This is a genomic window from Salipiger sp. PrR003 (genome assembly GCF_010500785.1).
GTDB classification, from domain to species: domain Bacteria; phylum Pseudomonadota; class Alphaproteobacteria; order Rhodobacterales; family Rhodobacteraceae; genus Salipiger; species Salipiger pacificus_A.
Map to the genome: position 1 here is coordinate 1 of NZ_JAAGOV010000038.1, position 53,501 is coordinate 53,501.

A 53,501-nucleotide genomic window follows, 5' to 3' on the forward strand; every position below is an offset into this window, starting at 1 on the left:
TCGGTCTCGTCCTTCTGGTAGCCCATGAAGCTCAGCAGCTCGGCGGTGGCGGCGCTGTCGCGCAGCCGCATCCGGGCACCGTGGAAGCCGAGGATTCCGGCCTCTTCGGATACGCCGGCGCCGGTCCAGGCGGTGCGGCCGCGATCGGCACTCTCCACCAGCGCGAAGCCGTCGCCATCGGGGCCGGCGAACTCCAGCCGGGTTTCGCCGAGGAAGCTGCTTTCGGTCAGCCCGGTCGCGCCCCTGGCGGCGAGCCGGTCCTTCCAGTAGCCGAGCGCGCCCTCGGGCACGGCGAACTCGGTCACGCCGACCTCACCGGTACCGCGACGCCCGCGGGGCATCTGGCCGAAGGGAAAATAGGTCATCACCGAGCCGGGGGTGCCGATCTCGTCGCCGTAGTAGAGGTGGTAAACCTCGGGCGCGTCGAAGTTGACGGTCTTCTTGACCCGGCGCAGGCCGAGCGTGTCGGTGAAGAAGCGGTTGTTGTCGGCCGCGTCCGCCGCCATCGAGGTGACGTGGTGCAGCCCTTTGATGTCCGTGATCATCTCGATCTCCATCGAGTCTGTGTCTGTTGCATTCAAGATAGGGGCTAGGATAATTTTCAAGAATAGAAACTCGCGGGCATTTACTATTACGCCGGATCGAAACAATCTGGCGCGATGCAGACCATAAAGCCGATCCGGGTCTTTCTTGAAGTCATCGAGCAGGGCAGTTTCGCCGGGGCGGCCCGCAGCCTTCGGATGACGCCGGCCTCGATCACCAGGATCATCGCCCAGCTCGAGGAAGACCTCGGCCAGCAATTGCTGCTGCGCACGACGCGGCAGGTCTCGCTCACCGGGGCAGGGGCGATGGTCGCGGCGCGCTACCGCCCGGTGCTCGAAGAGTTCGACAGGGTGACCGAGGAGGTCACGCGCACCACGAGGCCCGACCGGGGGCGGCTGGCGATCAACGCGCCGATGTCGTTCGGCATGCGGCTGATGCCGGGTCTGGTGGCGAGCTTCCGGCTGGCCTATCCGCATATCGCACTCGACGTGCATCTGACCGATGTGCTGGTCGATATCCTTGACGCCAACTGCGATCTCGCGATCCGCATCTCGGATCCGCCGGCGGACAAGTCGACGATCTGGCGGCGGATCTGTCAGGTACCCCGGCAGGTGGTCGCTTCGCCCTCGCTCTTCGAGCGCATCCCGCGCCCGGAGTCCCCCGACGATCTGCTGCCCGAACACTGCCTGTCCTATGGCCATGGGGGCGCGGCCGAGACCTGGACTTTCACCCGCGGCGGCCAGCGCCGGGCGCTGCGCGCCGGGACCGGAGTCACCTCGAACAACGGCGAGTTCCTCTACGAGATGGCGTTGTCGGGGAACGGCATGGTCAACCTGCCCGATTTTCTGGTGCGGGAAGGGCTGATCTCCGGCGCGCTCGAGCTGGTGTTGCCGGGATGGCAGCTGCCGCCGCTCAACCTCATGCTCTACTATCCACCCTACGAGAAACTGCCGCCGCTGGTCGGCACCTTCACCGACTTCTTCGAGGCCTACATCCGGGACATCGACAGTTTCGATTTCTGATCTCCGCGCCCGGTTCAGTTTCGATTGGAAATCGGCAACCTCCAAGAGGGTCGGGCTACGTCGATCACATCGACTTGCTGGCAGAACGGCTGACGGGGCAGCGCTGTGTGCGAACATATCCGACAGCGCAGGTGCTGTCGCCCTTGCGAGCCTGCCCGAGCCTTGGCTTCGACGAGGCCGGCACCACGTCTGGCCCATTTTTGGAACCGGAGAACCGGCAGTCTTGTGCGGAGCAGGTATGCGCCAGAGGGAGAAAGCACCGGGTGCTTTCCGTTCTCATGGCAAAACGGATTTCGTTTCGTTTTCGCTTTTCGAATTGCTCCGGCGCGCAACCGCTCAAATGCCCAATGTGACATATTTTCAATTTATCTGAAGTTTGGGCCTCCCAAAGCCGCCGCATCGTCGCGGTACATTGGGCTATATGGTCAAAGGCGCCAGTGAGAGGTCGTGCGGAGAGAGATGAGAGGTATCGGCGGGCTGGCGCCGCGACCGGGCGGGATCAAGCGAGCGGCGACGGCAATGGACAGGCGGCCAGCGCGAGCAGCGATCTCGGAAGCAGCAGCGCCAGCGAAGAGACTCGTTGTGTCCGGCCGACTGTGACGCGGCCGATGAGACGCCGCCACGGGTCTGGGTGAGGGGCGCGATCTGGAAGCGGCACAAGATCCGCTACTTCGAGCAGGGCCTCTCGTCCTGCGAGGGAGCCGCGACCTCGATCGCCATGCTCGGCACCTGGTTCGCCAGTGACTGGCGGGCGATCAACTTCGGGTCGAAGGCCTATCCACGGAGTGCCGAGCCGATCGAGGAAAATGATCTTGGAGCAACCCTGCGATGGCTATCGCCGGTGGTCTTGTCCAACGGGACTACAAACCCATGACATCATTCTGCGACCTTCAAATCCGTTTCTGAGGCGGACTCCGCAAGCAGCAGCTGCTGCCGTCTGGCTTCCTCTCGCTCTTCATCCTCTCGCTCTCCCTCGCGTTGCGCCCTGATGCATAGGACAAAGGTTGCACCTAGAACGGTGAACTTGAACAGCCCGAGCGCGATGGGAACCCAAATCATAGTTTGCCTTCACTTCCAGTTTGGTGTGGCGCCTGCTGAGAAACACGCGTGACCCAAGCGCCGGGCGAGGGCGGCCAGACCTGCGCGTGGTTGGGAGTTGGTCACCCTCAAGATGAGGCGTGATAGCCATACGGTAAGTGTCGCTTCAAGTCATGATGTTGTGATAATGTATGTATTGAATTGGCATACAAATACAAGGCAGTCTTAAGGAGCTGAAATATTTACTAAAATCAGGATTAACGCAGGATTTTCAGAGAAGTCAGGGCCATTTTGCCGCACCCTTCCGAGCTATAATGCAGACAATTTCTTGGGAAACTATGTATTGAATGGATGATGGGAGGTGAGGCGCGAGCTGCACCTGATCCGCAGAGAACCACTTGCACGGGCTTTGGCGATCAGTGCGTCGGTGTTGCCGGCCAATCAATATGGGCACAGCCAGGCAGGTCCGCCCTGCGCGGCCGCGACGCGAGACCTCTCGGGCTTGGTGACTGGACCGCCTTGCGAGCCCCTGATGGATGCCGCGCCGGAGGCGGTAGTGTCGGTCCAGGCGCGCGCCCGGGCGAGACGTTCCAAGGGAAGCCGAAGCGCTTGCCAGGCAGTTTGCGCGCGTGGCCGCGGAATTCGTCCCAGGTCTATGGAGCCGAGACAATTTCTAGCGCAGCAATGGTGGTGCTTGGTGTCAGCGACGCTCTTCAGGCTGAATCTGCGCGCCCGGTGCCTCGGTCCGCTCTTCAAGGGCAAGGCTGTGGCATTGCGCCTCTCGAGCGGCCGTGACATGGGCAATGATCTTGCCGTCCTCACGCGCCACCAGCGCCTCGGTACCGTTTTGCAGAACCTTGACGGTCTCGCCCTGATCGAGGTTGCCAAGGTAGATGATCTCCCTTGCACGGACGCGGTCGACGGAATTCGACACGCTCTCCGCAAGTCGGGTGAAGCTTACGAAGTAGAGCAGACCAACAGCGTTGAAATCTAGGCTCGGGCTTGGCGTGAGCCTGACGCCCTCGTCGACCCGCTGCCCCCGCAGCGTGCGCAACACACTCCTTGCCCGCGCATCCAACTCCTTTAACTCGACCCCGGCCTCGGGCAGCATGCAATCGCGCTCCGGCATCGCGCGCACGATCCGGCGATTGGAGCCGGTCTCGTCATGCGTGACGAAGGTCGACAGCATCAATAGCGAGCCGATCACTTGCCCGCCTTGCCGAAACTCGTGACGCGAGCCGATGCAAGCCCCGCCCAAGCTGGCGAGGCGCGAGCGAATGTCGAGTTCGGCGCCGAGCAGGTCTCGCGACCGGGGCAGCTCGATCCGGGTCGCGCAGAAGGCGGCGTAGATAGGGCGGCCATCGGCGGTGCGGAATCCGAATCCTTCCTGTCCCAGCGCCGCCGCAAGCAGTTGCCAATGGATGTCCCCGCAAAAGCCGAGCGCCCATGTCTCGGATAGCCCGTGCGGCGAAAGCTGTTGCATCCCGAGGCGCTGGCGGGTGAGCACCCCCACCCCTGTGGTGTCCACATCCAGCATCAGCCCGCCGCCCGCTGCGCCGCGCCGGCCAGTTGCGCCGCGATCTGCCCGGCGAGGTGACGGCTGTCTTCCTCGATGCCAAGGAAGCGCCCCGAGCCCCAGGTGTTCAGCCAGCCAAGCCCGATGAAATGCAGACCCGGGTGTTCGGTCACGCCGCGGTCGAAGATGGGTTTGCCGCGGGCGTCGAAGACATCCGCCTCGATCCACGAATAGTCGGGACGAAAGCCGATGGCCCAAAGCACCGAGGTGATGCCTGCCTCGGCAAGGTCGATCTCGGTGCGTTCGGCTTGCGGCTTCCAGAGCTTCTCGAAAGTCGGCTCCTCTGGCGCGTCGATGCCTTCGCGGGCGATATAGGCATCGATCTGGGTGCGGATGCCGACGTAGGAGCGGTCGGCGTCGTCGAGGTTCTTCGTCAGATCGGGCAGGAATTTCACCGTGGTCCCGTCCATATCCGCCAGAGAGCCATAAAGCTCGACGCCTTGCTCGACGTGGAAGCGGCGCAGGTCGATCTCTTTGCCACCGTCGCGACCCGACATGTAGTGGTTGGTCTGGGTCAGCGCCTTCACCGGGTCGGGGTGCTCGGCGATGGTGATCGCATAGTGCCCGGCGTCATAAAGCCAGTCGGTGGCATCGCGGCCCCGATACTTGCGCGGGCTGCGCGGCGCGGGTCCGACGGCGAGGTGCACGTCGCGTCCGGCGCGGCAGAAATCCTCCATCAGCTGCACGCCCGACTGGCCGGTGCCGACGATCAGCACGCCACCCTCGGGGAACTGGTCGACGTTCCGGTAGTCGGCCGAGTGCATCTGGAAGACCTCGGGCGAGAGGTTCTTGGCGTAGGGCGGCTCGATCGGCGTGTCGTAGCCGCCGGTGGCGATCACCACCTGATCGCAGGTCCATGTGCCGATCGAGGTCTCGACGGTGAAGCCGCCTTCAGCGTCCGGGACCACGCGGGTCACTTCGACGTTCTCGCGCAGGTCGGGCTGCGCCATCGCGGCAAAGGCATCGACGTAGTCGGTGATCTCGTCTTTTAGCATGAAACCATCTGGATCGGTGCCGCCATACTCGCGGTCGTAGTGGAAATCGGGCAGGCGGCACTGCCAGTTCGGGGTGACGAGGCAGAAGCTGTCCCAGCGGCTCTTGCGCCACGAATGGAACTTCTCGTGCCGCTCGAAGACGATGCTCTCGATCCCCTTTATCTTGAGGCAGTAGGCGGTCGACAGGCCCGCCTGCCCGCCGCCGACGATCACCACGGGGATATGCGGGGTCTGGGTGTCTTTCATCGTTTCCATCCTCATTGAGAGATGTGCAGGCAGGCGATCTCGGCGCCCTCCTGATCCATGAATGTCGCGAGCTTGGCCTCGATCCGGTCGAGCTGATCCATGGCTGAACTGCAGGCAAACCCATATTTGCGCTGCACCCGGTTCGAAGCGCGCTCCATGGCGATGCGGGCGCGCTGCAGGAAGGCGTCTGCCGGGTAGCTCTGGCCGGGTTCGAAGACCTCGGCGACGACGCTGGAGGGGGAGTAGAGCTTTTCCTCGGCGCCGTCGGGCCAACGGACGGTCCAAAATGTTTCAGGCATGGCAGGCTCCAAGATCGAGATAGGGTGTTTGGGCGTGGTCCCAGAAGAGCGCGCTTTCGGCTCCATCGCCGAGGGTCACGGCGGACCCGTCCGTGACACGCCCGATGGCGCAGACGTCGATGCCGCGCGCGCAGAAACGGGCGCAGACGGCGTTGGCATTCTCGGGCGCAACTGCCAGCAGGAAGCCGAAGCTGGGGAAGCTGCGCAGCCAGCGCTCGATCGACACGCCCGGCGGCGGGACGAGGGCGGGAAGGTCGATGTCGATCCCGACGCCCGAGCATTCGGCCAGCATCAGCGCGGTGCCGATGATGCCGCCCTGGCTGATGTCCTTGCCGGCGCGGGTCAGCCCGCTTTCGGCAAGTTGCGGCAGCAGCTCAAGATCGCGGCGCAGCCGGTCGGGCGGGGCTTCCAGCGCCGCGCAGAAATTGTCGAAGTTGCGGTAGCTGCCGCGATGATCCACGGCAGCGATCAGCAGATCGCCGGGCGCGGCGTGAAAGCTGGTGATCAGCCGCTGCGCCTTGCCAAAGACCGAGGCCGCGAGGCCGAGCGCCGGGGCGGAAAGGTTGGTGTGCCCGCCCACCAGCGGCACGCCATAGGCGGCGGAGGCATCGCGCAACCCCTGCAGCAGCGGCGCGGCGGCCTCGCCGCTCGGGGCCCAGATCTGATCGACCACGGCGGCGCTGCGCCCGCCCATGGCTGCGATGTCCGACAGGTTCACCATCACCGCGCACCATCCGGCGAACCATGGATCGTCCTCGATGAAGGCGGGGATGAAACCCTCGCCCGCCAGCAGGTCGTAGCCGCCGTCGCGGGGCAGGGCGGCGGCATCATCTCCCGGGCGACCAGCGCTGGCGGCGGTGAGGCCAAGCGCCCGCGTCGCCCGCGCGATACCCAGCTTCGAGCGGATCGAGGGGTGAGTGCGCAGGCGCTCGGCAAGCGCAGAGATATCGTCCTCGCTCATGTGCGCGGCTCGCGGGTGCGGGGGCGGTGGTACCAGCCCGTGACCGGATCGGCGCAGGGCGGGTAGTGGCCCAGATCCGCTTCCATCTTCATGTGAGGTGTGCCATGGATTGTCACCTCTTCCAGCGGTCGCCAGCGCAGGCGGCGGAAGAGCGTGACGTTCTGCATCTGCACATGCGCGAGGAAGCGGTCGCAGCCGCGGGCGTTGGCGGTGCAGACCGCCAGCCGGATGAGCTCGGCGCCGAGCCGCCCGACGGCGCGGAAGTCGCTGTCCACCGCCAGCCGCGAGCCCCACCAAAGGCGCGGCGCCTCTTCGTGGATGCGCACCGTGCCGACCACCTGATCGGCCTCATGCGCATAAGTCGACAATGCGACGAGGTGAGTGGCGATGAGGTCGATGTCTTCGCGGTCGTGGGTGGGGAAAATGCCCTGCTCCTCGACAAACACCCGGTGGCGCAGGCCCGCCGCGCCCTCGGCCTCGAAGCGTTTCGAGGCGGCGCGGATGTAATAGCCCGGGCTGCTGAACAGGCGCTGCTCGAGCTCTATCATGCCGAAGCTCCCAGGGCTTTCTCCTGCGCCGTCCCCTCTGCAGGCACCTTCAGTTTCTCATAGCTCGACAGGGCCGAGCAGGCGCCGCATTTGCCGCAGCCCGCCTTCATGTCCGCCGAGCTAATCCCGGCGTGGGCGATCATCTGGCCCAGCGGCTGCAGGATCGAGGCCATGAACTCGGACGACGGCGCCGGGTGGCTTTCCAGCGGCGTGCCCGAGATCGGCACGAAGGGCACGACGAAAGGGTAGACGCCCATGGCGCAGAGCTTTTCGCCCACCTCGAGGATCGCCTCACGCGTGTCGCCAAGGCCGGCAAGGATGTAGGTCGAGACCTGACCACGCCCGAAGATCTTCACCGCTGCCTCGAAGCTGGCGAAGTATTTCTCCAGCGGAACCGAGGCTTTGCCGGGCATGATGCGCGCGCGCACCTCGGGCGTTACCGCTTCGAGATGCATCCCGAGCGTGTCGATCCCGGCGTCATACATGCGCTGGTGCCAGGCGTCGTCCTCGGGTGGCTCGCACTGGCCTTGCAGCGGCAGATCGACGGCAGCCTTGATCGCCTCGGCACTCTCGCAGAGCACCTTGGCCCCGCGGTCCTTGCCTGCCGGGGTGCCGGTGGTCAGCACCATATGGGTGACGCCATCCAATTCCACCGCCGCCTTGGCAACCTCGGCAAGCTGCGCGGGCGTCTTATGGGCGATGGTGCGGCCCGCCGCGAGGCTTTGCCCGATCGAGCAGAACTGGCAGGTCTTCTTGCGGCTTTCGTAGCGGATGCAGGTCTGCAGCACCGTGGTCGCCAGCACGTCCCTGGAATGCAGCGCGGCGATGTGGCTGTAGGGAATGCCATCCGCGGTCTTCAATTGGTAGAACTTCGCGCGGGTCGGGAAGCGCACGGTCGCCACCTCGGTGCCGTCGCGGGTGACGCGGGCCTCGCCGGTGTCGTCGGGGGCAGAGACCATGTAGGGGCTGTCGAAGCTGGGCGCGGTGTGGACCGGGATCATCACCGTGCGCGCGCCGATGGTGATCGCCTTGTGGTCCGACGGGCCCGCGCCGCCACGGCGGCTTTCCTGCCCGGCGCGCGGATCGACGAGGCGCATGCCGTGTGTCTGAAGCTCGTTGATGAGCTGGGCGTGATCAAGCATCGGGGCGGCCCTCCTCGGGCTGGGGTTCGGGCTCGGCCATGGACGTGCTCTTAGGCGTCACGTGCGCGGCCTCTCTGAAGTGGCGGGTGACGGCGGGGCGGGTGTCATGCACCAGCGACAAAAGCTCGGGCCGGGCGTAATGCCCGACGCTGTCCATCATGCGCTTGCGCTTGGCGACGAGCTTCATGTCGAGATCGGCGATCAGGATGCCTTCGCCTTCGGTCAGCGGCTCGGCGAGGTGACGACCCTCGGGCGAGATGATGCAAGTCATGCAGCCGCTGCGCATCGCCTTCTGCAGCTTCGGGTCGGGGTGGATCTGGGCGATCTGCTCCTCGGTGAGCCAGCCGGTAGAGTTGACCACGAAACAGCCCGACTCCAGCGCGTGGTGGCGCATGGTGACCTCGATCTGGTCGCGGAAGATGTCGCCCACGAGGCTGCCGGGGTAATGGCCGGCGTGGATCTCCTCGTGCTGGGTCATCAGCGCGTAGCGGGCGAGCGGGTTGTAATGCTCCCAGCAGGCCAGCGCCCCGACGCGGCCCACCTTCGTGTCGGCCACCTTGAGCCCGGCGCCATCGCCCTGACCCCAGACCATGCGCTCGTGGTAGGTGGGGGTGATCTTGCGCCGTTTCAGCGCCAGCGTGCCGTCGGCGTCAAAGATGAGCTGGGTGTTGTAGAGCGTGCCGTGATCACGCTCGTTCACCCCCAGCACCACCACGACGCCGCGCTTGCGGGCGGCATCGGCCACGGCCTGCGTCTCGGGCGAGGGGACAACCACGGCCTCCTGCATCAGTTGCAGATGCGGCGCGCCCTGCTGAACGGGCGGCAGCACGAAGCTGAAATATGGGTAGTAGGGCACGAAGGTCTCGGGGAAGACGATGAACTGCGCGCCTTTGCCCGCAGCCTCGGCGATCGCGTTGAGCACGCGCTCGATGGTGCCGGCGCGGCCCGAGAGGTCCGGGGCGATCTGGACGGCGGCGGCGCGGATGGTGTCGGTTCGCATGGGCTTGCCTCTGCAGACGTCGGAAAAAGGGGCCGGGCCGGGGGGGGCGATTGGCCCGGCGTCCGGGGGCGGAGTGGACGCCCCCGGACGTGGAACACGGCGTTCTCGTCAGACAGTCCAGGTGTCGAGGATCACCGCGTTGGCCTTCTTGTGCAGCAGGATGCAGTCGAGCACGTCCTGCGGCGCTATGGGGGTGATGCCGGGCAGAAGCGAGGGCTCGCCGTGGCCGTAGAGCGCCTGCAGCGCGAAGCGGCAGGCGTAGACCTTGCCTCCTTCACCCATGAACTTGTTGAGGTTCACCGCGAAGTTCTGGTGGCCAGGGAAGGCCTCGTCGCCGAGCGCCGGGAAACCGCGCTGGATGCCAAGGGTCACGCCGGGGCCGTAGAGCAGGATCGACGTCTCATAGCCTTTGCGATTGAGGCGGATTGCATTGAGAATGTTGACGAGGCCGATCGAGCCCTCGAAGGCAACGGTGTGGAAGGTCACAAGTGCCTTCTCCCCCTCGTCGGCCTTGACGTCTTCAAAGACCTTTTCCTCGTAGTCGACGAAAAAGTCTCCGTCCTTGTGTGCTTCTTTGGTAACCTTAGGCATCTTGCTCTCCATGTCGCTTCGTAGAGGCAGGATGCAGGGCGGTGAGATATGCACTCAATACGCAGTTCAATTTGCATACAATAAACATGGCAATATTCATGCATTTCGCGTAGCATTTACGCGGTTCCCCCTGGCCCTGTGCATTTTGGAGGCGAAACTGTCCTGAGATGATGTGTCATATTCGCGCGACTCTCAGGAATTTGCATACAATGACCCTTCAATTTCCAGAATCAATCCGGTAGGGCTGTTGCCCAACAGGAGTGGATGCAGATGATTGATTGGTCCCCGCAGCTGAACGATACAGGAAAGCCTCGCTACCTCGCGATCGCTGACGCGATTGCGCGCGATATCGAGGCGGGTCTTCTGAGCGGCGGGGACCGTCTGCCGCCACAGCGTAGCCTGGCCGCCAGTCTCGGTATCGACTTCACCACCGTCTCGCGCGCGTATTCCGAGGCGCAGGCGCGCGGCTTGGTCGACAGTCATGTCGGTCGCGGCACCTTCATTTCCGAGCGCGCGTCGGCGCCCGCCGCGGATCCCGAGCGCAAGCGCGCGGAGGATCTGTCGATGAACATGCCGCCGGAACCGACGGATCCCGACCTCATAGGCCGCATGAAGGGCGGGCTCGACTATGTGGCAGCCAATCTCGTGGACCTGCTGCGCTACCAGTCCCCCATCGGCTCCGAGCGCGACCGGACTGCCGCCTCGAGTTGGCTCAGCATGCGCGGCATGGTGCCTTCGATGGAACGCATCGCGGTGACGCCGGGCGCACATGCCACCATGGCCGCGATCCTGTCGATCATCACCAAGCCCGGCGACTCGGTGCTGTGCGAGCGTGTCACCTATCCCGGCATCCGCAATATAGCGGCGCGGTTTGGTGTGACGCTTATCGGCCTCGACATGGATGCGGAGGGTGTCACGCCCGAGGCTCTGAGCGCAGCCATCGCCGAGCACCGCCCCAAGGCGCTCTACCTCAACCCGACGCTTCAGAATCCGACCACGCTGACCATCCCGGTCGAGCGCCGGCTGGCGCTGGCCGAAGTACTGCGGTCCGAGGGGCTCACGCTGATCGAGGATGACGCCTATGGCTTCATTCCAGCAAAGTCGCCGGCACCCATCGCGCTCTCGGCGCCGGATCTCACATGGCACATCGGCGGGCTGGCGAAATGCATCGGGGCAGGGCTGCGGCTGGCCTTTACCATCGCCCCTTCGCCGCGCTGTGCCTTTCGGCTTGCGCAGGCGATCCGGGCGCTGTCTGTGATGCCTTCGCCACTGTCGATGGCGCTGACGACACAATGGATCGAGGATGGCACCGCCGACGGCATTCGTCGCTTCATCCGTGCCGAGAGCGCGGCGCGCCAGGCCATCGCCCGCGAAGCGCTGGAGGGGGCCGATTTCCTGTCCGCCGAGAACGCCTTCAATATCTGGTTGACCCTTCCCGAGGGCGCCGGTCGTGCGGATATCGTGGCGCGCATGGCTGGGCGGCATCTGGGCTTGATGCCCTCGGATGCCTTCACCATCGCGGGTCAGCCCGGCGAGAAGCTGCGGGTCTGCCTTGGCGGATCGACAAGTCGCGAGACGCTGCGCGAGAACTTGTACTTCCTCGGAAATGCGCTCGCGCCCAACGCCTTCATGGGCTGAGGGGCGGGGCCTAGAAGCCGTGCATCTCTTTGGCCCACTGGAAGGCGACGAAACCGCCCTTGACCCGCGGCAGCATGAGCAAAGAGAGCGCGATCGCGAGCGCAGAGACGGAGGCTGCCAGCAGGGCAGGGTTGTCCCGCATCCACTCGAACATGACAGGCAGTGTAAATCCGACGAGATGCCCGACGATCAGAATGACCACGTAGGCTGGTCCGTCATCGGCGCGCTGGTGGGTGTAATCCAGGCCGCAGGCCTCGCAGCAGTCGGCAACCTTTAGATAACCCTTGAACAACTTGCCCTCGCCGCACCGAGGGCAGCGGAGTCTCAGCCCGCGTGTGAGCGCGAGCTTCATGTTTCTGTCGGTCGTGGAATGTGTGTCAGTCATGGTTTTCTCCTGATGGCGATTCAGCCAAGCCAGCCCATTTCGGTTGCAAGGGTTTCAAGTCCAAGCGTGAGGGCCTCAATATGGTCGCTGGTGTGACGTGCCGAGCAGATGATCCTAAGGTGTTCCTGTCCGGGGGCGACCTCGGGAGGCAGGACGGGAGTGACCTGAATGCCGTAGTGGTCTCGCAACAGGCTGGTCGCGAGCCGGGTTTGCCTGGGATCGCCCACCTCGATGCAAATCACGTGCGACGATCCAGTCGAGATCGGAAGGCCGAGGTAGGCCAGAGCCGCGCGCAACTCGCGGGAGAGCGCGGCCAGCCTGGCGCGAAGGTCGTCGCGCTTCTGCACCAGACCTATGGCGGTCGGCAGCGCGTCCAGCAAGAAGGCTGACGGGCACGCGGTTGAGTTGGAGCCGCCTTGCGCCGTGACCAATTCAAGAAGCTGCGCGTCACCGGCCAAATAGCCCAGCGGAAGACCCAGAGAGCCCGAGCCCGCGTTGCAGAGCAGCGAGATACGCTCAGCGCAGCCCTGATCGGTGGCGATACCCGCACCCGAGGGTCCATATGCGCCGCACGCGTGGGTTTCATCAACAATGACGAGGGCGCCGTTGGCTTCGGCGGCGGAGCAAATGTCGGGCAGCGGTGCGATGGAGCCGTCACGCGAGCTCACGGTCTCCAGCACGACGAGCACAGGGCGCTCCTTACCCAAGGTCTCAAGTGCATTGACGAGGCTCTCGGGGTCGCTCGGATCGAAGCGTGTTACGGGTAGGCTCGCCCATGCGAGGGGATGCGGCACCGTATCCGAGAGCAGGTTGTTGTATGGACCCGCTGCTTCGCGGAGCGCGTGGGCGAGCGAAGTTAGAATGCCGTTGCCGCCGAGGAAGACACGAGCAGCCGGCTGTCTGTGCCAGTGTGCCAGGCACTGTTCCGCAGCGAGCCGGGCAGGGTGTGAGTCGGGAAGTTCTGCTCCGTTTCCCGTGCCGTGAAACTCTACCCCGTCGGAGATTGCGCGATGCAACGCTGACATGCCGGCAATGCCAAGTGCGTCGCCTGAGGTCCAGAGCGTGACCTTCTGCTTTTCGGCAAGGTCGTCTCCACGCTCGGCCTGGGGGTAGCCCGCGGGTCCGAGCGCATAAGCGCCGGCAGCGCTTTCGGATATGGTTTTGGCCATTGGGTGGTGAGCTTGGAATATCATGCCACTCTCCGTGGGGCGGCTGCTTCGCCCGCGCGCGACCAGTTCAGCTCCGCACTCACTTGGATGAGCGCGTCTACCAGCTCGCGGATGTGGCGCTCGGTGTGGAAGGGGGTGGGGGTGAGGCGCAGCCTTTCCTGCCCGACGGCAACTGTCGGGTAATTGATCGGCTGCGCGTAGATCAAGTGGTCTTCGAGGAGGCGATCGCTGATCGCCTTGCAAAGATGCGCCTCCCCCACAACCAGCGGCACGATGTGGGTGCTTGCCTCGATCACCGGAAAGCCGGCCTGCCGAAGCTCGAGCTTCAGGGCATCCGCAATCTGGGCCTGCTTCTGTCTGAGGTCCTCGCGGGTGCGGACATGCCGGACCGAGGCGAGCGCGCCTGCGGCGATGTGGGGGCAAAGCGATGTGGTGAAGATAAAGCTGTTTGCGACGCTGCGGATGACATCTATCAGTGCCTCGGGCCCGGTCACATAGCCGCCGATCACGCCGAAACCCTTTGCCAGCGTGCCTTCGATGAGCGTCAGGCGGTGAGCGATGCCTTCGCTTTCAGCAATGCCGCCACCCTGTGGTCCGTAGAGGCCGACAGCGTGCACCTCGTCGAGGTAGGTCAGAGCCCCGTATCTTTCTGCAAGGTCACAAATCTCTCGGATCGGCGCGACATCTCCGTCCATGCTGTAGACGCTCTCGAAGGCGATCAGCTTTGGTCGGTCCGCATCTGTAGCGGCGAGAAGTTCCTCGAGGTGGGCAATGTCGTTGTGGCGGAAGATCCGCTTCTCCGCGCCGGAGCGCCGGATGCCTTCGATCATCGAATTATGGTTCTGAGCGTCTGAGAAGATCACACACCCAGGCAAAACAGACCCGAGTGTGCCGAGTGCCGCAAGGTTTGAGATCCAGCCGGAGGTGAACAGCAGTGCTGCTTCCTTGCCGTGAAGATCGGCAAGCTCTGTTTCCAGTGCGACATGCTGCCGGCCCGTGCCCGAGATATTTCGCGTACCACCCGAGCCCGCGCCGGAGAGGTCCAATGCCTCGTGCATCGCGGACAGAACGTCGGGATGCTGCCCCATGCCGAGGTAATCGTTGCTGCACCACACTGTCACGGCCCTGCTTTGTCCGCCGGATCCGTACCAGCGCGCCATGGGAAAGGCGCCGGCGATCCGCTCGAGCTGAGGGAAGGTCCGGTAGCGGCCATCCAGCTTCAACTCTTCGAGGAGTTTGGTGAACGGAGTTGCGTCGGTCATGGCTGATCTCCTTGGCGGTGCAACGCAGGGTGCCTCTGTGGCGATGGGTATGTACAATAGGCATACAAAGCAAGTCTATCCTCATCTTTGATGGCTTGTGCATGGATGCTGAGATGGAGATGGCTTTCCAAAACGCAGGAGGCGGTGAGCGGATAGCGCTCGGTACAGAAACGAAAAAATCACCTGATCCAAGAGAACTCCTAAAATTGTGCGCCGCCGAGATCTTGAACTGCGGCGTTTTGAAGCTCCTATGTCGATTGATAGTATGGACGCTAATGCATACTATCCAAGCATTGTATGCATACCGTGAGTCGAAAATGACCTCCTGGCACCCCAGAATTCTCAAGTCATCGAGAAGCAAGTACCTTGGAATCGTCGAGGCGCTGGAGCAGGATATTCTGGAAGGTCGGGTAAAGCCCGGTACGCTCCTCCCATCCCAACGCGCCATAGCGCGGGACTTGTCGGTCGATCTTACAACGGTCACCCGGGCATTTGCCGAGGCGCGCCAGCGCGGCCTGATACGGGCCCGCGCCGGGCGGGGGACATTCGCCCTCTGGCCGCCAGATGCGCCGCAAGTATTCCCTCAGAGCACGAATACATACGTAAAAAGAAAGGTGACTCTCGACCTCGGGATGAACAATCCGCCAGTGGGCCGAACCCACGCGTTCGCCGCGACGCTGCGGCGCGACCTTGACCGCCTGCTGGCTGAGGATCCAAGCGTTTTGGACTACCCGACAGAGGTAGGTCGCGATCTGGATATGCAAGCAGGCGTCAATTGGCTGAAGCAGCGTATCGACGGTGTGCAACGATGATGTCCCGTGAAGTGGTGTAGCTCCTCATGGGCCTCGCGCTCACCGGCGGGCCGAGCTGGTCAGTCGCGCTGCGCTGCAGGCAGGCTGACCACGACATCATCGCAGACCGGGGCTAGCGTTTCCAGTGTCATGTACCGGCCGCGCTGCACCGTCCATTCTTCGGTCTGTTCCATCAGGATAGCGCCGACGAGGCGTCGGATGGATGCCTCGTTCGGAAAGATGCCCACAACGTCGGTGCGCCGCTTGATTTCGCCGTTCAGGCGCTCGATTGGATTCGTGCTGTGCAGCTTCGTCCTGTGCTGCTGGGGAAAGGTCATGTAGGCGAGGACGTCTTCTTCGGCACCATCCATAAGCACCGCAAGCTTTGGCAGCTTCGGTCGCATCTGATCCGCGACTTGGCGCCATTGGGCCTTGGCCGCCGCGTGGTCGGGTTGCGCAAAGGCAGTTGCAATGAAGGCTGACACGACCCGACGGCTACTCTTGCCTGCATGGGCCAGGGCATTGCGCTGGAAGTGAACCCGGCAGCGCTGCCAGGTGGTCGACAGGACGCGGGCGGTGGCCGCCTTGATGCCTTCGTGCGCGTCCGAGATGACCAACTTGACGCCTTTAAGGCCACGCCGGACGAGGTCGCGGAGGAACTCGGTCGGGAGTGTCCTGAACTTTGTGTATCCGTGCCGATCCATGCGGTTTTGGATATTCAAGCGTCGAAGCGCTCGCCGAACATTATGGCGAACTGATTGCGGGCCGCAAGCCATTCCCTGACGTTTCGGCCATCCTTCTCGAAGTTGCGGATGGCGAGGTAGATCAGCTTGGTCGCGGCCTCGTCGGTCGGGAACGAGCCCCGTGTCTTGATGGATTTCCGGATGACGCGGTTCAGACTTTCTATGGCATTCGTGGTGTAGATGATCTTGCGGATCGCGGGATCGAAACCAAAGAACGGGATCACCTCCTGCCATGCCCGGCGCCAGGCCGGGGCAATGGAAGCGTATTTCCCGGCCCATTTCTCCTCGAAGGCATCGAGCTCGGCCTCGGCCATATCGACGGTCGGGGCGCTGTAAATCCGGCGCAGGTCGGCAGCCACCACCTTCCGGTCCTTCCAGGAACAGAAGTTCAGGCTGTGGCGCACCAGATGCACGATGCAGGTCTGGACCATGGCCTCCGGGAAGGCGGCGGTGATGGCCTCGGGGAAGCCCTTCAGACCGTCCACGACCGCGATCAGAATGTCCTGGGTGCCGCGGTTCTTCAGCTCGTTCATCACCGAAAGCCAGAATTTGGCGCCTTCATTTTCGGCGATCCAGAGGCCAAGAACCTCGCGCTGGCCATCGCGGGTAACGCCCAAGGCGACATACACGGCCTTGTTCTTCACCGTCCGGCTGTCGGCATCGCGGATCTTCACCCGTAGCGCGTCGAAGATCACGATCGGATACATTCGTTCCAGCGCCCGGCTCTGCCATTCCCGGACCTCGTCCAGAACGGCGTCGGTCACGCGGCTGATCAGGTCGGGCGAGACCTTCAGACCGTAGAGATCGAGCAGATGGGCCTGGATATCCCGCACCGTCAGCCCGGCGGCATAGAGCCCGATGATCTTGTCGTCCATCCCGTCGATCCGGGTCTGGCCCTTCTTCACCAGTTCGGGCTCGAAGCTGCTGTCGCGGTCGCGGGGCACCGCCACCGGCATCTCTCCGTCCTGTCCCTTCAGCACCTTGGTCGAGGTGCCGTTCCAGCGGTTGCCCTGGCCCGGTGGAACCTCCTTGCCCTCTTCATAGCCCAGATGCGCGGTCAGCTCGGCGCCCAGCATCCGCTCCATGAGCTTGATCTTCAGCTCTTTCATCAGCCCGGCCTCGCCGAGCAGGTCCTCAGGACGCTCCACGCCCTTCAGCAGTTCATCCAGTAGTTCCTTGGAAATTGTCATGCATGCTTCCTTTCGAAGAAGCATGGACCGGATCACTCATACACAGAAGATCTGACACTCTCACTCGGTCCAGAAGGGCTCGGCCTCAGACGCACCGATCGCCATGCCCAGCACCTCGCGCCTGCCATCCGTGTTGACGCCGACCGCGAGGGTGACGGCGACGCTGACGATGCGACCGCCCTGGCGCACCTTGAGGTAGGTGGCATCGATCCAGAGGTAGGGCCATTCGCCCTCGATCGGCCGCGTCAGGAAGGCATCGACCCGCTCGTCGATTTCTTCGCAGAGCCGACTGACCTGGCTCTTCGAGATTCCGGTCCCGCCCATGGCCTGCACGAGGTCATCCATCGACCGCGTCGAAACGCCATGGACGTAGGCTTCTTGGATGACTGCCGTCAGCGCCTTTTCGACGGAACGCCGTGGCTCGATGAAAGACGGGAAGTACGACCCGGTACGCAAGCGCGGGATACGCAGCTCGACGCTGCCCGCCCGGGTCTGCCAATCCCTGTCGCGGTAGCCATTGCGTTGCGCCAGCCGGTCGCTGCTCTTCTCGCCGTAATCGGCACCAGTCTTGGCGCCCACCTCCAGTTCCATCAGTCGCTCAGCCGCAAAGCCGATCATCTCGCGCAGCAGGTCCGCATCTGCGCTCTTCTCCATGAGCGCACGGAGGTCCATCATGGGTTTGGTCATCGGGTGTAATCCTCGGTTCAGGTTGGTTCTCGCAACCCGATGGGGTGGACGCCCCCTCCCGGCTCTCACCGAATGATCGGTATACTGATGGAGGAGAGGTTGAGGAGGATGACCATGGAAGATGTCAGCATTATCGGGATTGATTTGGCCAAGCGGAATTTCCAGCTCCACGGCGCCCGTGCCGACGGGACGGTAGCCTTTCGTCGCAAGCTCACGCGCGAAAAGCTGCTCGGAGCGCTTGCAGAGCAACCGCGGTGCATTGTGGCGATGGAGGCGTGCGCAAGCTCCCACCACTGGGGGCGGGAGATTGCCCGCTTGGGTCATGTGGTCCGGCTCATCCCGCCCATTTACGTGAAGCCATTCGTAAAATAATGCACACCTCTCCATTAGCGCACGAAAGGCTTCACATAGGCCGGTGGGATGAGCCTTACATCATGGCCAAGTTTGCCGATCTCCCGGCCCCAGAAATGCGCACCGCCACAGGCTTCCATCGCGACAACGCAGGCCGGCAGCTGTCCGAAGAATGTCGCGACTTGGTCTCTTCTCAGCTTCTTGCGCAGCACCGCCCGGCCAGCGGCGTCGGCTCCATGAACCTGAAAGACATTCTTCGCAAGATCGAGCCCGACCGTGATAATTTCCGACATGACCGTCCTCCTTTATGGATCATCGCAGACCCACCTTGGCACACAGATGCCGTCGGGGGGCGGTCACATCATCAGAGCCGCGGGTATCATTGGGGTCTCGACATGACCGGCACTCCGGCCGTGGTGGACACGGCCAGTCAGACCCTGCGCAAGCGCGGTATGCTGGCGCTTATCGCCGCCCCGACGCCCGACACCCGGTACAGCGTGGAGGTGCGTCACATGGTCGGGGCCGGTCTGTTCTGGCGCCGCGTGATCGAGGGTGACAGCAACCCGCCGGACTTCATCCCCCAGCTGAACGAGTATTACTGCAAGGGCCAGCTTCCGATGGAGAAGATCATCGCGCATTACCCGTTCGAACGGATCAACAAGGCGATCCATGTCATGGAAGACAGCAGCGTGGTGAAGCTCGTGCTGCGGATGATGCAGGACTGACGCGGCCCGCTCGGCCCGTATCGGATCGGAGAGACAGGATGTCAAACTGACAAGTTTTCTGGCCGCGAAAGACGGCATTGAACGGGCATTCATGCGCCCATTGCGGCGAAACTGCCGGGGCTGGTCCATTACTCGATCTCCATTCTGGACGTGGCGCAGGCGCTGCGCTCGCCCGGCGGGCGCGAGGTGATCGGCTTTGCCACGCTTGGGTTTGCATCGGACGCGGATGTCGGGCCGGCGGTCGGTTCGCCCGAGGGCGCGGCGGCGGCGCGGGACCTGGAAATCTTTGCCGAGGAAGAGCTACGTTTCGAGGTGCAGGACACCGTATTGATCGACTGACGTGTTCGGACAGGTTTGGCGTGGCCGGGACGGTGCGTTTGGCACATCGCCGGCCCGCTTCTCATTTGCAATACGAATTATGATGCCATTATAGAATCACCCGGCGAGACGAGGGACCATCGCTGATCCGACATCGCCTTTGGTCAGGCGATCTCACCCGTCAGCCGGGCAAAGGCCCCTTCGGCCAGCTGTTTCTGGACGGCGGGCGACAGGCTTCCGTCCTGGCGGAAGATCCTTGAGGTCGAGCCGAGTTCGAATTTCTGCGAATAGACGTTTGCGCCAAGCTCCAGCAGGAACTGGTGCATGGCCGGGTGGCCGCGCAGCGCGCCCACGCCGCCCACCGGCGCGCCGCACAGGGTGATCAGCTTGCCCTGGAACAGGTTGCCCGCGCCGTCCACGTCATGGCCGATCCAGCCAGCGGCGTTGCGGAACACCGAGGAGAACGCGCCGGTATATTCATCGGAGCTCATGAAGATGGCGTCTGCCGCGGCCACGGCTTTGCGAAGCTTCGCTGCATCGTCCGGTACGGGACCGGGCTGACCCTCGATGAAAACCGGCAGCTCATATTCGGCAAGGTTCAGCGTGACCGCCGCGAAGGCATCCGCCATGTCGCGGTCCGCAAGGGCCGCTGCGGCGCCGACCATCCGCCAGTTGGACGAGCCGACCTGGCTGCTTCCCGACATGAAGAGGACTGTCTTTTTGGGCATTTTCCGCTCCTTAAGATGATTGAGGGCCCGTGACCGGCCCCTGAACGCCGCCCGCCGGCTCCGGCGGATATGTCACCTTCGCAAGGGGCTTGGTGCCTTGATTTTTCATCTGCTCCTCCCCCTGTTTCCTGCATCGGCATGGCCAGTCCCTGCTTGACACAAAATTCTCAGGATTGTAAATCAAAAATCGAATATCGGTTATAGTTCGGCATACGAACATTCGACAACTCGTTTATCGGGAGGGAGTAAACCCATGAACAATTTGGCGCCCCTTGGGGCGGATATGCCTGTTTGGGCGAAGGAAGATGAGGGTTTCCATGTCCCTTACTGGGTGTTCCAGCGCGAAGACGTTCTGGAGATGGAAAATGAGCGCCTGTTCCAGGGGGAAACCTGGAACTACATGTGTCTTGAAGCCGAACTTCAGTCGCCCGGCGATTTCGTCGCGGTCCATGTGGGGGAAACCCCGGTCATCGTGACCCGCGACAATGACGGCGAGATTTATGCGTTCGAGAACCGCTGCTCGCATCGCGGCTCGCTTCTGGCGCTGGAAGATCGCGGCAACGTCAAGGATTTCACCTGCGTCTATCATGCCTGGACCCACAGCCTGCAAGGTGACCTAGTCGGGATCGCCTTCAAGGACGGGATCGGCGGCAAAGGCGGGATGGAGAAGGATTTCTGCATGAACTCCGTTGGCCCTCGCAAGCTGCGCGTGGCCAATGTCGAAGGGCTGATCTTCGGCAGCTTCGACGAGGACGTGGACGATATCGAGGATTACCTGGGCGATGAGGTTCTTGGCCGTATCCGCCGCGTGCTGGAAGGCCGCAAGATGGTGGTTCTGGGCCGGTTCACGCAGGTGCTTCCCAACAACTGGAAGCTCTATGTTGAGAACACCAAGGATAGCTATCACGCCAGCATCCTGCACACCTTCTTCACGACCTTCGAGCTGAACCGGCTGTCGCAGAAGGGCGGAATCATTGTCAGCCCGAATGGCGGCTGCCATGTGAGCTATTCCGAGATCGACCAGGTCGCGGAAGCCGAGAAGGCGAAGAACACGATCTATTCGGACCAGAAGATCCGGTCGCAATCGGACCTGCAACTGGCCGACAAGTCGCTGCTGGCGAGCTTCAAGGAATTCGACGACGACATCACCCTGCAGATCCTCACGGTCTTTCCGGGCTTCGTCCTTCAACAGATCCAGAACTCGATCGCGGTGCGTCAGGTCCTGCCGAAAGGCACCGACGAGATGCATCTCAAATGGACCTATATCGGGTTCGAGGATGACACGACCGAACAGCGCCGCGCGCGTCTCAAACTGTCGAACCTGATCGGGCCGGGCGGGTATGTGTCTATGGAAGACGGCTGTATCGGCGGCTTCGTGCGCCGGGGCACCAAGGGCGCGTCGGACAACAAGGCCGTGCTCGAAATGGGCGGGCGCAGCATCGAAGGCGGCGACGACCGCATTACGGAAGCCTCGATCCGGGGGTTCTGGGCAGAATACAGAATGAGGATGGGCCTATGAACATTCACGTCCGGCAGGCCGAGGTTTCGGCCCTGATCAGCGCCGCGCAGGCCCGCTATGTCTGCGAGATCGACGATGGCGATTGCACTGCATGGCCCAACTTCTTCGTGGATGATTGCTTCTACACGATCACCAGCGCGGACAACTACGCGCAGAACCTTGAGGCGGGTCTTGTCTGGCTCGACAGCAAGGACATGCTGCGAGACCGTATCCTGTCGCTACTGGAGGCCAACGTCTATGAGCGCCACTCCTACCGGCACATGATCGGGCAGCCATTCGTGGGCGAGCTGGAAGGCGACGAAGTGGATTCGGAAACTTCGTTTATGGTGGCCCGGATCACCCGCGAGGGGCCGACCGATCTTTTTGCCACCGGGCGCTATATCGACCGGTACCGGATCGTCGGTGACGAGGCCAAGATCGTGTCGCGCACTGTGGTGCTGGACAGCAACCAGATCGACACGCTGCTTGGTTTCCCGCTGTAATGACGGCGCAAAAGGAAAGAGTGCTGATCACCGTTGGCGATGCCAACGGGATCGGCCCGGAAGTCGCGGCCAAGGCCGCTATCGCGCTGGCCGACGATCCGACGCTGCGCCCGGTGGTCGTGGGCGACCGGCATCTGGTGGAGCCGGTCGTAACGGCGGCGGGCTTCACGCTTGAGCCGTCCATGGACAAATGGGGCGCGCCAGGCCACGTCGATCTTCATGAGGTGGGCGCGCTTAACGCGGCCGATGTGACGCCCGGCACACCCACCGCCGCCAGCGGGCGGGCGACGGTCGCCTATATCGAGCGCGCGGTGACGCTGGTCAAGGACGGCACCGGCCGCGCCATCGTGGCCTGCCCACATTCGGAAACGGCGGTCAATGCCAGCGGGCGGACATTTTCGGGCTATCCCAACCTTCTGTCCGAGCTTCTGGGCACCGGCGAGGATTCGGTTTTCCTGATGCTGATCGGCGGCGGGCTTCGGGTCGTGCATGTGACGCTGCATGAAGGCATTCACACCGCGCTCGACCGGCTGACGCCGGAACTGATCGAACGCGCCACGCTGGCCGCGCATCAGGCGCTCAGCGGTCTGGGAATCGACGCCCCGCGCATCGGGCTGTTCGGGATCAACCCCCATGCGGGCGAGGGCGGGCTTTTCGGGGATGAAGACGACCGCATCGTCACCCCCGCCATCGAACGGCTGCGCGCGCAGGGGATCGACGCGCACGGGCCGGAAGGCGCCGACGTGATGCTGGTGCGCGAAGGCTATGACGCCTTTGTCGCCATGTATCACGATCAGGGCCATATCCCGGTCAAGCTGCTGGCCGGGCGCAGGTCGGCGGCGATGTCGATCGGCTCCGGGCTCGTCTTTTCCAGCGTCGGGCACGGTGCGGCGTTCGATATTGCGGGTAAAGGTCAGGCGTCCAGCGATGCGGCGGTCGCCGCGATCAGGCTTCTCGGAGGTATTCAGTGAGTTTTCGTATAACCGTCACCGATCATGACGATATCGGCTTCGACTGCGAAGAGGACGAAACCGTCCTCGACGCGGCTGACCGTGCGGGCTATGCCATTCCCTATTCGTGCCGCAAAGGCGTGTGCTCGTCCTGCGAAGGCAGTATTGCGGCGGGCGAAGCGATGGTGCGCGGGCAGGGGGTTCAGGCCGGTCCCGCCGAGGGCGTGAAGCTGTGCCAGGCCCGTCCGCTGACCGATCTTCAGATCACGCCGACCCGGATCCAGAAGGTCGAGCCGGTGGAGCGCAAGACGCTGGAGGCGAAGGTGCGCAAGATCACCCGCCCGGCGCCGGACGTGGCCGTGATCCAATTCCGCCTGCCGATCGGGCAACGCGCGCCGTTCCGCGCCGGTCAATACCTGCGGGTGGTGATGGAGGACGGCGACAGCCGCAACTACTCCATGGCGAACCCGCCGCAGAAAAACGACGGGATCGAGCTGCATATCCGGCATGTGCCGGGCGGCAAGTTTTCGGAGCAGGTGCTGAGCAAGCTGGACAAGGGCAAGTTACTGACCGTCGAGCTGCCTTATGGCGAGTTCTACTTGTCGGAAAATGACGATATGAACGCGGTTCTGCTGGCCACTGGCACCGGGTTTGCCCCGATGAAATCGCTGATCGAGAACCAGATCGCGCTGGGGGCCGAGCGACCGCTGAAGCTTTATTGGGGTGTCAATACCGAGGCCGATCTTTACATGGCCGATGTGGCCGCCCGCTGGGCTGCGGCGTATCCGTGGATCAGCTTCACGCCGGTCATCTCGTCGCCTTCGGACGGCTGGAACGGGCGCACCGGTTTCGTTCACCGTGCGGTGCTTGAGGACATTCCCGACATGAGCAATGTCGAGGTCTATGCCTGCGGTGCGCCGGTGATGATCGACGCGGCGCGCTTGGAATTCGAGGTCGAGGCCGGGCTGGCCAAAGATCGCTTTTTCAGCGATGCCTTCGTGGCGTCGGGCGACGAGGAATAAGTCTGCTGTCGGGCCCGTCCCGCTTTCTGGACTTATTCCGGTCCCCGTGGCATGGTGCGGCCTCGCCGGGGAACTCAAGCGCCGGAGAAGGGTGGAGCTCGGATGACAGGGTCAACGGAAAAAGACGGGGCCACAGCGACGAAATCGCGCGCGCCCGAGGGGATGGCGGGGCTTGCCAAGGGCCTCGCCATCATCGAATTGTTCGGGGAAGAACACCCGGCTGTCACCGTTTCGTCCGCCGCTGATGAGACCGGCATTTCGCGGGCCAGCGCACGGCGGTGCCTGCTGACCCTGACCGATCTGGGTTATCTGACCAAGAACGGCCCGCGTTTCATGCCGACCCCGCGCATGTTGCGGCTTGGTCGGTCCTATACCGGCGCGATTCCGCTGCCTCAGATTGCCCAGCATCAGCTTGACGCGGCGCGCGAGGAGCTGGGGGAATCCGTGTCGCTGTCGATCCTGGAAGATGGCCGGTCAACCTTTGTCGCGCGGGCCGAGGCGGCGCGGCTGGTCTCCACCGCGATCCGCCTGGGCACCCGGCTGCCCGCCTATGCGGCGGCGACGGGGCGTATCCTGCTGTCGGCCTATGACGACGAGTCGCTGGATGCCTATCTCGACGCGGCGAAGCCGGCGGCCATGACCAAGCATACGGTTACGGACAAGGCGAAGCTGAAAGAGATCATCCGCGCCGCCGGCCGTGACAAGGTGGCCTTCACCGACGAAGAGCTGGAACTGGGCATGGTCAGCATGGCCATTCCGGTCTTCGACCCGGACGGCAAACTGGTCGCCTCGATGAGCGTGAGCGCGGCGCGGCCGCGCGTCAACGTCAAGGACATGCGCGAGCACATGCTGCCCATCCTGCGCATCTATGCCGAGGCGCTGTCGCGGTCCCTTTGAAGGAAGTAGGCGGGCAAGGCTGCGCGCGTCAGGTCAGCATCATGGTGGTGGTCTGAAGGTTCTTCGCCAGAAGCGTCAGCTTTGGCCCGATCTCGTTGCGGAGCCGTTCGCTCGTGGCGACGGGGCCCGCGCAGCTCAGGGTGAAGATCCGGCCGCTCGTCTTGGCGATCACGGGGGTCGCGACCGCGCGGAGTGCGGGATGGAAAACCTGTTCGGCCAGGACGAACCCCAAATTCTGGTAGTCCAGCCGGGCCTGCTTGATGCTCTTTTCCCGCGTCGGCCATTCATCCCCGGCCAGGCTGCGGAGATGCGGGGGCATCAGTTCGAGCCGCTCTTCCTCGATCATAACGAGTGAGCTAATGGGATGAACTGCCTTCCCACAAGACCCTGCTACCATGGCGGGTGGCTATGACCCCCGGCCAGGCCGACATCCCGGGCGTGTCCTTCTGCGGCCGCCTCGTGGTTGTCACCGGTAGCGCGCGCGGACAGGTCGCGCTTCAAGGCCGGCATCTCGCGGCGCTAGGCGCGCAGGTGATCGTCGCCGACATCTTTGAAGACGAGGGCCGCGTCCTCGCCGGTGAGATCGGCGCGCAATTCGTGCGCCTCGACGTGACCTCGGAAGCCGACTGGGAGGCGTTGCAGGCGCAATGCGGCGACCGGCCCCTGCACGGCCTGGTGAACAATGCCGGGCTCTACCGGCCCGAAACCATCCCCAACACCACGCCCGAGGATTTTGACCTCCAATACAAGGTCAACCAGTTCAGCACCTATCTCGACGTGAAGTTCGCCGAAGCGGCGATGGGCCCCGAAGGCGGGTCGATAGTGAACATCTCGTCGCTGGCCGGGCTGCGTGCCAGCAAGGGCATCGCCCATGTCGGCACCAAGTGGGCCGTGCGCGGCATGACCAAGACCGCCGCGCGCGAACTGGGCCCGCGGGGGATCCGCGTCAACTCGGTCGATCCGGGCATCATTCTCACCCCGATGCTGGACGCCTGGAGTGACGAGGACCTGAAGACCCGCACCGCGCAGGTCCCGCTTGGTCGCACTGGATTGCCCGAAGATGTGGTCCATACGTTGCTGTTTTTGCTGTCGGATTTCAGCCGCTACATCTCGGGGGCCGAAATCGCGATTGATGGCGGGTTGTCTGTCTAGACAATAGCGGAAAAGATAGAGCCGCCGCACCGTCGATCACACCGGGCGGTGCGTAGCGGTCGGTTCACCGGAATGAGGTAAGAGCATATCATGCCGGATCCAGCCAGCCCCGGCCGCCTGTCCACGATCGCATCGGCCGCATTGCTGGGCGGGGACGGTTTTCACCCTCGCGGACCTGTTCAGCAACAATCACCTGTTCCCCGGAATCGCGATCACGCTGATCGTGTGCCACATCCTGATGCGCTGGCGTCGTGTGCGCACGAACGCCAAGGTCCTGCTCCTGCTCGCCGCGCTGTCGGGGGCGCTGCTGGTCCTGACCGGGGGCGATCCGGGCAACCTTACCCTTGCAGCAAGCCGCGCGCTCTACCTTCCCGCCCTGCTGGCCGTCATGGCGATCCCGCGGCTGGCCGCGATGCGCTCGAACATCGTCAGCACCGCCGCCCATTTCGTGGTGGACCAGCCCCCATCGCGGCGGTTCGCCCTGCTGGCCAGTGACAGTCATATCTTCGGCATCCTGCTCAATCTCGGCGGCCTGCAGCTCCTGCTCGGGATCGCGCTGGCCGAACGTGACCGCGCCGCGCCCAGCCCCGACATCGCCGAAGTGCAGGGGCGGCGAATCGCCAATGCGGTCCTGCGCGGCTTTGCCGCCACGATCCTGTGGACGCCGGTCGGGCTGGCCATCAACATTCTCATCCCGCTGATGCCGAAATTGGGATATGTGTCCTACCTGCCCTACGGCCTTGGCCTGATGGTGGTCTTCTTCGCTCTCGGCTGGGTGTTCGACCGGCTGGAGCGCCGTCCGCGCCGCAACTTCACCCCGTCGCCCCACAAGGGCGCAGCCCTCGCTATGGCCGCGCTGCGCGGGTTACTCCTTGCGATCACCGGGCTGTCGGCACTGGCCGAGGCGGTGGTCGGCATTCCGATGCGGGCCGCGATTCCTGATCGTCATTCCCGCCATGGCGGTGATCTGGGTGCTGCTGACCGAGGGTCGCTCCTTCTCGGGCAATCTCAAATCCCTTGCCCGCGACGGGTTTCGCACCCTTCCCGATTCAACCAGCGAAATCTGCCTGATCGGCGCCAGCGCCTTCCTCGGACTGACCGTGGTGGAAATGCTGCCCGCCGAAAAGCTCGGCATGCTGATCGAACATGTTTCGATCGGGCCGGGCGTCATCGCCTGCATCATCATCCTGCTGATGACACTGGTAAGCCAGCTAGGCCTCTCACCCATGATCGGCGCGCTGCTGTGCTCCGGCGCCATCATCTCGTCCGGGATCGACATGCCGGAACTGATGCTGATGCTGGCTTTGATGTGCGGCTGGTCCGGCTCGATGCTGCTGTCCCCCTTCGCGTCCACCCTTGCCATCGCCACGGGGATGATCGGCAAGTCCCCCCGCGACGTGGGCCTGCGGTGGAACGGGCCATTCATCCTGACCTATTACGTGATCGTCATGACCGCCCTGCTGATCGCGGGCGCGATGCTCTGACCTGCCGCAGGGGCAGCCTCTCATTCGTTTTTAGATTGCAACCGGGAACGTCAGCCCGAATTGACTCCAAATCGGGCTACCTCTAAGTTGATGCGGTATTCGGCAATTGTTCGAATACCGGGCTACGCAGCCAGGCCCGCTCCGAAGGGCGGGAAAAGAACCACAGTGGGTAGGGAGGATGTTGCCCCAATGATATTCCAGAAACTGACCGCCGCAGCGCTCGGCGTTGCCATGCTTGTGGGCGCCGCGCCCAAATCCGCCGAGGCCGATATCCTCGTGATGGGCGGCAACCCGGAAGGAAGCCTGTTCTACGCGCAGTCCCAGGCCATCGCCTCGGTCATTGGCCAACATACCGGCGACCGCGTTGACGTGCTGCCGCAATCCCCGACGGTCTTCTTCCCGATGTTCGTCTCCAACGAAGCCGATCTCGGCCTTTCGAGCCCGCTCGAAGCCAACTTCGCCTTTCGCGCCGTCGGTTCCTATGAAGGGGTGAATGGCGGCGAAGGGTATCCGATCTCCACGATCATGCTCGGCTCGCCAATCCGCCTGTCGCTCGTGGTGCGCGGCAGCTCGAACATCCAGAGCATGGCCGATCTGAAAGGCAAGCGCGTCGTGTCGAACTACGGCGCCTTCGCCGGGTCGTCGATCACCGCCGAAGCCGCGCTCGCCAATGCCGGTCTGACCGATGACGACATCGAAGTGGTCAGCGTCTCCAGCTATCCCGAAGGCGTGACCGCCGTGATCGAGGGCCGCGCCGACGCCGCCGTCGGCTCCATCGGCAGCGGTATCCTTCAGCAGCTCAACGCCGCCGAAGGCGCGCGCATCCTGTCGATCGACCCCTCGCCCGAAGCGATGGCCCGTTCGCAGGAAATCGGCAGCGCCTTCGTTCCGATCGAAGTGCCCGCGGGCATCGTCGGTGTCGACAGCGACATCCACGCGCTCAGCTATGCGACCACGCTCTACGGCCGCAGCGATCTGGCCGACGAAAAGGTCACCGCGATCCTCGAGACGCTGTGGGAGCATTCCGAAGAGCTGAAGGCCATTCACCCGTCGCTCGCGACCTGGACGCCGGATCGCTTTGCCGAGACCGCCGTCGTGGTTCCGTTCCACCCGGCCGCCATTGAATTCTTCAAATCCAAGGGCGTGTGGACCGACGAGCTCGAAGCCCGTCAGGCTGAGATTTCGGCGAAATAACCCATGATGCGCCGGGCCACGTCCCGGCGCGACACAGGAACGGACCGCTCCGGCCCAGTGAAGGCGGCCGGGGCGATCCTCCCTGTAAGAGCCAACACGCCAACCGGAGGCCAGACACCCGTGCAAGAAAACAACAGGGTTCTGAAACGCCCGTATCGCTACGTCTACGAGGTCCTTGCGATCATCCTGCCCACCGCGGCACTGATCTATTCGCTTCAGCTGCTGCCGCGCTTCGGCATCATCATATACAAGGAACAATATCTGACGCTGTTCATCGCGATCTGCGTCGCGATCTCGTTCCTGGTCAAACCCTTCTCCAAGTCCCAGGTCCGCGAAACGCCGCCCTGGTATGACATAATCGGGGCCGTGCTGGCGCTGAACGTCGGGGGGTACATCTTTCTGAATTACGACGAAATCGTCCGCAGCCTTGGCCTCATCACCACCGACAAGGTGATCGTCAGCGTAATCGGTATCGTCCTGCTTCTCGAAGTGGCGCGCCGCCATGTCGGCTGGACCATGGTTAGCGTCGGCCTTCTGGCGCTCGGATACGCCTATTTCGGTCACTACCTGTCGGGCATGTTCGAAACCCGCGTGATCCGCTGGGACCGGCTCGTCACCTATAACTATCTCGGAACCGGGGCGATCTTCGGCACGCCGGTCTATGTCGCGGCCACCATCGTCACCAGTTTCGTGGTTTTCGGACAGGTGCTGTTCATGGTCGGCGGCGGCGATGCGATCTCTGACTTCGCCTTCGCCCTGATGGGCCGCCGCAAGGGCGGACCGGCCAAGGTCGCGATCATGTCCAGCGCGCTCTTCGGCTCGCTCTCGGGCAGCGCCTCGGCCAACGTGGCCACCACCGGGATGCTTACCATCCCGATGATGCGCAAGGTCGGATATTCGCCCGAACGGGCCGGCGCGGTCGAGGCGGTCGCCTCCACCGGCGGCCTCGTCCTGCCCCCGGTCATGGCCGCCACCGGCTTTCTCATGGCCGAGTTCCTGGCCGTTCCCTATGCCACCGTGGCCATCGCAGCGGCGGTACCGGCGCTCCTGTTCTACTTCTGCGTCTACCTTCAGGTTCACCTCGAGGCGGTGAAAGCCAGCATGGAAGGCGCCGACGCGACCGAGCTTCCGGACCTGCGCGATGCGGGCCGCCGGATGATCCCCGTGGCGGTGCCCTTCGCGATCCTGCTCTGGACGCTCTTTGGCTGGAACTGGAATCCGGCGGCCTCGGCCTTCGCGGCCAGCTTCGCTACGATCCTGATGTCGCTGGTCCTCCCCAGTATGCGCCGCCCGGCGCGTGCCTATGTCCGCACCTTCGTGGAAGCGGGCGAAGCCACGGTGTTCATCGCGATCATGTGCGCCATTGCCGGGATCGTCGTGGGCTGTCTCGGCCTGACCGGCCTTGGGTCGAGCCTGTCGCAGAACCTTATCGCGGCCTCGGGTGGCAGTATCTGGCTGCTCCTGATTTTCTCGGCCATCGGCTGCATCATCCTAGGGATGGGGGTGCCGGTGACGGCGACCTATATCATCCTCGTGATCCTGATCGGCCCGGCCTTCGAGCAGCTCGGCATCAACAAGATGGGCGCGCATATGTTCATCTTCTACTTCGGCACGCTGTCCTTCCTGACGCCGCCGGTCTGCCTGTCGGTCTTCGTGGCCTCGTCGATTGCGCGCTCCGCTCCGATGAAAACGGCGCTCGAGGCCCTGAAGCTCGCGGTGGTGGCCTATATCATTCCCTTCGCCTTCGTCCTGAACCCGGCCTTCCTTCTGGAAGGAACCCTGGTCGAGATCGGCGCGGCCATCATCGGCGGCGTGGCTTCGGTCTTCCTGATCTCGGCCGGGCTCGTCGGGTATCTGGCGCGGCGCGTGTCGGTAGTGATGCGGCTGGTCCTGATCGCGATCGGGGTGGCCAGCTTCTTCCTGACCGGCCTACACCCGGCCCTCGCGCTGCTGCCGCTCGCGGCCGTTGTCATGCTCTATGGGCAACAGAAGCTGATGGGGGGCAGCGCGGGCGGCGCAGTGGTCGGCAGCTAACCCCGTAAACCGGTATCCCGCCCCGGTGGGTTCGCTCAGCGGCGCCCCTCGCAGCAAGTCGGGCGCCGCTTTTGCGTGGTGCCCGCGCGCCCCGGCGTCAGGGCGTTGCAAGGATCGCCTCCAGCGTCTCCTCGGGTTCGGTCAGAATCGACAGATGACTGCCCGCGATCGTCACGATCCGCGCTACTCGCGCCTCCATCACCGGCACGAAGCGCGTCATCGGCGACGCGATGCCCCATTTGGTGCACAGGATATAGGTCTGCGGCACCGACCCGATATCGGGCGAGACCCGAACCGGCTCGAAAAAGGTGCGCCAGGGCTGCCCGCCGATCCGCGGCGTCACGAAATCCTGCATCGCCGGATCGGTGACACCGAAGGCCGCCAGCGGGACCGGCGCAAGGGGGACGGTCGGCATCCCTGTCCAGCTCGTAGGGCCGCCGCTTGTCGGCCTCCATGCAATCGACCAGGGCCATACCGTTCTCGGGCACGAAGGCGTCTTAATAGATCAGCGACCGGATCTTGCCGGGGATACGGGCCTGAACGTGCTCAGATCGGCGCCGCCCGCCATCAGGTGCCGCCGCTCCCCCAGCCCGGTCAGGGTGGGGGTGGTGACGACATGCCCCAGCGCTCGCAGCTGGGCCGCAAAGTCGCACCAGACCCATCCACCGTACCACGCGCCGGGAACCAGGACGAAGCAGCGCTTAGACATCGGCAAATCCTTTCGGTTCGGACGGCACTAGCGGACCATACACCGGCGCTTCTGCGCGTGCGCCGACCCGGCAGGCGACCGGCGCGGCCTTGTTGCGCAAATGCGGCGGGGGATTCACTGCGCGAATCCAGCATGATAGCTGGCGGCCATGAGAAGACCGGCGAAAACCCCGTACAAGACCACCAACTGGCATAGCTACAATCAAGCGCTGAGGCAGCGCGGATCGCTGACCGTCTGGTTCGATCCCTCGATGCAATGGGAAGCGGCGCCTTCCGGGCGTCGCGGCCGCCAGCAGGCATACAGCGACGCGGCGATCCAGGCCTGTCTTACCATCAAGGTCTTGCTCGGCCTGCCACTCCGGCAAACGACTGGTTTCGTGGCGAGCCTACTGGAGCTGTCCGGACTCGGATGGGCCGTGCCGGACTTCAGCACCCTGTCCCGGCGGCAGAAGACCTTGGACGTGACCATCCCATATCGCGGCTCCAAGGGGGCGATTCACCTGCTCGTCGATAGCACCGGCATCAAGGTGGAAGGTGAAGGCGAGTGGCACGCGCGCAAGCATGGCGGCTCCAAGCGGCGCGTAAGGCGCAAGATCCACCTCGGAATTGATGAGGAAACGCTGGAGATCCGGGCGGTCGAGGTCACCTCAAGCAATGTCGGCGACGCCCCGATGTTGCCGAACCTTCTCGCCCAGATTTCGGCGAACGAGGACATCGCCACTGTCACGGCTGACGGTGCCTACGACACCCGCGCCTGCCACGATGCCATTGCGGCCCGTGGTGCAGCAGCGATCATTCCACCCCGTCGAAACGCCCGGCCTTGGAAGCCGGACACGGCAGGAGCTCGCGCACGCAACGAGATCCTGCGAGCATCGAAGCACCTGGGCCGGGCCCTCTGGCGGAACTGGAGCGGGTACCACCGGCGCAGCAGGGTCGAGACAAAAATGAACTGCGTGACGCTGCTCGGCCAGCGGCTGATGTCCCGGGAATTCGACCGTCAGGTGGCGGAGGTCCAGATCCGGGTGGCGGTCCTCAACTGCTTCACGGCACTCGGCATCCCGATGATCGTGGCCGCAGGATAGGTGTGCCCGGGGAAAGGGGGATTGCGCTCGCCAGCTGATTTATCCAACAGCGCCTCGTCGGGGGCGACGTTCCGCCCGGTCGGTTCCTGCCCGTGGGCGAGACCGATTGCGAATCGTGCGTTTTGCCTCCTTCTGGACCAGCTCGAGGTCCCCAGGCGCGCCGCCGAAGGGGCCACGCCGCCGTTGGCCGAGAGGCTCGGTCTCGTGGCGGGTTTCGCGGCCGAGCTGCGCCGCCTCGGGCCGGCCAACTTCCTCTATGCCGATGGCGATCACTTCGCCCATGCCCACCCGCGCCGGACGGAGCCGGCATGACGCTCACCGGCGCGGCACAGGAGGTCTGCCTGCTCGCCAGCGTGCCGCGGAGCGACGAGCCTTGGCAGCCGTTGGACGAGGGCGAAGTGATCGCCGTGGTCCAGGGCAAGATCGCGGCGCGGCATCCGCGGGTCTGATCCGGGCGCGCACGTCTATCCTTTCGGGATCGGTGCGCCGAGCGGTTCCGGAATACGGACGCCCAAAAAGGTCGAGGGTAGAAAAAGGTATCGGCCGCCGCAGAAGGTCCTGGCCTTGCCGCCCGACTGTAACCGCTCCAGCTGCCGAGATCATCTGTGGACGGAAAACTCAGGCGTTCAGTCCCGACCGCCTGATCATGAGACTTCCGACCACAATGCTCGCACCAACCGCGAGTAGGATAGGGCCGGCGAATTCCTCCGCAACAATGCCCGACGCCGAGGAAACCGATAGCAGCATCAGGCTGAATTCTCCTCCGTGGGCCAGGATGATTCCGGTGCGCAATGAGGTCTGAAACGACTCGCCGAATAGTCGGGCGACGACCATAACAATCAGCGTCTTGCCCACGAGAAGAATGACAAGCCAGATCAGCACGACAGGCCATGCAGAAGGAATGATCCAAAGTGGCAATTGTGTTCCGATGCCGATAAAGAAAATCCCGACAAACAAATCGCGGAAGGGTCTAATCTCGTTCTCGACCGCATGCCGCGCGTCGCCCTCGCCGATAATCATGCCGGCCGCAAATGCGGCGAGTGCCGGAGAAAGGCCGGCGGTGGCCGCGACAATCGCAGAGCCTAGTGCAATGGTAAGCGCGAGGAGTTGGGCAAGTTCCGGATCGCCACGCGACGCTACCCAACGGGCAAGTATCTGCACCGGGCCACGGGCAATGAACAGAGCTGCAACCATTGCCGTTGCACCGGCGGCGACCGTTATCACGGCATACCCTTCGGCGGCCCCGCTCATTGCATCGTGAAGAAGCAGAAATGCGACGGCTGCCAAATCCTGAAACAGAAGCACTGCAATGGCGAGGCGCCCTTGGGCCGATCCTAGAGCGTTCACGCTTGCGAGCACCTTGAGGCACATGGCCGTGGACGACATGGCAACGGCCCCGCCGACAAGGATCGCGGCGACGGGCGCGAGGCCGAATGCCAGACTTCCCACGACCGCAGCGAGTATTGTCGTGATCGCGACCTGCGCGCCGCCGACACCGAAAACGTGATGCCTGAGCGTCACAAGCTTCTCGAACGAGAATTCGAGGCCGAGCGCGAACAGCAAGAGTATCACGCCAATCTCGCCGATGTTGGTGAGGGCGGTGCTCTGAGCAAGCAGGCCGAAACCGGCCGGCCCAATCAACAGACCGGTCAGGATGTATCCCACGATGCTGGGCACGCCGACCCGTGAGCACGTCGTGACGAACACGAATGCCACACCGACCAGCAGGGCCGCACTTTCGAGAAATCCGGTCACGCTGTGCATTTGACTTATCCAAATCGCATGGCGCAGGGAAGGCCAGGAGCCAAAATCATCAGAGCCACGATTGCGCCCATTGCGCAATCTGGGCGGCAGACATCGCGCCGCTGTGGCGCGCGATTTCCTTGCCGCCTTTGAAGAGGATAATGGTGGGAATGCCGCGGAGCTCGTAGCGGCCGGCGATCTGCTGTTCGGCTTCCGTATCGAGCTTGCCCAGGCGGACACGGGGTTCGAGCGAGCGCGCCGCCGCTTCGAATTGGGGCGCCATCATCTTGCATGGCCCGCACCACTCGGCCAGAAATCGACGAGGATTGCGCGGCGAGACCGACAAGACCCCAGTCCTCCAGGACATGGGCATGAAGCTGATACTGGTGTGTGGCGCTGATCTCCATCCTGAGCGCTTTGTTCAGGTTCTCAATTGTCTTGGTGTTAGACATTTCGTCTCTCCTCGGTTGGGGTGTGGCAAAGTCTCAACTCTTAAGGCGGGGCGTCACGTCTTGCGCCGCCCCGCCGCGACGGTCACGCCCGTCCAGGCCGGCGGATCAGAAGCGGGGAAGGATTCGAGATCGGCCTCAAGCACCGGATCGAGCGGGCGATCATCGGTCCCGGACAGATCCCGCGGGCCATCTTGATCGACCGTCCTTCGCAGGCGGTGGTCCGAATGCCCCTGACCCGTCCCGGAGGAGACCCGAAAGGCCCCCGGCGCATCGGCCCCCTTGTAGAGTCGGTGCCTTTCCTGCCCCCGCCAGGGGTTGGGCGCGGTGCGGTGCGGGGCGTCCTCGCGCACGACATAATGCCAGTCCTGCCGCTCTGCGAAGTCCACGGCGCTATCGCGGTCGGGGAATTTCAGCCGGATCGGGCGATAGGGATCGTCGCTGGAGGGTCCCATCAGCGGGTCGATCTGCGGCGGCCGGGACGGCTCGAACTCCAGGACCCAGTAGTTGGGCCGAGGCGCTGATGTCATCGCGGAACGGGCAGGACGGTAGATGATTGCCGTTGGCACGTCCCAGGATGGCAGATCGGTTCCGGGAATTTTCGGCGGGAATGGTGGACGATTATGGCCGCGCATATCAGTTCTCCCGGGTGTCGGTGGATACGAGAAGGTGACGTTCGAGATCGTCGAGTTTTTCCATTCGCCTCGAATTCAGGCGAACGGCGCGTTCGGTGTTCTGCGAAGGAAAGGCAGCAGCGTGAAGGACGTCCGACCGCATCGCTATCGTGAGATCGGCGACGGCATTCATCACGCCCTCTCCGTCCCCGTCCGAGAGCGTGCCGTCAGCAAAACCGGACTGCAAGCTCTCCAGTACCTGCTCGAAGCTGGACACGACCCCTGCACTCGCGACCACAGCCAGCTTGTGGCTGAGAACACGCAGTTCATCGATCAGCTTCGCATCGTGCCTTGCGGTTTCCACGATCTCTGCGACCTTCTCGATACAGGCCATGTAAATGTCGCATTGCTGCTGGAGGATGATGACCCTTCCTTCCTTGCGAAGCTCGAGATCGGTCTGGCGATTGAGAAGCGCCGCGGTCAGAATGATCGTCACGACAGCGCCGAGGAAGATGAGCGTCATCTCCTGCGCGAAAGGCAGTATGTCTTCGGCAAGATACATCGAACGAAAAACGAAAAGGATTCCGATGCCCAAGGCAGCGGCAGCACCAGCAAATGCCAAGTCAGGCAGGCGGTTCGACATCAGCACCTCGCATTTTCGGTGTCAGGTGGCATGCACGGCTTTGCATCCGCGTCCGGCGCCTCTGCGTCCCGGTGCCGCAGGAAGATTGGCGTCGGACCGCTGCCGAACGGATTGAAGCCGGTGCTCCGGCAACGGTCGAAGATCGTTTCGTCCCATCGGGTGAAATCGTGCTCCTCGCCGGCAAGTCGCCCGTCATGCACCACAGGGCACCTCACGCCTTTGCCGATGGGGGAGCGTCATCGAAGGCCGCACCGTCCGAACGATCCGCCTTGCGAAGCCGTAACCCGAGGAGGATCATCATCACCCCGAAGAACGCGGCGTAGAAGCCGATCAGCCAGCCGAGCGCGAGGAAGCTTTCGACCGGGCGCGTCAGCAGCATCCAGGTCACGACGACACCAAGAACGACCGAGAGAAGGCCGCTTAGGATCAGCCAGATTTCGCCGTCGATTTCCTTTCGCAGGCGGATCGCTGCCGCGATCTCGAGGGCACCCGAGAACACGGACCAGAAGGCGATGATGGCCCAGAGGAATGTCGCAAGCACAAGCGTCGCGACAAAAGGCGAGACAACCACGACGACGCCCGTGGCGATGCCCAGAATGCCGCTGAACATCAGCCAGCCCCAGCGTTCGCCCTTGCGGATGTTACGTATCGCGGCGACGAGGCCGAACACGCCGTCGGCAAAGGCGAACGCGCCGAAGACCAGCGTGAGCGCCAGAAGCGATTCCGCAGGCATGACGAAGGCTAGCACTGCGATGATCAATGCGAGCACGCCGCGTAACACGAATGTCCACCAATTCCGGGACAGGCTGCACAGCATGTCCTGCATCTTGTCGGTCGGGTTTTCAGAGGCTGTGGTCATTGGTCGATCACCTATTCAGTTCCATGTAAGGTATCGGAGCCGGCCTCCTCGCCGGTTAGGGCGGCGGCCAAGCGGCGGCGATCCTCGATCGGCTGAGGCAGACGCTGCGTGTGAGCGATTTCCCGTTGGACGGGCGCGCGGCCTGATGGTTCTCTGACCAACCCGGCTTCGGCAAGCCTCGCGCGTAGTGTCGCGCCCGCATTTTCTGCAATCTCCGCGACCTCTGTCTCGGTCAGGCCGAAAAGGTCTGCCGTCTCCGCGATCGTAGCGTTGTCGAGGTGGAGCCGATAGAGAACGCGGCGTTCGACCGACGGAAGATCGGCGATTGCCCGGTGCAGCACCATGGCGATCTTATGCCGATCCGCTTGGCTCTCGGGGTCTGTGCCGCCGTCGTCGGCGATGAGGTCCTCCAGCATCAGCACTTCGTCGGGCTGGTAGAACTCGAACATCGCCTGATCCGCCTCTGTCGGATCCTCCGCCGGGGCCTCGGGTTCCGCCTCGATGGAGGCGGCATCCTCAGGCACGGCGCGGCGGGAGGCGCGGGATTCTTCCTCGATGGTCTGAAAAGCCAGCCGTTTCAGCCAGTCGCCGACGGAAAACTCCGAAGGCCGATCCTCGAAGCGGGCCAGCCCCTTGAGGATCGTCGCATCGACGATATCGCGAACGCTCAGGTAGCCAGCCGGCACAGGCCCGCTACACTCGAGATAGGTCAACTCGCGCCTGACGGTATCGTAGACCGTATCGAGATGATCCTCGATCAGGTCAAAGAAGAGCTGGCGCCGGTCCGCTTCCGCCGCATCCCGCGCGGGCGGCAGCGGGGCGCCGATCCGGCGCCGGCGGGCGGGGCGCTTGTATTCAGGCTCGTGCTTGAGGCGCGCCACATGCCGATCGACCTGGTGGCGCAGGTCGGCAAAGGTCTTGCGCAGGACAGGCTCGATCTCGAATCCCTCTTCCCGCGCCACGATCACGCCCGACGGCAGTTGCAGGCGCAGGCTGACTTTGATGCGCTTCTTGCCCCTCGCCTGCGAGGCAACGACTTCGAGCCGGACCAGATCCTCGCGAAAGCGCGCAAGGTGCGGTTCAAGTTGCCGCACCTCTTCCTCGATGACCTCAGGCGCGCGCTGTTGGCCGTGCCGGTCGAGATTGCGGAATGATCTAATGACGTTCATGCCGTGGACCTTCCTATAACTCTCCGAAGAGATGGTCCGGCGCGACCGATATCGCGCCGGGCCAGTCTTTTGCGCTGTCACTCGGCGGACTTGTCGTCCTTGGACTGGACCTCATCCCCAACGCTGGGCTTCGGAACGTCCGTCTTGTTTTCGGAAACTTCGCTGGACTCGCCGATCCCGGCTTGGGCCGGATCGTCCGGGCTGTCGTCACCGGTGTCCTTTACGATCTTTTCGAACACGACCCTCTGTTCGTCCTCCGACCAGGCGACGCGGACCTTGTCACCATCCTCGATCCGCCCGGAGAGCATCTCGCGGGCCAACTCGGTCTCCAGCTCCGACCGGATCAGCCGGCGCAGCTCGCGGGCACCGAATTCGGGGCGGAAGCCGACGGCGCCAAAATGATCGAGCACGCTGGTGTCGAATTCGAGCTCGATGCCCTGTGTCGCCGCGGTGCGTTTCACCCGGTTCAACTGCAATTCGACGATCTGGCGGATCTCCGACTGGTTCAGCGAATGGAAGACGATGATCTCGTCGATCCGGTTGATGAATTCCGGCCGGAAGTGGCCGCGCAGCACGTCCATCAGCTCGGACTTCTGCTTTGCCTCGTCGAACTCCTTCGTGCCGCGTTTCTTGAGGTTGCGCTGTATGATGTCCGAACCGAGGTTCGAGGTGGCGATGATGATCGTGTTGGTGAAGTCCACCACGCGGCCCTTGCCGTCGGTCAGACGCCCGTCGTCGAACACCTGAAGCAGGATGTTGTAGACGTCCGGGTGCGCCTTCTCGATCTCGTCGAGCAGCACCACCGAATAGGGCCGGCGGCGGACCTTTTCGGTCAGCTGCCCCCCTTCATCATAGCCGACATAGCCCGGAGGCGCGCCGACCAGCCGTGCCACGGCGTGACGCTCGCCATATTCCGACATGTCGATCCTGAGTAGCGCATCCTGATCGCCGAAGATCACCTCGGCCAGCGTCTTGGCCAGTTCCGTCTTGCCGACGCCGGTCGGCCCGAGGAAGAGGAAGGTCGCAGTCGGACCGGAGCCTTCGCGCAGACCCGCGCGCGCGAGACGTACCGCATCGGCCACGGCGTGGATGGCTTCTTCCTGGCCGATGACGCGCTCGTGCAGCTTGTCTTCGAGCTTGAGAAGCTTGTCCTTCTCCTCGGTGGTCAGTTCAGTGACCGGAACCCCGGTGATCTTCGAGACGATCTGCGCGACGTGGTCGGCGCGCACCTCGGCGGTCGCCGAGGCCTGATCGCGTTTCCAGACCTCCAGCAGCTCGTCGAGCTCCGTCTGCCTGGCCTCCAGTTCCTTCTTCAGCTCGGCCGCCCGGTCGAACTGCTTGCGCGCGGCGGCATAGTCCTGTTCGCGCCTGATCTGCGCGACCTCGGCTTCGAGCTCCTGCACGTCCACGGGCCGCGCAGTGGCCGAGATCTTCACCCGCGCCGCGGCCTGGTCGATCAGGTCGATCGCCTTGTCGGGCATGAAGCGACCGGTGATATAACGATCCGATAGCTCCGCGGCGGCGATGATCGCCTCGTCGGTGATTGTTACCTTGTGGTGGCTCTCAAGCGTGTCGCGCAGCCCGCGCAGGATCATGATCGTCTGCGCGACCGTGGGCTCGTCCACATAGACCGGCTGGAAGCGGCGTTCGAGTGCGGCGTCCTTCTCGATGTATTTCTGGTATTCGTTGAGCGTCGTCGCGCCGATCAGGTTCAACTCGCCGCGCGCCAGCGCCGGCTTGAATGTGTTGGCGATGTCAAGTCCGCCCTCGCCGCCGCCCTGGCCGGCGCCGACGATGGTGTGGATCTCGTCGATGAAGAGAATGAGGCTGTCCTTCTCCTCGGTGATCTCCTTGAGGATCTTCTGCACGCGCTCCTCGAACTCGCCGCGATACTTGGACCCTGCGACCATCGAGTTTATGTTCAGTTCAACCAGCCGCTTGTCGCGCAGGGCCTCGGGCACCTCGCCGGCCACGATCCGCTGGGCGAGCCCCTCGATGATGGCGGTCTTGCCGACGCCAGGCTCGCCGATCAGCACGGGGTTGTTCTTCTTGCGCCGCGCAAGAACTTCGATCGTCGTCTCGATCTCGCGGGCGCGACCGATCACCGGGTCGAGCTTGCCCTCGCGCGCGACCTTGGTGAGGTCGCGGCTGAACTGGTCGAGATCGGGGGTGTTCGACGGAGTCTCGACGCGGCCTTCCTCGGCACCCTTGCCGACCACCTTCGTCACCTGCTGGCGCAGCGCCTGCGGCGTAAGCCCCAGCTTGCGCAGCATCGCCGCCGCGAGGCCTTCGCCCTCTTCGGCGAGCCCTATCAGCAGATGTTCCGGCCCGACATAGGAATGGCCAAGTTCGTTCGAGGCGATGAAGGCGCGGTTCAGCGCGTCCTTGAGACGCGGGCTGACACCGATCTCGCCCTCGGTCTTGCCCTCGCCGTGTTTGGCCTCTTTCTCGATTTGGCGGGCAAGATCATCCGCATCGACCTTGAACTGCTCTAGGATCGTGCGCACGACATCCGACGTTGTCAGCGCCAGCAGCAGATGTTCAGTATCGACCTCGTTGCGTCCGAAATCGCCGGCCTTCTGCGACGCAGCCTGCAACAGCTTGTTGCCCTGTTCGCTCAAGCGGTCGGCGATCGTCCGCCCGCCGCCGCCCCGGCGTGCTCCGCGGCGCGTCGCTTCGCCGCCGAAGGTCGCGTCCACCACATCGTCATCCCCGACGTCGCCAGCGGTATCCGTCGCGCCCACAGAGCGGCCCCGCATCGGGCTGTCCCCGAAGAGGCTGCCAAAGCCGCTGTCGCCAAAGAAGTCGTCGAACAGCGAAGACCGCCCGAACAGCGATTCGAGCGGCGAGGCGCTCCGGCCCGACCGGCGCACCATCTCGCGGTAATGCTGGTCGCAAAGCTCCATGTCCTGCGTCTTGCCGTTGATCGAGGCCCGCACGCGCGCCGTCGCCGGGCGGTCGCAGATATCGCATTTTCCGTTCGCCATTTTTTGGGCTCCCTCAAGTTGAAATTGTCACGACTACACATTGAAATGCGTGACGCGGATATGACGTGGATCAAACCGCCTTGTCCCGGGCCGGTTGGACCTTGCCCTGAACCTTCGCAAGGTCGGTCTCGTCCAGCGTCTCCTTCTCCAGCAGTCGCTGCGCGGTCTCGTCCAGCAGGGCGCGGTTCGCCGTCAGCAACGCCACCGTGCGCTCGAAGACCCCATCGACGATGTCGCGCACCTTCGCGTCCATCCGCTCGGCAGTGGCGTCGCTGTAGCGCCGGTTGAGCCAGGACGACTGATCGCCGGTGCCGAGAAAGCCGGGCCGCTCGCTGTCGTAACTCACATGGCCCAGATCGGGGTCCATCCCGTAGCGCGCCACCATCGCGCGGGCGATATCGGTGGCCTTCACCAGATCGTCCGCGGCCCCGGTCGAGAGATGGTCATAGATCACCTTTTCGGCCGCACGCCCGCCCAGCAGCACGGCAATCTTGTTCTCCAGCTCCTCGCGGGTCATCAGGAAACGGTCCTCGGTCGGGCGCTGGATCGTATAGCCGAGCGCACCGATCCCGCGCGGGATGATTGAGACCTTGTGCACCGGATCGACCCCCGGCAGCGCCATCGCGACCAGCGCATGCCCCATTTCGTGATGCGCCACGATTTCCCGCTCGCGCGCGTTCAGAACACGATTGCGCTTTTCCAGCCCGGCGACGATACGCTCTACCGCGTTGTTGAAGTCTTCCATGGTCACCGCATCGGCCTTTCGGCGGGTTGCCAATAGCGCCGCCTCATTGACCAGATTTGCCAGGTCCGCTCCGGAAAAGCCCGGGGTCAGCGCGGCGACCTTCTCGGCATCCACGTCCGGTGCGAGCGTCACCTTCTTCATGTGTACCCCGAGGATCTGGATGCGGCCCTTCTTGTCAGGCTTGTCCACCAGCACCTGCCGGTCGAAGCGCCCCGCGCGCAGGAGCGCGGGGTCGAGGATCTCGGGCCGGTTGGTGGCCGCCAGTAGCACGATGCCTGCCGACGGGTCGAACCCGTCGAGCTCGGTCAGAAGCTGGTTCAGCGTCTGCTCGCGCTCGTCGTGACCACCGGCGACCTGCCCGGCCGCGCGGGCGCGCCCGAGCGCGTCGAGCTCGTCGATGAAGATGATCGCCGGGGCGGATTTCCGGGCCTGTTCGAACAGGTCGCGCACCCGCGCGGCGCCCACGCCCACGAACATCTCGACGAATTCCGACCCCGAGATCGAGAAGAAGGTCACGCCCGCCTCACCCGCCACGGCGCGCGCGAGCAGCGTCTTGCCGGTGCCCGGCGGCCCGACCAGCAGGATGCCCTTGGGGATGCGCGCACCGAGCTTGCCGTAGTCGGCCGGGTTCCTGAGAAACTGCACCACCTCTTCCAGCTCGGCCTTGGCCTCATCCACGCCGGCGACATCAGCGAAGCTGACGCCAGTTTCCTTTTCCATATAGACCTTGGCCTTCGACTTGCCGACCTGCATGAAGCCGCCGAAACCCTGCCTGTCGGCGAACTTGCGAAACAGCAGCATCCAGATGCCGAAGAAGACGAGCGCCGGCGCCACCCAGGAAATCAGCGTGCCGAGGAACGTATTCTGTGGCACGCCGGTGATCTCGACCCCCTTCTTATCGATCAGTTGCAGGATTGAGGGATCGACGATGGTGGTCACGAAGTCGCTCTTGCCGTCCACTGGAACCGTAAACTGGCCCGAGATCGTGTCGCGCCCCACGGTGACCGATTCGATCTTCCCGTCCGCGAGATAGGTCTGGAACTGGCTGAAGTTGATCGGCGCAACGGATCGCCAGGTCGCGATCACGTTCTGGAGGAATAGCACGGCGATGAAAGCCACCACCCAATACCAGATATTGTATGCGGTCTTCTTTTCCATCTATCACCTCTTAGGTCCCAACCCGCAATTCTTAGGTCCCAACCTGCGATTAGATTAATTTCGTGTCGGCGCAATTCCAGACCAAAGTCGCGCCCCACCTCATTCTCATTTTTTTGGCGGGATCATTCCAGGGGTCGAAACCGACCGGCCCTTCGGCTATCTACGGGCGACTGACCCCGATGAAAGGCCCGGCCGAGATGACGTTCAATCCCCGCCACCGGTTCATCAACCTTGCCCAGTCTGTCCTGCTGCTGGCGGGAATGGGCGCCATCGGCTGGGTCGCCCTCAATGCCATCGTCGGCCCCGATCTGGCGCTGGCCATCGTTCTGGGCTCGCTGGGTGGGCTCCTGCTGGCGCCGGGGATGTCGAAACAGATCCTGATCGGCGCCTATCGCGCCCGCCGCCTGACCGGGCGCGACTTTCCCGAGGGGCTGGCGATCTTGGGCGAGCTGGCGCGCCGGGCGGGGCTGCCGCGGGTACCGGAACTTTACTACATCCCCAGCGAATTGCCGAACGCCTTCGCCATCGGCAAGCCGGAAGACAGTGTGGTCTGCATCAGCGACGGGCTCTTGCGGCTGCTCGATCGCCGCGAACTAGCCGGCGTGCTGGCCCATGAGGTCGCCCATGTCGCCCATCGCGACCTGTGGATCATGGGGCTGGCCGATGCGTTGTCACGGGCGGTGTCGCTGGCATCCTGGTTCGGCCAGGTTATCCTGCTTGTGAACCTGCCGCTGATCCTCATGGGTGCGGCCTATGTGCCCTGGGAGGTGCCGCTTCTCCTGATCTTCTCGCCCACAATCATGGCGCTGCTGCAGCTTGCCCTATCGCGGACGCGGGAATATGAGGCCGATCTGGGCGGTGCGCTGCTGAGCGGCGATCCGGAGGGGCTAGCCTCGGCGCTTCTCAAGCTCGAACGCAGCGCGGGGCGGTTGTGGGAAGAGATGTTCCTGCCAGGCCGCCGCATCCCGGTGCCCTCGCTTTTGCGCACCCATCCGCCGACCGAGGAGCGGGTGCAGCGGCTGCGCGCGCTGGCGGGGCCGCTTCGGCCGACGCACCCCGAGGCGCCGTTGCGCCTGCCGCAGGTCGGCCGGATCGCGCCGCCGCGCTTCGGGCCCTGGGGTGTCTGGCGCTGAGCGAAAATTTCGTCGTGCCTCTCTTGAAACGAGCGTGACACATTCCTTGATTACAATCGAGACGCCCAATTGGGGTTTCAAGGACACGCAGAAAGGTTCGGCTGCAAGAGCGGACCACCGATGGCTCGCCAGTTCGGGAGTTTATCGGATACGCGACGACACTCGAACGCCGATCGTTCGGCGGACCTTTCAACCTGTCCGGCTCCTCGGGCGCCCTGGCTGACACGAGACCTTTCGTGTCATTGATTGGCAATGAAGGAGGCGAGACATGCTTTATCCCACATACATGCGCCGAAGCGACCCGTTCGCGCTGATGCGCTCCATGCTGCACGATACAGGCCGCTTCACGCCGTCGTTCGCGGCCCGGCCCGCCTTTCCGGCGGTGAACGTCTGGCAGAGCGACGAGGCCGTGGCGATCACAGCTGAACTGCCCGGCGTCGATCCGGCCGATATCGACATCCATGTAAAGGACAACGTGCTGACCCTTTCGGGCGAGCGCAAGGCGCCGGACCTTCCCGAAGGGGCCCGCTGGCACCGCAACGAACGCGGCTATGGCAAGTTCAGCCGTGCGGTTCGTCTGCCCTTCGCCGCCTTCGACGACAAGGTCGAGGCGCGGATGACCGATGGCGTTCTGCGTATCGCCGTCGGCCGACCGGAAGAGGACAAGCCGAAGAAGATTGCGATCAAGGCCGCCTGAGAGGAGGAGTTCGACATGACCACCGAAGTCACTAAAACTGCCGAGAAGACCCCGGCCGAGACGCCCGAGACCACCACCGGCGGGCACATCTATCAGCCGCTGGTCGATATCGTCGAGACAGAAGAGGGCGTGACGCTGATGCTCGAGATGCCGGGTGTTGTCCACGATGACGTGGATGTCACGTTGGAAAAGCGCGTGCTGACGATCCGCGGCAAGGTGCGGCCCACCAGCACCGAAAAGTTGCAACTGGCCTATGTCGAATATGGCGAGGGCGATTACGAGCGATCCTTCACCCTGTCGGAGGATTTCGACCCCGAAAGGATCGAGGCATCGGTCTCGCAAGGCGTGCTGACGCTCTTGCTGCCACGCGCGGCCGAAACTAAGCCGAAGAAGATCGCCGTCAAAGCGTCGTGAACACTAGGAGGAATAGATATGCAGATTAAGGACCTGATCCCCTGGGCGCACAAAGATCACGCGCCCGAACCGAAAGCTGGTGACCAGAATCCCATCGCTACGCTTCAGCGAGATATGAACCGCCTGTTCGAAGGCTTCTGGAACCGCGTCGGCGAACTCGACTTGCCCTGGGGCAGCGGAGAGGCCCGGTCGGACGTGGTCGAGACCGACAACGCGGTCGAGGTGTCGATCGAGCTCCCCGGCATGGATATGAAGGACATTGAGGTGTCCGTCAGCGACGACATGCTGACCGTCAAGGGCGAGAAGAAGATCGAGCGGCAGGAGGAGAAGAAGGGCTACTACCTCTCCGAGCGCAGCTATGGCGCGATTTACCGCACGATTCCGCTGCCGCCCGGCGTCGATGGCGAGAAGGCCGAGGCGAGTTTCAAGGACGGCGTGCTGACGATCCGTCTGCCGCAGACACCCGAAGCCCAGGCCAAGGTCAAGCGCATCGAGGTCAAGGGCGCCTGAGGGCGTGTCACGGCGCTGCCGCGGGATGACCGGGCGGCGCCTTTTCTCCGAAAAAGAGATAACATGCTGGCAAGACTCGCCCTAATATTTATTTATCCGATCGGCATCTTTTCAGGCCCGACGGCCGCTCAGGTTTTGAGCGCCGAAGCGGGTCCGCGCGGCATTCCGACCATCGCGCCGCCGGCCTGGCCCGATCGCAGGATCGGGGCCTGTTAATCGATGGAGCAGCAGATGAAACAGACCGAAACGCGGCCGAAAGTCCGGGAAGACTGGAGCGCAATGACGCTCTACGAACGATTCGAGCAGGCGGCAATCGTCGTGCTCACGGGCATCATCATGATCATCATCGTCTCGGCGCTGTGGCAACTCATACGCGAGGTCGGCCTTCGCCTGCTCCTCGGCGGGCTCGATCCGCTGGACTACAGGACGTTCCAAGCGGTTTTCGGGATGATCTTCACCGTGGTGATCGCGCTCGAGTTCAAGCGGTCGCTGCTGGTCGCCGTCGAGCGCCGTTTCGGGGTAGTCCAGGCCCGCAGCATCATCCTGATTACGCTTCTTGCCATCGTGCGCAAGTTCATCATTCTTGACCTCTCTGAGACGGAGGCGTCCAAGATCGGGGCCCTTGCCGCCACCGTGCTCGCGCTCGGCTTGGTCTACTGGCTGGTTCGCGATCAGGACATGCGGGAGAGGTCGGAAGCCCAGGACCTCTGAGCCAGGGATTACGAGGTGAAAGAAGCCATGCGATGACAGAAGATCCCTACAAGACCCTTGGCGCTGGTCTGACTTCGTCATCCACCGTCGGGGCAGCCGGCGGGTTCCAGGCCTTCGTGGCCGGATAGGTCAGCTCGATCGCCGGGGGGCCTTCTGCCGAAATGCTGATCGCGATCTTGTCGATCACCTCGCCTTCGGTATTGAGGATCAGGTCGACTCTGCGCGTAGATGGGCCATGCTGTGAGGATGTCGCACTGCTCGAGGGCATCGTCCTCAAAGTTCACTGAAACGTCGCGGGTGTCGCCTTGACCGGAGACGTAAACGTAGGGCAGGGGATCGATCTCGTACCCTGGGCCGGTGAGAGTCCTCGGTCGGATCTGCGTCCCGTCAACGCTCTTGAATTTGGTGATCTCATCATAGTCCTCGTCGTTGGTGACAGAGTATTCGATCTGTTCGACGCCGAACTTGGCCATTGCAGCTTGGATATTCTGGGTCTGCTCCAGAAGGATTTCCCAGACCTTGGCCCGGGCTTCATCGTTCGTCATTGAGGTGTCCTCTTCAGAATTTCAGGGAGAGGCCGGGGATGTGAGGCTCGGGCTCATAGGCGAGCTGCAAAGCAGTGAGCCCCTTGCCGTCGCACGAAGTGGTAGGGTGGAGGGTCGTCATCACACCGATAGGCTCGGGATCGAGAGAGATGGTGCATCGTCCCCCCTGGCCCTCGAGCATTGGCTTCTGCAGTTCAAGAGCGGCCTCACCCAGGTAGGTTTCGGAGACCTCGATGACCTCGAGAGGATGCTTGGCATCATTTTTGAGGAGTAGGCCCTCGGGAACGACTGGAAGGCCGGCAGCCGCCATGACAGCAGTTCCGACGGCAAGTCCACCCAGGCCGACCGCCACACGCAGACGGCCGCGGCCAGAGAAGAACTTCAAGAGGTTTGGGCTGTTTGGCCGCATGAGTTCGTCCACTAAAGTTTGATGGATAGGTATCTGTGGCGCCTGAAAACAGCAAGGATAAAAATGAACACTTGAAGAATAGATGGAGACCCATTAGATGGAAGCACGCCGAGTGCCTAAGGGATGACATCGAGAAAGTCGGCGAAGATGAGTATCAGGTCACGCTGGCAGTCGCGGGCTTCACCCCTGAAGAGATGACAGTCACTAGCGTGGAGAGTTCGCTCGAGATCATCGGCGAGAAGAAAACCTCAAAAGACGGTGAAGAGCGGACCTTCCGTCACCGCGGTATCGCCCAGCGCAAATTCAAGCACACGTTCACTCCGGCCGATTACGTTCGAGTTGTGGGCGCGAAGACAGAGAACGGCCTGCTGATCATCGATCTGGTGCGTGAGGTCCCCGAGTCTCAGAAGCCGCGGACCATCGAGATCAAGTCGGCCTGACGCCCAAACATCCTGAAAATTCAGAAGCCGGTCGAGGTCACTCGCCGGCTTCTTTGCGTCTTGTGTCCCGATTGGCGTTCACATCTTGGGGCCTGCGGGCTCCGGCACGTCCTCTTCGCTCCACGCCATGCTGTGCTGGTCGAAGGCATTCCGCATCGCGACGATGTCGTTCCCCACGAGTAGGTAGCCATCTCCATCTTCGCGCGGATCCCAGATCACCCAATCTGACTCCTCGTAGTCTCTGAAGCGTTTTCGGGCGTCGGAAACGATGTGCTCGGCGGCCTCTGCTTCGAACTCCTGCCGGCCGGTCATTCTGAAATCGAAGTAGCTGATCCGGTCGGCAACCGCGAGGTCCACGCTCGAGGTCTCTTTGGCAGTCCAAGGTGATTTCACAGGTTGCACGGTCTCGACCCGGAGATCTCCGGTTGCCGGGATGTGGATTTCAAGGCGGCTTAGGTCGCGCTCAAATGGAGTGGGAGACATCGTCTGGGTGATGAAATCCTTCAGGTCATCCATCAGAAGTGCGAATGCCTCTCGGAAGGTGAAAGTATCCTCCTCATCCGGATCGGTGGGATAGACAACGTCTTCCCCGCCCCCTCGACCTCTTCCTAGGATTGCGCGAGGAAGCATGGTGATGTCTTCTCCGCCACTGTTGACGTCAGTCCAGCCCGCCTCCGGGTTGGTGAAATCAGAGTTGAAGCTGGTGTTGTCATTCCCGAAGTCGAAAAACCCAGATGCCTCGCTGATCTTCTTGTCCCGCATCTGGCCCTGGATCATCTTGATCTGGTTGTCGAGGTGTCTCCAGACTTCGTTGCGTGCGTGTTGGTTCATGGGGTGTCCTCGCTGACTTGGTGAGATCGTATGTGTGCTTCAGGCAGCATCGCACCACGCGCCTAGAGGCGAGGTCCCGATGATCCGGCGTCGTTTGAGTGTTTCAGGACTTGCAGATATCGGTCGATGTCATCCAGGTCTTCGATGTCGAGCAGTTGGATATCCCAGGACAGCATGTCGTCGCTTGCGGACTCCTTCCAGAGCACCCACTGGGTTTCGTCTTCAGCGTGGTCTTCGAGGGCGCACACTTCGCGGACCAGGTCCTCATGTTCGCTCGCCTCGAACGCACGACGCTCCTGGATGCGGCACCCGGCATCGGCCACCTTCTTCACCATAGATGGATCGACACCTGAGTAGTCCTGCGAGTTCCAGTGCTCGTTGACGGGCCGCGTCAGCTCGACCGTGAAGTCGCCTTCGACGCGGATCTCGATCGCCATCGCGCTGAGGCCCTTTTCGTCCATGTGAGGGTCGGTCGCGGTCACGAAATTCACGATGTCTTCTACAAAGACGTCAAACGCGTTGGTGATGCAGCACGTGGGATTATTCGGCAGCGGAACTGCCTTCTCTGCGCCAGCACCGTCAACTTCAAGGCCAAGCTGAGGAAGTAGATCGATGTACTTGTGGTCTCCGAACTGGATTTTCAGGAAGTTCCCGTCGTGATCTACGAAATCGAGATCGTCGGCCGTAGTCTCGTCGCTGAATTCGTAGCGGCCGCTGACCCGGGCGATCCCACGCTCAGCCATGCGCCCCTGGAGCATCATCATTTGGGCGTTCATGCTTTGCCAAACTGCGTTGCGAGCTTGCTGGTTCATCGGAGTTCCTTCTGGGCTGTGTGACGCCGATGTAAATGAGAAACCTTAAACAACCCACCAAGCTGGATGCCGTATCTGAGTAGGCATAGCCGGCCTTGGCATGGCGAACTCAACCAGCTATCGACGGGCCCCATGTGGTCTCGTATTCCAACAGTGATAGCAGGCGTCTCCGACGAGGGAGACTTGACGGTTCTCCGGAGCGGAGAACGGGTCGGACGCGTGTACCCTACCCACATCAGCGAGCGCGCGCACAGTTGGCTCTGGGTCGTCTGGGGAAGCAAGCCCGAGCAGGGCTACGCTCGATCCATGGATGAGGCCCTCGAGATGGTGCGTAGCCGCTATCAGGCCTAGGCGCGCGCGCGAAGGAACGTCGAGTTAACCGTCCTACGTCATGCTTCCGCTACCACAATGAGCGTAGCACCATGGCAAACCCGATCATCAACCACCCTGACATCCCGGTTCTCCACAACGACGAGTTCCTGAAAATCTCCTACCTCGAAGGTGAGGGAGACTTCTGCATCGTCACCTTTATCGGTGTCGGCCTAGGCCTGGGCGGTGTCGACATCCAGTCGGAGGAGTTCAAGAAGATCAACCCGGCGCTGGGCAACCAGGTCTTCATCTTCGACAAACAGCGGAGCTGGGGCAACAACCTCGACATGGCGCAGATCCGCGACCTGATAGCGCCGCTCACTGCTGGCCGCCGGGTGGTGACGATGGGCCTCAGCATGGGGGGCTTTCTGGCAATCATGGGGAGCAGCGCGCTGGACGCAGAGACGACAATCGCCATGGCGCCGCAGTACTCGGTTTGCCCGATGGTGATGCCGCAGGAGAACCGTTGGGTGGCCTATACCCGCAAGGTGCGGCGCTGGAAGGTGAAGTCAGTGGATGGCTTCTTCAATGACGAGACGCGATACCACTGCCTGTTCACTGATATCCGACTTGAGACCCGGCATCTGGATCGCTTCCCCCGGGCCGGCAACATCTCGCTCTACAAGGTCCGCGGTCCAATCCACAATGTCGGCCAGGTGCTTAAAGACCAGGGGCTGCTCTATCCGACGATCGAGGCCTGCATTGCAGGCGAGGCCCCGCCAATTTTACCTATTGAGGGCTGACCTGCGACATCGTGGTCAACCAAGCGTCACCGACTCATGCTAGCGTAGCGCGTGAAGGATTAATTAAATATTCTGAATATAGATTAGTGACATGGCTCGAACGATCGCAATCTCTTACATTGGCGGCAAGGGCGAAGTGCTCGGAGACGGGCGCTTCCATCTTTCTCCCACAGGTGCTCTGATTGGTGCCGCGTACCACGGAGCTTCTCCGACGGGGAAGAAGGTCTCATATGAGCTGTTGGCGGGAGAGCGCGCTGCGTGGTCAAAAGGGGCAGTCCAGCACGCACAGAACATGGTTTCTCGCTACATTGACCGGGCGGCCAGCGGAGAGCCCGATCCGGGCATCATGCGGGCCTAAGCATTCCGGCAATCGACAGGTCGCATGCGGCCGCTACGCCTCGCGCCGGCCGCATGCATTTTCAGAGAGTGGTTACTGGGAGGTCGGGCCGGAGGTCCAACCACGGCGCAGCTCGAGCTTGCGTGCCAGCCAGCCAACCGAGAGCCCTTGCACGAGGATCGAGAACACTACGACGGCATAGGTCGCTGCCAGGATGAGCGGCTTCCACTCGTTCTCGGGCAGAGACAGGGCCAGTGCAATCGAGATGCCGCCTTTGACGCCGCCCCAAGTCATCATGGGAATGACATCGCCATCCTGCTCGCGGAAAGTCCGGAGGAGGGTGATGGGGACCAGGACCGAGACAAAGCGGGCTAGGAGGGCCAGAACGATGGCTGCAGGCACAGCGATGATCATGGTCTCTTCGAAGGTCAGAGCGAAGATCTCGATACCGATCATGACGAACAGGGCGGCATTGAGGATCTCGTCGATGAGGTGCCAGAACTTGTCGACGTGCAGGCGGGTCTCCTCGGACATGGCATCACGCCGGCCGACGTTCCCGATCATGAGACCCGCAACGACGGCCATGATGGGGGCGGACACGTGGAGCGCAATGGCCAGCTCGTAGCCACCGAAGGCAAGTGCCAGAGTCAGGAGAACCTCGAGCGCGTACTCATCGATACGGCGCATCAGTTGGAAGCATGCCCAGCCCAGCGCGGCACCGAGTAGGGCGCCACCGGCCGCCTCTTGTGCGAAGAGTTGAGCTGCTGCGGCATATTCGACGCCTTCCGAGGCGCCATGGGCGTCACCATGCGCCGCGCCGAATGCGATCCCGACGAGCAGAAGATAGACGACATAGCCGACACCATCGTTGAACAGGGACTCTCCGGTGATCTTGGTCTCGAGGCTTTTGCGAATGTTGGCCTTCTGCAGAATGCCAAGGACGGCCACCGGGTCTGTCGGCGAGATGAGCGATCCGAAGACGAGCGCGATCAGCAGAGGCATGCCCGTGAGCCACGAAAAGCCAACGCCAACGATCGTCGTGGAGATCACGATGCCAAGGGTCGCCATGAGAAGAACCGGCAAAGCTTGTTTCTTGAGATCGTCAAGAGAGACATGGAGCGCGCCGGCGAACAGAAGGAGCCCGAGGATGCCGTCGAGGACAGTGCTCGAGAACTCCATGGAACGAACTAGGTCCCTTGCCTGACCGGCGAGATCGAAGAAGGGGTATAGGTGATCCAATCCGAGGATGAGGATGGAACCGATCAGTGCCGTCACCATGATGCCGATGGCTTGGGGGAGGCGTAGGACGAAGTAGTTGAAGACGCCGGATACGGCGGCCAAGACCAGGACGATCGAGGCAATCTGAAGAGGATTCATGGGGGTAGGGGGCTCCGAAATGTTGTCAGGAGCCTATCTTTATTTTTCTGCTTGCGCAAGAAGGTCAGAAGGAGAACGCGGGAGCGGTCCCTTGAGTATACGCGTGAAAGTCACTGCGATTGCGGGCCCGGATGCGCGCGAGCTGCCTCATGGTAACGGGGACGGCGCCTTTTGCGATCGCCAGTTCTCTGGGGTCCATGGGTACGTCGAAGTGCTCTCTCGGAGTGCCAGGATATTGGAGCCACTTCGCAATCATTGCTTCTGTCATCCCGATTTCACGGGCCATGGAGAGCAGCTCGCCCCGGGTGTCGGCCACCATGTGGGACATCTTCATGCGCCCGTAGCGGCCCATGGGGTATCGGTACATATCGTCGACGTAAACTGCCATTCCTACCGATCACATCCCCATAGGCGGCGCAGGTTGCGTGCGCTCAGCTACGAGTTGCTCCAGATCGGACAGCAGAAAGGCCGGCTCTCCTGCCTCCCGCTTACGGAACATTTGCGTTCTTCCTGCCCTGTCCATGAAGGCAAAGATGTTCTCATCTCCAAGTTCGAGAACGTCGGGAGTGATGGGTTTCCCCGTACGTTCCAGCGTGATCCGATCGATGCCAGTGTCAGCCAGAACAGCTCTTTGGTAGCCATTTTCGAGGGAGAAGAGGATGGCCTCGATGGTGTCATCCGTCGGCCGGTGCTCGGTATCATGTCCCCCGAACGAAAGCTGCTTCTTGTTGGCGTGAGAGAACAGGTAGGCCTTGGTGTGGTCTGAAATCTCTCTCATCTATCCTCCTTATATGGACAGGCTTGTCGCGCCATGAGGTCCATATAGGAAAGACGATGCGCTATTGGGTCAAAACGGCGTAAGTTTCTTCCTGAAAAGTCTCGAGGAGTTCTCTGAATTTGCGCGCTGTCAGGGGGGCCTCGCCCTTGCCTCCGAGCTCAGGAACAGACTTCGGGCGGCAAGGGATAGTCCTGGCACGGCATCCTCGTCGTGGTCGCGTGGATTGCGGTTTTCAGAGTTTTGGGGCAGCGGTCAAACCGAGGCGGGCTTCGATTTCAGCGGCAAACTGCAGATATCGGGACTGGCGCTCGACATCCTTGTCGCGGACCTTCTTAAGGCGGGAAAGATCGCTGTTGTGTGTCAGGTCGGAGAGTTTGACCTTCATCCGATCTTCGTTCTCGAACACTCGCGCCTTGTAGTCATCCATGCTTTCGCGCTTTTCAGGATCTTTGCTCACACCTTCGATGCCATCGACGATCCGCTCGGTCATGCCTTTTTGGAGCAGGGTTTCTCGGGTCTCATCCGTGTCTTCGATGATGTCGTGCCCCATTGCCTG

At 63.0% G+C, this 53,501-nt stretch carries 59 protein-coding genes and 5 pseudogenes (1 of these 64 running past the window's edge); 27 read left to right on the top strand and 37 right to left on the bottom strand.

What is annotated here, in order from left to right:
• Positions 1-545: pseudogene (locus G0D83_RS11900) on the bottom strand (VOC family protein); the annotation flags it as partial.
• A gap of 114 nt (positions 546-659) precedes the next feature.
• On the opposite strand from G0D83_RS11900, the gene G0D83_RS11905 reads away from it, so the two are divergent.
• Together G0D83_RS11905 and G0D83_RS11910 are read left to right on the top strand one after the other, a co-directional pair.
• Positions 660-1,565, top strand: coding sequence for a LysR family transcriptional regulator (locus G0D83_RS11905; protein WP_164193927.1), 906 nt, complete (start codon positions 660-662; stop codon positions 1,563-1,565).
• Positions 1,566-2,145: 580 nt separating this feature from the next.
• Complete coding sequence (locus tag G0D83_RS11910; protein ID WP_164193931.1) at positions 2,146-2,439, top strand: hypothetical protein; 294 nt, start codon at positions 2,146-2,148, stop codon at positions 2,437-2,439.
• A gap of 864 nt (positions 2,440-3,303) precedes the next feature.
• On the opposite strand, the gene G0D83_RS11915 is transcribed toward G0D83_RS11910, so the two are convergent.
• The 8 genes from G0D83_RS11915 to G0D83_RS11950 all read right to left on the bottom strand — a co-directional run bounded on the left by G0D83_RS11915 (position 3,304) and on the right by G0D83_RS11950 (position 9,961).
• Complete coding sequence (locus G0D83_RS11915; protein WP_164193934.1) at positions 3,304-4,140, bottom strand: Pnap_2097 family protein; 837 nt, start codon at positions 4,138-4,140, stop codon at positions 3,304-3,306.
• A complete protein-coding gene (locus tag G0D83_RS11920; protein WP_164193937.1) occupies positions 4,140-5,420 on the bottom strand; it encodes an MSMEG_0569 family flavin-dependent oxidoreductase in 1,281 nt (426 codons plus the stop codon). Before G0D83_RS11920 ends, G0D83_RS11915 begins: the two co-directional genes overlap by 1 nt.
• 11 nt (positions 5,421-5,431) lie before the next feature.
• Positions 5,432-5,719 carry an MSMEG_0570 family nitrogen starvation response protein gene (locus tag G0D83_RS11925; RefSeq protein WP_164193940.1) on the bottom strand — a complete coding sequence of 96 codons (288 nt, stop codon included), beginning with the start codon at positions 5,717-5,719 and terminating at the stop codon, positions 5,432-5,434.
• A complete protein-coding gene (locus G0D83_RS11930; protein ID WP_164193943.1) occupies positions 5,712-6,680 on the bottom strand; it encodes a sll0787 family AIR synthase-like protein in 969 nt (322 codons plus the stop codon). The genes G0D83_RS11925 and G0D83_RS11930 overlap by 8 nt, the downstream gene beginning before the upstream one ends.
• Positions 6,677-7,228, bottom strand: a complete 552-nt coding sequence (locus G0D83_RS11935) for an MSMEG_0567/Sll0786 family nitrogen starvation N-acetyltransferase (protein ID WP_164193946.1) — start codon at positions 7,226-7,228, stop codon at positions 6,677-6,679. Before G0D83_RS11935 ends, G0D83_RS11930 begins: the two co-directional genes overlap by 4 nt.
• A complete protein-coding gene (locus G0D83_RS11940) occupies positions 7,225-8,370 on the bottom strand; it encodes an MSMEG_0568 family radical SAM protein (protein WP_164193950.1) in 1,146 nt (381 codons plus the stop codon). The genes G0D83_RS11935 and G0D83_RS11940 overlap by 4 nt, the downstream gene beginning before the upstream one ends.
• Complete coding sequence (locus G0D83_RS11945; RefSeq protein WP_235958053.1) at positions 8,363-9,370, bottom strand: Nit6803 family nitrilase; 1,008 nt, start codon at positions 9,368-9,370, stop codon at positions 8,363-8,365. The genes G0D83_RS11940 and G0D83_RS11945 overlap by 8 nt, the downstream gene beginning before the upstream one ends.
• Before the next feature lie 108 nt (positions 9,371-9,478).
• The gene (locus tag G0D83_RS11950; RefSeq protein WP_164193953.1) at positions 9,479-9,961 is read right to left on the bottom strand and encodes an MSMEG_0572/Sll0783 family nitrogen starvation response protein; all 483 of its coding nucleotides are present in this window, start codon (positions 9,959-9,961) and stop codon (positions 9,479-9,481) included.
• A 270-nt stretch (positions 9,962-10,231) separates the two neighbouring features.
• On the opposite strand from G0D83_RS11950, the gene G0D83_RS11955 reads away from it, so the two are divergent.
• A complete protein-coding gene (locus tag G0D83_RS11955; protein ID WP_164193956.1) occupies positions 10,232-11,599 on the top strand; it encodes a PLP-dependent aminotransferase family protein in 1,368 nt (455 codons plus the stop codon).
• Between the two features lie 10 nt (positions 11,600-11,609).
• Here G0D83_RS11955 and G0D83_RS11960 read toward each other — a convergent pair whose 3' ends face one another.
• Genes G0D83_RS11960 through hemA form a run of 3 tightly spaced genes read right to left on the bottom strand, consistent with a single transcriptional unit; the run spans position 11,610 to position 14,415 of the window.
• Positions 11,610-11,984 (bottom strand): DUF983 domain-containing protein, encoded by a 375-nt coding sequence (locus G0D83_RS11960; RefSeq protein WP_164193960.1) that lies wholly within the window; start codon positions 11,982-11,984, stop codon positions 11,610-11,612.
• Positions 11,985-12,004: 20 nt separating this feature from the next.
• The gene (locus G0D83_RS11965) at positions 12,005-13,177 is read right to left on the bottom strand and encodes an aminotransferase class I/II-fold pyridoxal phosphate-dependent enzyme (RefSeq protein ID WP_164193964.1); all 1,173 of its coding nucleotides are present in this window, start codon (positions 13,175-13,177) and stop codon (positions 12,005-12,007) included.
• Positions 13,174-14,415: a 5-aminolevulinate synthase gene (hemA, locus tag G0D83_RS11970; RefSeq protein WP_164193969.1), complete on the bottom strand. Its 1,242-nt coding sequence runs from the start codon at positions 14,413-14,415 to the stop codon at positions 13,174-13,176. The genes G0D83_RS11965 and hemA overlap by 4 nt, the downstream gene beginning before the upstream one ends.
• 317 nt (positions 14,416-14,732) lie before the next feature.
• Here hemA and G0D83_RS11975 point away from each other — a divergent pair, with 317 nt between their 5' ends.
• On the top strand, positions 14,733-15,227 hold the full coding sequence (locus G0D83_RS11975; protein ID WP_164193972.1) for a GntR family transcriptional regulator: 495 nt from the start codon (positions 14,733-14,735) through the stop codon (positions 15,225-15,227).
• 59 nt (positions 15,228-15,286) lie between these two features.
• On the opposite strand, the pseudogene G0D83_RS11980 reads toward G0D83_RS11975, so the two are convergent.
• The 3 genes and pseudogenes from G0D83_RS11980 to G0D83_RS11990 all read right to left on the bottom strand — a co-directional run.
• Positions 15,287-15,871 (bottom strand): annotated as a pseudogene (locus tag G0D83_RS11980) (transposase); the annotation flags it as partial.
• A gap of 53 nt (positions 15,872-15,924) precedes the next feature.
• On the bottom strand, positions 15,925-17,139 hold the full coding sequence (locus G0D83_RS11985; protein ID WP_164193975.1) for an IS256 family transposase: 1,215 nt from the start codon (positions 17,137-17,139) through the stop codon (positions 15,925-15,927).
• Between the two features lie 63 nt (positions 17,140-17,202).
• A pseudogene (locus G0D83_RS11990) lies at positions 17,203-17,826 on the bottom strand (IS256 family transposase); the annotation flags it as partial.
• A gap of 114 nt (positions 17,827-17,940) precedes the next feature.
• Here G0D83_RS11990 and G0D83_RS11995 point away from each other — a divergent pair.
• A pseudogene (locus G0D83_RS11995) lies at positions 17,941-18,195 on the top strand (IS110 family transposase); the annotation flags it as partial.
• A 20-nt stretch (positions 18,196-18,215) separates the two neighbouring features.
• Here the strand turns inward: G0D83_RS11995 and G0D83_RS12000 are convergent.
• Positions 18,216-18,470, bottom strand: a pseudogene (locus G0D83_RS12000) (IS110 family transposase); the annotation flags it as partial.
• 102 nt (positions 18,471-18,572) lie between these two features.
• Between G0D83_RS12000 and G0D83_RS12005 the strand changes: the two are divergent.
• Together G0D83_RS12005 and G0D83_RS12010 are read left to right on the top strand one after the other, a co-directional pair.
• A complete protein-coding gene (locus G0D83_RS12005) occupies positions 18,573-18,902 on the top strand; it encodes a hypothetical protein (RefSeq protein ID WP_164193978.1) in 330 nt (109 codons plus the stop codon).
• A 99-nt stretch (positions 18,903-19,001) separates the two neighbouring features.
• Positions 19,002-19,241, top strand: coding sequence for an EthD family reductase (locus G0D83_RS12010; protein ID WP_370457235.1), 240 nt, complete (start codon positions 19,002-19,004; stop codon positions 19,239-19,241).
• A gap of 143 nt (positions 19,242-19,384) precedes the next feature.
• On the opposite strand, the gene G0D83_RS12015 is transcribed toward G0D83_RS12010, so the two are convergent.
• Positions 19,385-19,948 (bottom strand): NADPH-dependent FMN reductase, encoded by a 564-nt coding sequence (locus G0D83_RS12015; protein WP_164193981.1) that lies wholly within the window; start codon positions 19,946-19,948, stop codon positions 19,385-19,387.
• Between the two features lie 253 nt (positions 19,949-20,201).
• On the opposite strand from G0D83_RS12015, the gene G0D83_RS12020 reads away from it, so the two are divergent.
• From G0D83_RS12020 to G0D83_RS12040, 5 genes are all read left to right on the top strand, one after another.
• Complete coding sequence (locus tag G0D83_RS12020) at positions 20,202-21,467, top strand: Rieske 2Fe-2S domain-containing protein (RefSeq protein WP_203595596.1); 1,266 nt, start codon at positions 20,202-20,204, stop codon at positions 21,465-21,467.
• Positions 21,464-21,949 (top strand): aromatic-ring-hydroxylating dioxygenase subunit beta, encoded by a 486-nt coding sequence (locus G0D83_RS12025; protein ID WP_164193984.1) that lies wholly within the window; start codon positions 21,464-21,466, stop codon positions 21,947-21,949. The genes G0D83_RS12020 and G0D83_RS12025 overlap by 4 nt, the downstream gene beginning before the upstream one ends.
• Entirely contained in the window at positions 21,949-22,920 is a 972-nt protein-coding gene (locus tag G0D83_RS12030; RefSeq protein WP_164193987.1) for a PdxA family protein, read from the top strand. Before G0D83_RS12025 ends, G0D83_RS12030 begins: the two co-directional genes overlap by 1 nt.
• Positions 22,917-23,921, top strand: coding sequence for an FAD-binding oxidoreductase (locus G0D83_RS32750; RefSeq protein WP_164193991.1), 1,005 nt, complete (start codon positions 22,917-22,919; stop codon positions 23,919-23,921). Before G0D83_RS12030 ends, G0D83_RS32750 begins: the two co-directional genes overlap by 4 nt.
• 162 nt (positions 23,922-24,083) lie before the next feature.
• Positions 24,084-24,818 (top strand): IclR family transcriptional regulator C-terminal domain-containing protein, encoded by a 735-nt coding sequence (locus G0D83_RS12040; RefSeq protein ID WP_164193994.1) that lies wholly within the window; start codon positions 24,084-24,086, stop codon positions 24,816-24,818.
• A gap of 28 nt (positions 24,819-24,846) precedes the next feature.
• Here G0D83_RS12040 and G0D83_RS12045 read toward each other — a convergent pair whose 3' ends face one another.
• Positions 24,847-25,164 carry a hypothetical protein gene (locus tag G0D83_RS12045; protein WP_164193997.1) on the bottom strand — a complete coding sequence of 106 codons (318 nt, stop codon included), beginning with the start codon at positions 25,162-25,164 and terminating at the stop codon, positions 24,847-24,849.
• A gap of 62 nt (positions 25,165-25,226) precedes the next feature.
• Between G0D83_RS12045 and G0D83_RS12050 the strand changes: the two genes are divergently transcribed.
• Complete coding sequence (locus G0D83_RS12050; RefSeq protein WP_164194000.1) at positions 25,227-25,970, top strand: SDR family NAD(P)-dependent oxidoreductase; 744 nt, start codon at positions 25,227-25,229, stop codon at positions 25,968-25,970.
• A gap of 88 nt (positions 25,971-26,058) precedes the next feature.
• Here the strand turns inward: G0D83_RS12050 and G0D83_RS31885 are convergent, their stop codons facing one another.
• Complete coding sequence (locus G0D83_RS31885; RefSeq protein ID WP_203595597.1) at positions 26,059-26,799, bottom strand: hypothetical protein; 741 nt, start codon at positions 26,797-26,799, stop codon at positions 26,059-26,061.
• A gap of 127 nt (positions 26,800-26,926) precedes the next feature.
• Here G0D83_RS31885 and G0D83_RS31890 point away from each other — a divergent pair, with 127 nt between their 5' ends.
• The 3 genes from G0D83_RS31890 to G0D83_RS12065 all read left to right on the top strand — a co-directional run bounded on the left by G0D83_RS31890 (position 26,927) and on the right by G0D83_RS12065 (position 30,682).
• A complete protein-coding gene (locus tag G0D83_RS31890) occupies positions 26,927-27,454 on the top strand; it encodes a hypothetical protein (RefSeq protein WP_203595598.1) in 528 nt (175 codons plus the stop codon).
• A gap of 189 nt (positions 27,455-27,643) precedes the next feature.
• Positions 27,644-28,648, top strand: a complete 1,005-nt coding sequence (locus G0D83_RS12060) for a TAXI family TRAP transporter solute-binding subunit (protein ID WP_164194003.1) — start codon at positions 27,644-27,646, stop codon at positions 28,646-28,648.
• A gap of 120 nt (positions 28,649-28,768) precedes the next feature.
• Complete coding sequence (locus G0D83_RS12065; protein WP_164194006.1) at positions 28,769-30,682, top strand: TRAP transporter fused permease subunit; 1,914 nt, start codon at positions 28,769-28,771, stop codon at positions 30,680-30,682.
• Positions 30,683-30,779: 97 nt separating this feature from the next.
• On the opposite strand, the gene G0D83_RS12070 is transcribed toward G0D83_RS12065, so the two are convergent.
• Positions 30,780-31,097 carry a hypothetical protein gene (locus tag G0D83_RS12070; RefSeq protein ID WP_164194009.1) on the bottom strand — a complete coding sequence of 106 codons (318 nt, stop codon included), beginning with the start codon at positions 31,095-31,097 and terminating at the stop codon, positions 30,780-30,782.
• A 90-nt stretch (positions 31,098-31,187) separates the two neighbouring features.
• Positions 31,188-31,391: a hypothetical protein gene (locus G0D83_RS12075; protein ID WP_164194014.1), complete on the bottom strand. Its 204-nt coding sequence runs from the start codon at positions 31,389-31,391 to the stop codon at positions 31,188-31,190.
• Positions 31,392-31,539: 148 nt separating this feature from the next.
• Between G0D83_RS12075 and G0D83_RS12080 the strand changes: the two genes are divergently transcribed.
• The 3 genes from G0D83_RS12080 to G0D83_RS12090 are packed head-to-tail and all read left to right on the top strand — an operon-like array spanning position 31,540 to position 32,921.
• Positions 31,540-32,472 (top strand): IS5 family transposase, encoded by a 933-nt coding sequence (locus G0D83_RS12080; protein WP_164194017.1) that lies wholly within the window; start codon positions 31,540-31,542, stop codon positions 32,470-32,472.
• A complete protein-coding gene (locus G0D83_RS12085; protein WP_370457232.1) occupies positions 32,473-32,784 on the top strand; it encodes a class II glutamine amidotransferase in 312 nt (103 codons plus the stop codon).
• Positions 32,781-32,921 (top strand): hypothetical protein, encoded by a 141-nt coding sequence (locus G0D83_RS12090; protein ID WP_164194022.1) that lies wholly within the window; start codon positions 32,781-32,783, stop codon positions 32,919-32,921. The genes G0D83_RS12085 and G0D83_RS12090 overlap by 4 nt, the downstream gene beginning before the upstream one ends.
• A 169-nt stretch (positions 32,922-33,090) precedes the next feature.
• On the opposite strand, the gene G0D83_RS12095 is transcribed toward G0D83_RS12090, so the two are convergent.
• From G0D83_RS12095 to ftsH, 8 genes are all read right to left on the bottom strand, one after another.
• Positions 33,091-34,236 (bottom strand): cation:proton antiporter, encoded by a 1,146-nt coding sequence (locus G0D83_RS12095; RefSeq protein ID WP_164194025.1) that lies wholly within the window; start codon positions 34,234-34,236, stop codon positions 33,091-33,093.
• A gap of 49 nt (positions 34,237-34,285) precedes the next feature.
• A complete protein-coding gene (locus G0D83_RS12100; RefSeq protein ID WP_235958054.1) occupies positions 34,286-34,561 on the bottom strand; it encodes a co-chaperone YbbN in 276 nt (91 codons plus the stop codon).
• A gap of 159 nt (positions 34,562-34,720) precedes the next feature.
• Positions 34,721-35,299 carry an NADH dehydrogenase ubiquinone Fe-S protein 4 gene (locus tag G0D83_RS12105; RefSeq protein ID WP_164194027.1) on the bottom strand — a complete coding sequence of 193 codons (579 nt, stop codon included), beginning with the start codon at positions 35,297-35,299 and terminating at the stop codon, positions 34,721-34,723.
• Position 35,300: 1 nt separating this feature from the next.
• Entirely contained in the window at positions 35,301-35,921 is a 621-nt protein-coding gene (locus G0D83_RS12110; protein ID WP_078530852.1) for a hypothetical protein, read from the bottom strand.
• 211 nt (positions 35,922-36,132) lie between these two features.
• Complete coding sequence (locus tag G0D83_RS12120; protein WP_164194031.1) at positions 36,133-36,780, bottom strand: HdeD family acid-resistance protein; 648 nt, start codon at positions 36,778-36,780, stop codon at positions 36,133-36,135.
• Positions 36,781-36,791: 11 nt separating this feature from the next.
• Positions 36,792-37,949 (bottom strand): sigma-70 family RNA polymerase sigma factor, encoded by a 1,158-nt coding sequence (locus G0D83_RS12125; RefSeq protein ID WP_164194035.1) that lies wholly within the window; start codon positions 37,947-37,949, stop codon positions 36,792-36,794.
• A 77-nt stretch (positions 37,950-38,026) separates the two neighbouring features.
• Positions 38,027-40,936, bottom strand: coding sequence for an ATP-dependent Clp protease ATP-binding subunit (locus G0D83_RS12130; RefSeq protein WP_164194038.1), 2,910 nt, complete (start codon positions 40,934-40,936; stop codon positions 38,027-38,029).
• A 70-nt stretch (positions 40,937-41,006) separates the two neighbouring features.
• The gene (ftsH, locus tag G0D83_RS12135; protein ID WP_164194043.1) at positions 41,007-42,839 is read right to left on the bottom strand and encodes an ATP-dependent zinc metalloprotease FtsH; all 1,833 of its coding nucleotides are present in this window, start codon (positions 42,837-42,839) and stop codon (positions 41,007-41,009) included.
• Between the two features lie 197 nt (positions 42,840-43,036).
• On the opposite strand from ftsH, the gene G0D83_RS12140 reads away from it, so the two are divergent.
• The 6 genes from G0D83_RS12140 (at position 43,037) to G0D83_RS12165 (ending at position 46,304) form a co-directional block, all read left to right on the top strand.
• Positions 43,037-43,972, top strand: a complete 936-nt coding sequence (locus tag G0D83_RS12140) for a zinc metalloprotease HtpX (protein WP_164194046.1) — start codon at positions 43,037-43,039, stop codon at positions 43,970-43,972.
• A gap of 268 nt (positions 43,973-44,240) precedes the next feature.
• Positions 44,241-44,669: an Hsp20/alpha crystallin family protein gene (locus tag G0D83_RS12145; RefSeq protein WP_164194053.1), complete on the top strand. Its 429-nt coding sequence runs from the start codon at positions 44,241-44,243 to the stop codon at positions 44,667-44,669.
• A gap of 15 nt (positions 44,670-44,684) precedes the next feature.
• Positions 44,685-45,083: an Hsp20/alpha crystallin family protein gene (locus G0D83_RS12150; protein ID WP_164194056.1), complete on the top strand. Its 399-nt coding sequence runs from the start codon at positions 44,685-44,687 to the stop codon at positions 45,081-45,083.
• Positions 45,084-45,101: 18 nt separating this feature from the next.
• Entirely contained in the window at positions 45,102-45,593 is a 492-nt protein-coding gene (locus G0D83_RS12155; protein ID WP_164194060.1) for an Hsp20/alpha crystallin family protein, read from the top strand.
• A 63-nt stretch (positions 45,594-45,656) separates the two neighbouring features.
• Positions 45,657-45,809, top strand: coding sequence for a hypothetical protein (locus G0D83_RS12160; protein WP_164194063.1), 153 nt, complete (start codon positions 45,657-45,659; stop codon positions 45,807-45,809).
• Between the two features lie 15 nt (positions 45,810-45,824).
• The gene (locus tag G0D83_RS12165; protein ID WP_203595599.1) at positions 45,825-46,304 is read left to right on the top strand and encodes a phosphate-starvation-inducible PsiE family protein; all 480 of its coding nucleotides are present in this window, start codon (positions 45,825-45,827) and stop codon (positions 46,302-46,304) included.
• Between the two features lie 77 nt (positions 46,305-46,381).
• On the opposite strand, the gene G0D83_RS12170 is transcribed toward G0D83_RS12165, so the two are convergent.
• Both G0D83_RS12170 and G0D83_RS12175 read right to left on the bottom strand, forming a co-directional pair.
• The gene (locus G0D83_RS12170) at positions 46,382-46,849 is read right to left on the bottom strand and encodes a hypothetical protein (RefSeq protein ID WP_164194066.1); all 468 of its coding nucleotides are present in this window, start codon (positions 46,847-46,849) and stop codon (positions 46,382-46,384) included.
• A 13-nt stretch (positions 46,850-46,862) separates the two neighbouring features.
• On the bottom strand, positions 46,863-47,270 hold the full coding sequence (locus G0D83_RS12175; protein WP_164194070.1) for a hypothetical protein: 408 nt from the start codon (positions 47,268-47,270) through the stop codon (positions 46,863-46,865).
• Between the two features lie 23 nt (positions 47,271-47,293).
• Between G0D83_RS12175 and G0D83_RS32175 the strand changes: the two genes are divergently transcribed.
• Complete coding sequence (locus G0D83_RS32175; RefSeq protein WP_164194074.1) at positions 47,294-47,698, top strand: Hsp20 family protein; 405 nt, start codon at positions 47,294-47,296, stop codon at positions 47,696-47,698.
• Positions 47,699-47,776: 78 nt separating this feature from the next.
• Here G0D83_RS32175 and G0D83_RS12185 read toward each other — a convergent pair whose 3' ends face one another.
• Positions 47,777-48,529: a hypothetical protein gene (locus G0D83_RS12185; protein WP_164194078.1), complete on the bottom strand. Its 753-nt coding sequence runs from the start codon at positions 48,527-48,529 to the stop codon at positions 47,777-47,779.
• Positions 48,530-48,591: 62 nt separating this feature from the next.
• The gene (locus G0D83_RS12190; RefSeq protein ID WP_164194083.1) at positions 48,592-49,341 is read right to left on the bottom strand and encodes a hypothetical protein; all 750 of its coding nucleotides are present in this window, start codon (positions 49,339-49,341) and stop codon (positions 48,592-48,594) included.
• 422 nt (positions 49,342-49,763) lie between these two features.
• Between G0D83_RS12190 and G0D83_RS12195 the strand changes: the two genes are divergently transcribed.
• Positions 49,764-50,453 carry an alpha/beta hydrolase gene (locus tag G0D83_RS12195; RefSeq protein ID WP_164194086.1) on the top strand — a complete coding sequence of 230 codons (690 nt, stop codon included), beginning with the start codon at positions 49,764-49,766 and terminating at the stop codon, positions 50,451-50,453.
• Positions 50,454-50,883: 430 nt separating this feature from the next.
• Here G0D83_RS12195 and G0D83_RS12200 read toward each other — a convergent pair whose 3' ends face one another.
• The 4 genes from G0D83_RS12200 to G0D83_RS12215 all read right to left on the bottom strand — a co-directional run.
• A complete protein-coding gene (locus tag G0D83_RS12200) occupies positions 50,884-52,167 on the bottom strand; it encodes a sodium:proton antiporter (RefSeq protein WP_164194089.1) in 1,284 nt (427 codons plus the stop codon).
• Positions 52,168-52,231: 64 nt separating this feature from the next.
• Positions 52,232-52,555: a DUF4031 domain-containing protein gene (locus tag G0D83_RS12205; RefSeq protein ID WP_164194093.1), complete on the bottom strand. Its 324-nt coding sequence runs from the start codon at positions 52,553-52,555 to the stop codon at positions 52,232-52,234.
• Positions 52,556-52,564: 9 nt separating this feature from the next.
• Positions 52,565-52,945: a hypothetical protein gene (locus G0D83_RS12210; protein ID WP_164194096.1), complete on the bottom strand. Its 381-nt coding sequence runs from the start codon at positions 52,943-52,945 to the stop codon at positions 52,565-52,567.
• Positions 52,946-53,177: 232 nt separating this feature from the next.
• Positions 53,178-53,501 carry the 3' end of a bifunctional (p)ppGpp synthetase/guanosine-3',5'-bis(diphosphate) 3'-pyrophosphohydrolase gene (locus G0D83_RS12215; protein ID WP_164194100.1) on the bottom strand. 1,035 nt of this gene lie beyond the right edge of the window, so the window shows 324 of its 1,359 coding nt (coding positions 1,036-1,359); its start codon lies off the right edge, out of view; its stop codon occupies positions 53,178-53,180.

Excerpts from the sequence above, each read along its gene's own strand:
- G0D83_RS11905 (WP_164193927.1), top strand. The coding sequence starts at position 660 with ATGCAGACCATAAAGCCGATCCGGGTCTTTCTTGAAGTCATCGAGCAG.
- G0D83_RS11915 (WP_164193934.1), bottom strand. The coding sequence starts at position 4,140 with ATGCTGGATGTGGACACCACAGGGGTGGGGGTGCTCACCCGCCAGCGC.
- G0D83_RS11920 (WP_164193937.1), bottom strand. The coding sequence starts at position 5,420 with ATGAAAGACACCCAGACCCCGCATATCCCCGTGGTGATCGTCGGCGGC.
- G0D83_RS11925 (WP_164193940.1), bottom strand. The coding sequence starts at position 5,719 with ATGCCTGAAACATTTTGGACCGTCCGTTGGCCCGACGGCGCCGAGGAA.
- G0D83_RS11930 (WP_164193943.1), bottom strand. The coding sequence starts at position 6,680 with ATGAGCGAGGACGATATCTCTGCGCTTGCCGAGCGCCTGCGCACTCAC.
- G0D83_RS11935 (WP_164193946.1), bottom strand. The coding sequence starts at position 7,228 with ATGATAGAGCTCGAGCAGCGCCTGTTCAGCAGCCCGGGCTATTACATC.
- G0D83_RS11940 (WP_164193950.1), bottom strand. The coding sequence starts at position 8,370 with ATGCTTGATCACGCCCAGCTCATCAACGAGCTTCAGACACACGGCATG.
- G0D83_RS11945 (WP_235958053.1), bottom strand. The coding sequence starts at position 9,370 with ATGCGAACCGACACCATCCGCGCCGCCGCCGTCCAGATCGCCCCGGAC.
- G0D83_RS11950 (WP_164193953.1), bottom strand. The coding sequence starts at position 9,961 with ATGCCTAAGGTTACCAAAGAAGCACACAAGGACGGAGACTTTTTCGTC.
- G0D83_RS11955 (WP_164193956.1), top strand. The coding sequence starts at position 10,232 with ATGATTGATTGGTCCCCGCAGCTGAACGATACAGGAAAGCCTCGCTAC.
- G0D83_RS11960 (WP_164193960.1), bottom strand. The coding sequence starts at position 11,984 with ATGACTGACACACATTCCACGACCGACAGAAACATGAAGCTCGCGCTC.
- G0D83_RS11965 (WP_164193964.1), bottom strand. The coding sequence starts at position 13,177 with ATGATATTCCAAGCTCACCACCCAATGGCCAAAACCATATCCGAAAGC.
- hemA (WP_164193969.1), bottom strand. The coding sequence starts at position 14,415 with ATGACCGACGCAACTCCGTTCACCAAACTCCTCGAAGAGTTGAAGCTG.
- G0D83_RS11975 (WP_164193972.1), top strand. The coding sequence starts at position 14,733 with ATGACCTCCTGGCACCCCAGAATTCTCAAGTCATCGAGAAGCAAGTAC.
- G0D83_RS11985 (WP_164193975.1), bottom strand. The coding sequence starts at position 17,139 with ATGACAATTTCCAAGGAACTACTGGATGAACTGCTGAAGGGCGTGGAG.
- G0D83_RS12005 (WP_164193978.1), top strand. The coding sequence starts at position 18,573 with ATGACCGGCACTCCGGCCGTGGTGGACACGGCCAGTCAGACCCTGCGC.
- G0D83_RS12015 (WP_164193981.1), bottom strand. The coding sequence starts at position 19,948 with ATGCCCAAAAAGACAGTCCTCTTCATGTCGGGAAGCAGCCAGGTCGGC.
- G0D83_RS12020 (WP_203595596.1), top strand. The coding sequence starts at position 20,202 with ATGAACAATTTGGCGCCCCTTGGGGCGGATATGCCTGTTTGGGCGAAG.
- G0D83_RS12025 (WP_164193984.1), top strand. The coding sequence starts at position 21,464 with ATGAACATTCACGTCCGGCAGGCCGAGGTTTCGGCCCTGATCAGCGCC.
- G0D83_RS12030 (WP_164193987.1), top strand. The coding sequence starts at position 21,949 with ATGACGGCGCAAAAGGAAAGAGTGCTGATCACCGTTGGCGATGCCAAC.
- G0D83_RS12040 (WP_164193994.1), top strand. The coding sequence starts at position 24,084 with ATGGCGGGGCTTGCCAAGGGCCTCGCCATCATCGAATTGTTCGGGGAA.
- G0D83_RS12045 (WP_164193997.1), bottom strand. The coding sequence starts at position 25,164 with ATGATCGAGGAAGAGCGGCTCGAACTGATGCCCCCGCATCTCCGCAGC.
- G0D83_RS12050 (WP_164194000.1), top strand. The coding sequence starts at position 25,227 with ATGACCCCCGGCCAGGCCGACATCCCGGGCGTGTCCTTCTGCGGCCGC.
- G0D83_RS31890 (WP_203595598.1), top strand. The coding sequence starts at position 26,927 with ATGGCGGTGATCTGGGTGCTGCTGACCGAGGGTCGCTCCTTCTCGGGC.
- G0D83_RS12060 (WP_164194003.1), top strand. The coding sequence starts at position 27,644 with ATGATATTCCAGAAACTGACCGCCGCAGCGCTCGGCGTTGCCATGCTT.
- G0D83_RS12070 (WP_164194009.1), bottom strand. The coding sequence starts at position 31,097 with ATGCCGACCGTCCCCCTTGCGCCGGTCCCGCTGGCGGCCTTCGGTGTC.
- G0D83_RS12075 (WP_164194014.1), bottom strand. The coding sequence starts at position 31,391 with ATGTCTAAGCGCTGCTTCGTCCTGGTTCCCGGCGCGTGGTACGGTGGA.
- G0D83_RS12080 (WP_164194017.1), top strand. The coding sequence starts at position 31,540 with ATGAGAAGACCGGCGAAAACCCCGTACAAGACCACCAACTGGCATAGC.
- G0D83_RS12090 (WP_164194022.1), top strand. The coding sequence starts at position 32,781 with ATGACGCTCACCGGCGCGGCACAGGAGGTCTGCCTGCTCGCCAGCGTG.
- G0D83_RS12095 (WP_164194025.1), bottom strand. The coding sequence starts at position 34,236 with ATGCACAGCGTGACCGGATTTCTCGAAAGTGCGGCCCTGCTGGTCGGT.
- G0D83_RS12105 (WP_164194027.1), bottom strand. The coding sequence starts at position 35,299 with ATGCGCGGCCATAATCGTCCACCATTCCCGCCGAAAATTCCCGGAACC.
- G0D83_RS12110 (WP_078530852.1), bottom strand. The coding sequence starts at position 35,921 with ATGTCGAACCGCCTGCCTGACTTGGCATTTGCTGGTGCTGCCGCTGCC.
- G0D83_RS12120 (WP_164194031.1), bottom strand. The coding sequence starts at position 36,780 with ATGACCACAGCCTCTGAAAACCCGACCGACAAGATGCAGGACATGCTG.
- G0D83_RS12125 (WP_164194035.1), bottom strand. The coding sequence starts at position 37,949 with ATGAACGTCATTAGATCATTCCGCAATCTCGACCGGCACGGCCAACAG.
- G0D83_RS12130 (WP_164194038.1), bottom strand. The coding sequence starts at position 40,936 with ATGGCGAACGGAAAATGCGATATCTGCGACCGCCCGGCGACGGCGCGC.
- ftsH (WP_164194043.1), bottom strand. The coding sequence starts at position 42,839 with ATGGAAAAGAAGACCGCATACAATATCTGGTATTGGGTGGTGGCTTTC.
- G0D83_RS12140 (WP_164194046.1), top strand. The coding sequence starts at position 43,037 with ATGACGTTCAATCCCCGCCACCGGTTCATCAACCTTGCCCAGTCTGTC.
- G0D83_RS12145 (WP_164194053.1), top strand. The coding sequence starts at position 44,241 with ATGCTTTATCCCACATACATGCGCCGAAGCGACCCGTTCGCGCTGATG.
- G0D83_RS12150 (WP_164194056.1), top strand. The coding sequence starts at position 44,685 with ATGACCACCGAAGTCACTAAAACTGCCGAGAAGACCCCGGCCGAGACG.
- G0D83_RS12155 (WP_164194060.1), top strand. The coding sequence starts at position 45,102 with ATGCAGATTAAGGACCTGATCCCCTGGGCGCACAAAGATCACGCGCCC.
- G0D83_RS12160 (WP_164194063.1), top strand. The coding sequence starts at position 45,657 with ATGCTGGCAAGACTCGCCCTAATATTTATTTATCCGATCGGCATCTTT.
- G0D83_RS12165 (WP_203595599.1), top strand. The coding sequence starts at position 45,825 with ATGAAACAGACCGAAACGCGGCCGAAAGTCCGGGAAGACTGGAGCGCA.
- G0D83_RS12170 (WP_164194066.1), bottom strand. The coding sequence starts at position 46,849 with ATGACGAACGATGAAGCCCGGGCCAAGGTCTGGGAAATCCTTCTGGAG.
- G0D83_RS12185 (WP_164194078.1), bottom strand. The coding sequence starts at position 48,529 with ATGAACCAACACGCACGCAACGAAGTCTGGAGACACCTCGACAACCAG.
- G0D83_RS12190 (WP_164194083.1), bottom strand. The coding sequence starts at position 49,341 with ATGAACCAGCAAGCTCGCAACGCAGTTTGGCAAAGCATGAACGCCCAA.
- G0D83_RS12195 (WP_164194086.1), top strand. The coding sequence starts at position 49,764 with ATGGCAAACCCGATCATCAACCACCCTGACATCCCGGTTCTCCACAAC.
- G0D83_RS12200 (WP_164194089.1), bottom strand. The coding sequence starts at position 52,167 with ATGAATCCTCTTCAGATTGCCTCGATCGTCCTGGTCTTGGCCGCCGTA.
- G0D83_RS12205 (WP_164194093.1), bottom strand. The coding sequence starts at position 52,555 with ATGGCAGTTTACGTCGACGATATGTACCGATACCCCATGGGCCGCTAC.
- G0D83_RS12210 (WP_164194096.1), bottom strand. The coding sequence starts at position 52,945 with ATGAGAGAGATTTCAGACCACACCAAGGCCTACCTGTTCTCTCACGCC.